The sequence below is a fragment of the Sulfurivermis sp. genome (genome assembly GCF_059410345.1).
Genome location: NZ_JBLJDO010000006.1, coordinates 54,290 through 110,818 on the forward strand (window position 1 = coordinate 54,290; position 56,529 = coordinate 110,818).

Genomic DNA, 56,529 nt, shown 5'->3' on the forward strand with positions numbered 1-56,529 from the left:
CGAGTCACCGACATGGGCCCAGTCCATGTGGCCGTTCTGGAGCAGACACAGTACCGCAGTCGTGCCGGGAATATTGCCCAGGTTCTGCTCGGTGGCATGGCTGACCAGGGCATCATGGGTGGCCTGGATGATCTCGGTCAGAAAGCGCCCCGGCTGCGCCACCGGGCGCGTGCTGTTGAGGTAGCGGTCGCGCGCGATGTCCACCAGCGCCTGCGCCGCCACGTCGCCGCCATAGTGGCCGCCCATGCCGTCGGCCAGCACCAGCAACACACCCTCATCGCTCTCCACGATGTCGAAGCGATCCTGGTTGCTGTTGCGATTGCCGAGGTGATTGGCGACGCCGGTTTCGTAGTGCATCGGACGGGACCTGTTTCTCAACCCTTGGACCAGGGCAGGGTGATGTCACGGGTCAACAGATCGAGAAAGGAGTCACCCCGCGAAGTGGGCTCCTCCGGCGGCTCCTCACGATTCATCGCCTCCAGCAACTGATCCACATTCTGCGGGCGCAGCAACGGGTCCACCTCCATCGCCCAGTCGATGGCGCCGAGCAGGGCTGCGGAATAGTGCTTCTTGAACGCCAGCACGGCCGGCTTCAACGCATCTTTCATGCGCCGCTCGTCCGCCGGCGGCGGCGTCGCGCCGTCGATGCAGGCGCGCATGGAGGCGCCTACTGCATACAGATCGCTCCACGGGCCGACGTAGCCGCCGGGGGTGAGCTGCTCGTAGGGCGCGAAGCCGGGAGTGATCACTTGGGTGGGCTGATACTTGCGACTGTTCTGCATCTGATGGACAGCACCGAAATCCAGCAGCAGCGGGTTGCCACCGGGGCGCAGGAAGATGTTGCCGGGTTTGATGTCCAGATGCAGCAGGCCCATGCCGTGAATCACCTTCAGACCATCGAGCAGGCGCGGGAATACCGTGCGGATGAATTTTTCGCTCAGGTTGCCGCCGTGGCGCTTGATGTAGTCCTGCAGGTTGATCCCCTTTTCGTAGGCCATGACCATATAGACCGTGCCGTTGGCACGGAAGAAGTTGATCACGTTGACGATGTTGGGATGCTTGATGGTGGCCAGCGTGCTGGCCTCCTGGAAGAACATGCGGCGGCCATGGGCGAAATTGTCGCCGGTCTCGGAATCGGGCAGGGTGTGTACCGACACGCCATCCTCGCCGCGATAGGCCAGCTTGCGCGGCATGTATTCCTTGATCGCCACCAGACTGCCGTCATTGGCGTCATGCGCCAGATACACGATGCTGAAACCACCGCCGCCGATGGCACGGTCGATGACATAGCTGTCCAGCGGGGTGCCCTTTTGCAGGCAGTAAGTGTCGCGCGCGTCGTTCATCCGCTATCTATATGAGAGAGAAGCTTTTTCCTGCTGCTGTTCCGTGGCGTGATGAGTCAGGGTACCATGACCGGCCATGCCGCACCGTAAGCTTGAGGAGTGTACATGATTCACAGCATGACGGCATTCGCCCGCCGCGAGTCCCAGGGCACCTGGGGCGCCTTCACCGTGGAACTGCGCTCGGTCAACCACCGCTACCTGGAACTGGGCCTGCGCCTGCCGGACGAAGTGCGCGTGCTGGAACCGCGCATCCGCGAGCGCATCAACCAGGCCCTGGGCCGCGGCAAGGTGGACTGTGCCATCCGTTACCAGGCACCGGCGGAATACGCCTCGCTGGCGATCAACCGGGAGCTGGTCACCCAGCTGGCGCACGTCACCCGCGAGATCGACGGCATCATCTACAACCCCGCCCCGGTGAACTCCTTTGATGTGCTGCGCTGGCCCGGCGTGCTGCAACTGCCCACACCCGACCCGGAGCGCCTGCACGCCGAGGCCATGGGGCTGCTCGACGCCGCGTTGAGCGAATTGATCGCTACCCGCGCCCGTGAAGGCGACAAGCTGAAGGAACTGCTCCTGCAACGCTGTGCGGCGATGGGCGCGATCGTCACCCAGGTCAACGCCCGCCGCCCCGAGGTGCTGGCGCGCGCCCGCGAACGCCTCGACGCCAAACTGGCCGAGCTGAAGGACGAACTGGAACCGGCCCGGCTGGAACAGGAACTGGTGCTGCTGGCCCAGCGCCTGGACGTGGAAGAGGAACTGGACCGCCTCACGGCCCACCTCGACGAAGTGCGCCGCGTGCTGGAGCAGAAGGAGCCGGTGGGCCGCCGCCTCGACTTCCTGATGCAGGAGCTGAACCGCGAGGCCAACACCCTCTCCTCCAAATCCCAGGACGTGGACACCACCCGCTACGCCGTGGACCTCAAGGTGCTCATCGAGCAGATGCGCGAACAGGTGCAGAATATCGAATAGCCCAGCCCTTTGTTGCCTATAAGTAAACACGGAAGTAAACTTATGCTCCGGCTGGTGTACAAAAAAGCGGCGCTGAAGGAACTGGCGAAGCTGCCAGCCCGGATTCGCCAGAAGATGCAGAAAGAATTAGCAACCATCGCCGCCAATCCACATGATTATTCCGGTGATTGGAAGCCGCTGACCGGCTCGCCCTATTGGCGCCTGCGGGTAGGTGGCTACCGCGCCATCTGCTCTATCGAGGACGAGGCGCTGGTGTTGCTGGTACTGAAGGCCGGGCTGCGGGGAGATGTCTACCAATGAGCGCACAGGTCCAAATCATCGAAAAGGACGGCAAACCCGAATATGCCGTCGTGCCCATCGAGCTCTACCGCCAATTGCTCACCCTGGCGGAAGACGCCGAGGATATCCGTGCCGCCAACACCGCCGTGCGGGAATTGGAAAACGGTGCTGACGAGGCCATCCCGGCGGAGGTAGCGCAGCGCCTGCTGGCCGGTACCGAACATCCGCTGCGCATCTGGCGCGAATACCGCGGTCTGACCCAGGAGGCGCTGGCGGCCCAGGCCGGCGTCGGCAAATCCTATTTGTCGCAAATCGAGGCCGGCAAAAAGACCGGCTCAGCCAGAATATTGCGCACACTGGCGCAAATACTGCGGGTGGACACGGATGATCTGCTCATGCCGCCCGCGCAGGAATGACCCAACAATTCAAAGGCCAGCCATGGAACACCAGCACGCACAAGGCACCCTCTACATCGTTTCCGCCCCCTCCGGCGCCGGCAAGACCAGCCTGGTCAAGGCCCTGTTGCAGAACACCGACAAGCTGCAGGTCTCGGTGTCCCACACCACCCGCGCCATGCGTCCGGGCGAGGTGGACGGCAAGGATTACCACTTCGTCGATGTGGAAACCTTCCGCGCCATGGTGGCCAACCAAGCCTTCCTGGAACACGCCCAGGTATTCGACAACTACTACGGCACCTCCCGCTCCGCCGCCCTCGACCTGCTCAAGCACGGCATCGACGTGATCCTGGAGATCGACTGGCAGGGTGCCCGCCAGGTGCGCCAGATGATCCCGGGCACGGTGTCCATCTTCGTCCTGCCGCCCTCCCGCGCGGCCCTGGAGCAACGCCTGCGCAACCGCGGCCAGGACGGCGACGAGGTCATCGCCCGGCGCATGCGCGACGCGGTGAGCGAGATGAGCCACTGCTTCGAGTTCGACTACCTGGTGATCAACGACGACTTCGACACCGCCCTGGGCGAACTGGCCGCCATCGTCCGGGCCAACCGCCTGCGCGAGCCGCGCCAGGCCGCCGCCCACGACGCGCTGCTCAAGTCCCTACTGGCTTGACCAGGAAATAAACCGGCCGGGTCCGCCAATGCATGCGAAAGGACCCAAATGGGACCTGCGGAGAAAACCGGCGACCGGCCGTCTGACGTGGTATATCCGTGCGTTCAGGACTATTCGCGTCCATTGGCGTTTATTTGCGGACTGCGGTTTTTGAGATAGAATCCATCCCCTTTTCGTCCGTCCCCCGCCGGGGCGGACCCGGATTATCGGAGAGTAGCAACATGGCCCGTGTCACCGTCGAAGACTGCCTGGACAACGTCGACAACCGCTTCCAGCTGGTGCTGGTTGCCACCAAGCGCGCCCGTCAGCTGGAAAAGGGCAAGGATGCCTACCTGCCCTGGGAGCAGGACAAGCCCACCGTACTCGCCCTGCGCGAAATTGCCGCCGGCCTGGTGGGCCGCGAGGTGCTGGACGCCGTGGAGCAGGAGTCGGAGGATGCGTTCGAAGAAGAGGTCGCCGCCCCGGTGGTGATCTCCATGGACAACGACTGATGACGTCGTAAGCCGGAGGGTGCACGGTGTTTTTGATCAGCGACCTGTGCGCCCTCCTCGAAGGCTATCTTGAACCGGATCAGGTGGCCGAGGTCTATCGGGCCTATCTGTTCGGTGCCGAGGCGCACGAAGGTCAGAAGCGCGTCTCCGGCGAACCCTACATCTACCACCCCCTCGCCGTGGCGCGCATCCTCGCCGAGATGCGCATGGATGCCCCCAGCATCGTCGCCGCCATCCTGCACGACGTCATCGAAGACACTCCCACCGCCAAGGAACAGATCGCCGAAAAGTTCGGTGCCGAAGTGGCGGAACTGGTGGACGGCGTCTCCAAGCTGACCAACATCCAATTCGAGAGCAAGGCCGAGGCGCAGGCGGAAAACTTCCGCAAGATGATGCTGGCCATGGCGCGCGACCTGCGCGTGATCATCATCAAGCTGGCCGACCGCCTGCACAACATGCGCACGCTGGAAGGGCTGCGCCCGGACAAGCGCCGCCGCATCGCGCGCGAAACCCTCGACATCTACACCCCCATCGCCTCGCGCCTCGGCATGAATCGCCTGCGCCTGGAGCTGGAAGACCTCGGCTTTGCCGCCTACCACCCGCTGCGTGCCCGCGTGCTGGCCGAGGCGGTGAAGAAGGCGCGCGGCAACCGGCGCGAAATCATCAGCAAGATCGAGATCGCGTTGCAGGAGCGCCTGCGCCAGGAGGGGCTGGAAGGACGCGTCATCGGCCGCGAGAAACACCTGCTGTCGCTGTACAAAAAGATGCGCAGCAAAAACCTGTCCTTCAACGAAGTGATGGACGTGTATGCCTTCCGCGTCATCGTCGACAAGGTGGACACCTGTTACCGCGTGCTCGGCGCCGTGCACAACCTGTACAAGCCGGTACCCGGCAAGTTCAAGGACTACATCGCCATCCCCAAGGCCAACGGCTACCAGTCGCTGCACACCGCCCTGTTCGGCCCCTACGGCGTGCCCATCGAGGTGCAGATCCGCACCGAAGAGATGGACAAGGTGGCCGAGGCGGGTATCGCCGCCCACTGGCTGTACAAGACCGGCGAGGGCGGCGGCGTCAGCGCCCAGGCGCGCGCGCGCGAATGGCTCAAGGGCCTCTTGGAGATGCAGCAGAGCGCCGGCAATTCGCTGGAGTTCCTGGAGAACGTCAAGGTCGATCTGTTCCCCGACGAGGTCTACGTGTTCACGCCCAAGGGCGAGATCATGGAACTGCCGCGCGGCGCCACCGCGGTGGACTTCGCCTACGACGTGCATACCGACGTGGGCAACTCCTGCGTGGCGGTGAAGATCGATCGCCGCCTGATGCCACTCGCCACGCGCCTCGGCAACGGGCAAACGGTGGAAGTGATCACTGCGCCGAGTGCGCGACCCAACCCCACCTGGCTCAACTTCGTGGTCACTGCCAAGGCGCGCGCCAACATCCGCAACTATCTGAAGAACCTGCAACGCGACGAGGCCATCGGCCTCGGCCGCCGCCTGCTGGAGCAAGCCCTCACCGACCTGGAAGAGACCCTGCTGATGGTGCCGCAGGAACGCATTGATGCGGCGCTGAAGGAAGTGAATCTGGCCACCTTCGATGACCTGCTGGAACAGATCGGCCTGGGCAATCGCATGGCGCCGCTGGTGGCGCGTCTCCTGGTGCCGCTGGAGACACACACACCGGAACAGGAAGCCGCCAACCGCCCGCTCTACATCAAGGGCACCGAAGGCGCCGTGGTGTCCTTCGCCAAGTGCTGCCGCCCAATCCCCGGCGACGCCATCATGGGCTTCCTCTCCACCGGCCGCGGCATCATCATCCACACGCAGAACTGCAAAAACATCGCCGACTACCGCAAGCAACCGGAGAAGTGGATCACCGTGCAGTGGGCCGACCTGCTCGACACCACCTTCCCGGTCGACCTGCGCGTGGAAGTCACCAACCAGCGCGGCGTACTCGCCACCGTTGCCGCCGCCATTGCCGAAACCGACGCCAATATCGACAACGTCAGCCTGGAAGACCGCGACGGCATCCACTCCGCCATCAACCTCACCGTCGCCGTGCGCGACCGCCGTCACCTCGCCCGCATCATGCGCAGCATCCGTGCCCTCGACAAGGTCGTGAAGATCGGCCGCGGTCGCGGCTGAAATTTCCATCCGCCCGCGCCGGTGCGGGCAATGGCTCCTTGGGACGTTCTGAACTTCTCCAGAACTTCCCTTAACCGCGCTGCAACATCCGGCCGCTACGCTCCCGCTGCCACGGAAGGTGCGACTTCCGCCTTGCCACCATCATTCTTGCGGGAACTTCACCATGAGCGGATTCAAACCACGCTTTATGTCGCTATCGGACACCGCCGCAGGCAAAACCCACACCAGGCCCCGCCTGCCCCTGGTCTATGCCTGCTCTGGCTGTTCGGCCGCGGCACAGATGGCCAATCATCTCGCGCTGCGGCTGGACCGCGGCGGCGCCGCTGAGATGTCCTGCATTGCAGGCGTCGGCGGCGACGTGCCACAGCTGCTGCGTGTTGCCCGCTCGGGCCGACCGATGCTGGCAATCGACGGCTGTGAGTTGCATTGCGTCGCCCACACACTACGCCGCCACGACCTCATCCCCCTGCGCCATTACACCTTGTCGCAACTCGGCGTGCACAAGAACCGCCACGGCGAATTTGACACCACACAAGCAGATGCCGTGTTCACCATGCTGCTGTCCGATCTCCACGCCCTCGCAACTGTCACCGTTCAGACATAAGGCAATAACGTACACGTCATTTTCTGCCGCTACCTTGCCCCGGGTCGTTATTCCCTTTCCCTTTCCGTCTTACAGGAGTTGACCCATGAACAAAGAAGGCAGGCAGAACCTGATCGGCAAGCCGCAGGATCCGATCACCAACAGCAGTGACAATGTGGACTTTGCCACCCTGCTCAACGCGCGCCTCAACCGCCGCCAGATCCTCAAGGGCGGCCTCGGCGCCGCCACCGCCGGCTTTCTCGGCGGCGCCGGTGCCCTGGCCCTGACCGGCTGTGATTCCAGCAGCTCCAGCACCCCCGTCAGCGGCAGCGGCGGCGTCAGTCTGGTCACCGCCCTCGGCTTTACCGCCATCGCCCTCAATCAGGACGACACCGCCACCGTGCCGGCCGGCTATACGGCCACGCCGTTCATTCCCTGGGGTACACCCATCACTGGCAGCTACCCCGCCTACCTAGACGGCGGTCTCAATACCGGCGCCGAGCAGGAACAGCAGGTGGGCATGCACCACGACGGCATGCACTTCTTCCCCATCGACAACCGCTCCGATGAAGGCCTGCTGGTGGTGAACCACGAGTACATCCAGCAGAACACCATGCACGCCTCCGGCGCCGCCACCGTCGACGGCAGCGGCAATCGCACGGTGGAAGACGAGGTACGCAAGGAGATCGCCGCCCACGGCGTGTCCGTGGTACACATCAAGAAGGACGCCGGCGGCAACTGGGGTGTGGTTCCGTCCATGTACAACCGCCGCATCACCGGAGCCACCCCGATGGCGATCCGTGGCGCCGTGCGCGGCAGCGACTTCGTGATCACCAAATACAGCCCGGCTGGCACCATGACCCGCGGCACCCTCAACAACTGCGCCCACGGCTACACCCCGTGGAACACCTACCTCACCTGCGAGGAAAACTGGGCCGGCTACTTCGTCAACAAGGATGCCACCCTGCCGCGCGAGCACAGCCGTTACGGCGTGGCCACCGGCACCGGCCGCTATAAGTGGGAGACCCTCACCAGCGGCGGTGATCAGTATGTGCGCTTCAACGCCACCACACTGGGCGCCGATGCCACCGAGGACTACCGCAACGAACCCAATGCCTTCGGCTGGGTGGTTGAGATCGATCCCTTCGACCCGGACGCTACGCCGATCAAGCGCACCGCCCTGGGCCGCATCGCCCACGAGGGCGCCTGGTTTGCGCCGGCGCAGGAAGGCAAGCCGGTGGTGGTATACATGGGCGATGACGCGCGTAACGAATACATCTACAAGTTCGTCAGCAAGAACAACTACCACAAGGCCACCGCCAACGGTTCGCTGCTGGACGAGGGCACACTGTACGTGGCCAAGTTCAACGCCGACGGCGGCGAATGGCTCGCCTTGGAATACGGCCAGAACGGCCTCACCGACGCCAACGGCTTCACCTCCCAGGCCGATGTGCTGGTCAACACCCGTCTGGCCGCCGATTTCGTTGGCGCTACCAAGATGGACCGCCCCGAGTGGGGCACCGTCAATCCGTTCAACGGCGAGATCTACTTCACCCTCACCAACAACTCCAACCGCACCAGCGGCGAAGTGGACGACGCCAATCCGCGCGGCCCCAATCCCTACGGCCACATCATCAAGATCGCCGAAACCGGCAACAACCCGGCGGCCACCGGCTTCGCCTGGGACATCTTCGTGCTAGCCGGCACTGCGGGCGACAGCCTCGATCCCAACGGCAACCCGCTCACTGCCGACAACACCTTCGCCAGCCCCGACGGCCTGTGGGTGGACGATGGCGGTGTCATGTGGATCCAGACCGACATGAGCGGCTCCCAGCTCAACGGCGGCACCTTCGGCAATAACCAGATGCTTGGCGCCATTCCCTCCACCGGCGACATCCGCCGCTTCTTCGTCGGGCCGATCGGCTGCGAAGTCACCGGCGTCGTCATGACCCCGGATCGCAAGACCATGTTCGTCAACGTTCAGCACCCGGGGGAGCAGGGCAATGTCCTGCTGGGCAACGGCAGTTACTCCGAATGGCCCGATGGCAGCGGCGCACGCCCCCGCTCCAGCACCGTCATCATCACCCGAGATGACGGCGGCGTAATCGGCGTTTAAGGAAATATTCGGGGCAGGGATGCCCGTTCATTTTGTGCTGCGCAACGGCGCCCCATCCTGGTGATGGGGCGTCATCATTTCCGGCACGCGATACCTCTCGGTCTTCTTTGGTGTGCGGTATGATCCGCCCATCAATAACCTGATCAGGAGTTTCCCGTGGCCAAGCAAATCATCCATACCGACCAGGCCCCCAAGGCCATCGGCACGTATTCTCAGGCGGTGAAGGTGGGCGACACCGTGTACCTCTCCGGCCAGATCCCGCTGGTGCCGGAAACCATGGAGGTGGTGCAGGGCGACATGCGCGCGCAGGTGCGCCGCGTGTTCGACAACCTGAAGGCGGTGGCCGAGGCAGCCGGCGGTTCGCTGGCCGACGTGGTCAAGCTCAATGTGTTCCTCACCGACCTCACCCATTTCCCCCTGGTCAACGAGGTGATGGCCGAATACTTCGCCCAGCCCTATCCCGCCCGCGCCGCCGTGCAGGTCGCCGCCCTGCCCAAGGGGGTGCCGGTGGAGATGGACGGAGTAATGGTGTTGGAGTAAATATCAGGATTCAGAAGTGAGGTACCACATGCGGCCATCGATTGTACTGGAACAACATCGCGCAGCCATCCGACAGGCGGCCGCCCGCCATCGGACGGCCAATGTTCGTGTATTCGGCTCGGTCCTGACCGGCCAGGACAGTGACGACAGCGACCTGGACCTGCTGGTGGACCCCCTCCCCGGTGTGACCTTGTTTGATCTGGGGGGGCTGCAAGTTGAGCTGGAGGAAATGATGGGAGTACCCGTCGAGGTACTGACCCCGGGAGATCTGCCCGCTAAGTTTCGCGCCCAGGTTCTGGCCGAAGCCCAGCCTGTATGACGGTCAACCGCCTGGAAGACTATCTCGGACACATGCTGGAGGCGGCACGCCTCGCCTTATCCTATGTCGCAGACCTCGACAAAAAGGCTTTTCTTGAAGATAAGCGTACCCAGCAGGCGGTCATTCTGAATATCGTGGTCCTTGGTGAAGCCGCGACCAAGATCGGCAACGAATACCCGGATTTCATTGCCCAGCATCCTTTCATCCCCTGGAAGAACATGAAAGGCATGCGCAATCGTATTGCCCATGGATATTTCGATATTGATCTGGAGATCGTTTGGACCACCGTACAAACAGCGCTACCCCCGCTGATTGAACAACTTGCCGCATTGGCCGCTTCCCCCCATCAAGCCAGCTGACGACATCCATGTACGCTTGGCGCACGCTGTCCATCGAGCCGCTCAACCGCCTTACCGTCGCGGCACTGCTGCTGCTCGCCATCGAGTTCGGCGGCGCCGGCCTGTTGTCCACGCTGGAACACCTCTACGGCGATCTGCTGCTGCGCCAGCATGCGTCGCAGCAGCGACCCGATCCGGATATCGTCATCGTCGATATCGACGAGCGCAGCCTGGATCAAATGGCGCCGCTGGCCGGGCGTTATCCCTGGCCGCGCTCGGTGTTCGCCGAACTCGTCGAGGGCATGGCGCGGCAGCAACCGGCAGCCATCGTGTTCGACATTTTGTTTTCCGATGCGGATGTGATGCGCCCGGAGGGCGATGGCTGGTTCGCGGAGGTCGCGCAGCAGTATGACCATGTGTACTTCCCCTTGCTGCGTCTCGAAGGCGGGCACGCGCAGGGGGTGCCGCTGGCACAGTATGGCGCACTGCTCGGCATCGAACGCGGACCGCAGGCCCGCGACGACGCACGTGTGGCCTTGCTCCTGCCCTTGCCGGCGCTGGCAGCGACCGGCCGTCTCGGCGCGATCAATTACACCGAGGATACTGACGGTGTTGGTCGCCGCTATCACCTCCATCTCGACGCCGACGGCTGGCGCATTCCTTCGCTGCCGGCGCGGGTGGCAAAGGATTTGGGTTATACCGTGCCGCAGCAGCCCGACCTGCTGCTCAACTGGCGCGGCCCGGCGCTGAGTTATACACGCATCCCGCTATTCGACCTGTATGACGATCTGGCGCGCAGCCAGCCGCAGCGGCCCATCGACGAACTCACCGGCAAGATCGTGATCATCGGTTCCACCGCCGCCGGTCTGCACGACCTGCGCAGCACGGCCATGGGCAGCCTGTATCCGGCAGTGGAGATCATCGCCACCGCCCTCGACAATCTGAAACATGGTGATGCGCTGCGCGCCGCGCCAGCTATAGTCGCACCGCTTGTCGCACTGCTATTGCTCGGCTCCCTGTTTCTCGCCTTCCGCCACCACGTCAATCCGCTGCGCATCGGCCTTGGCCTGCTCATCGCCACACCACTGTTCGCCGCGATGCAATACGGCGCGCTGCAACTGCGCTGGGTAGTCCCGCTGTTCACGCCGCTGGTGTTCGGCTGGCTGTATTACGTCGCCGCAGCACTGCATGCCTGGCTGCGCGAGAAGCGTGAACGTGAACGTTCGGTGCAGATATTCAGCCGTTTTCTCGACCCGCGCGTGGTGCAGAATCTGGTGGCGCAGGGTGAGTCGGCACTGAGCCTTAAAAGCCAGAGCCGCCAGCTCACCGTGCTGTTCTCCGACATCCGCGGTTTCACCACCCTGTCGGAACAGCACACGGCGGAGGAGATCGTCGATCTGCTCAACGATTACTTCTCGCGCCAGGTGCAGGTGATCTTCCAGCACAATGGCACCATGGACAAATTCATCGGCGACGCCATCATGGCCTTCTGGGGCGCGCCGGTGGACGACGCCAACCAGGCGGTGAATGCGGTGAGCGCGGCGCTGGCCATGTGTGACACGCTGGAGGAGTTCCGCCGCCATCTCGGCCCCTCCGGCGAACATTTCGATGTGGGTATCGGCATCCATACCGGCCCGGCCGTGGTCGGCTTCATCGGCTCGGCCAACCGCCTCGACTACACCGCCATCGGTGATACGGTAAACCTGGCCAGCCGCATCGAGGGCCAGACCAAGGGGGTGGCGCGCGTGCTGGTCTCCGCCGACACCCGCGCCCTGTGCGGCGAGGCGTTTGACTTTATCGACCACGGTTCCTATAAGGTGAAGGGCCGAACCCAGGAAGTCCGTTTGTACGAACCACGCAGGAAAACCCCATGACGCGACATCTGCTTTCCCTGTTGTTGCTCTGCGGCTTGAGCCTTGGCGCCCAGGCCGATCCCGCACAGGTGATCCGTGCCACCGAGCTGAAGGATAAACCCTTCAGCGATGCAGCCACGCTCCTGCCGCTGGCGGAAAAGGCTGTGGTGAACGTGCTGGCACGCGAAGGCGGCTGGTACAAGGTCAAGGCGCAGGGCAAGGAGGGCTGGGTACGCATGACCACACTGCGCCTGGGCGATGGCAGCGCCAAGCCGGGCGACAGCGGCGTCGGCTCGGCGTTGCAGTTCCTCTCCACCGGCCGTTCCGGCTCCAGCGGCGTCACCGTCGCCACCGGCGTGCGCGGCCTCGACGCGGCGGACATCACCAACGCCAAGCCCGACCCTAAGGCGGTGGAGGGCATGGACACCCTGGCGGTCAACGCTGACGAGGCGCGCCGCTATGCCGCCGAACAGAAATTGCAGGCACAGAAGATCGCCTACCTGCCCGACCCGAAGCAGGCGACGGACAAAAAGCCGAGTAAACCCGCCAGCCCGCTGCCGTGGGAGAACGACTGACATGAGGACGCCCTTCAAACCCCTGCTGCTCGCCGCGGCCCTGACCCTATCCGGCACCGTGCTGGCCAACCCCTTCGGCGGCCTGTTTGGCGGCAGCGGCGGCAAGGAGATCGACCTCGGTGGCCTGCTCAAGTCGGCCCAGGATGCCTTCGGCGAGGTGAAACCGGAGCAGGAGCGCACCATCGGCCGTGAGGCCGCCGCCGTGCTGCTCGGTGCCGTGCCGCTGGCCAAGGACCAGACCCTGCAGCGCTACCTCAACCGCGTCGGCCGCTGGGTGGCGCTGCAAAGCGAGCGTCCCGATCTGGAATGGCGCTTCGGCCTGCTCGACTCCATGGACGTCAACGCCTTTGCCGCACCGGGCGGCTACGTCTTCATCACCAAGGGCCTGCTGCTGCGCATGGGCTCCGAGGCGGAACTCGCCGGCGTGCTGGCCCATGAGGTGGCCCACGTGGTGAAGAAACATCATTTGCAGGCCGTGCAGAAGGGTGCCCGCCTCGACCTCGCGGTCGGCCTCGCCGGTACGCGCATGGGCGAAGAGGATCGCGCCAAGCTGGACAAGATCGCCGGCGGCTTCAAGGAGCTGTATGCCCGCGGCCTGGACAAGGACGACGAACACGAGGCCGACCGCATGGGCCTGGTGATCGCCACCCGCGCCGGCTACGACCCCTACGGCCTGCCCGCCACGCTGCAGACCCTGGGCGCCATGAACCCCAAGGACGGTTCCCTCGCCTTTTTGTTCAAGACCCACCCGGCACCCGGCCAGCGCCTCGACCTCATCGACGCGGTGTTCGCCCCGCTGGAGGCCTATGCACGCCAGCCATCGGTGAAGGATCGCTTCCTGCGCGAAGTGGCCGCGGCACAAAAGCGCGGCGCCTTTGAGGATCCGGGCTTCCGTCTCAATGCCGCCGTCTCGCCGGCCGCGGCGCGTCACCTGCACCCGCACGACTGAGATGATTCTGTGTGGGCCTGCAGCGCGGGGCTCCCACGCTCGATAAATGGATCACAGCGCCCCCCTCCCCGTCACCGCGCTCAAGGGCGTGGGTCCGCGCCTCGCCGCGCGGCTGGAGCACATCGGCATCCATACCGTCGAGGACCTGCTGTTCCACCTGCCGCTGCGCTACCAGGACCGCACCCGTGTCGTACCCATCGGCACACTGCGTCCCGGCGATGAAGCGGTGATCGAAGGCGAGGTGCTGCTCACCGAAATCAAGTTCGGCAAGCGGCGCATGCTGCTGTCGCGCATCAGCGACGGCAGCGGCTCGCTCACCCTGCGCTTCTTTCACTTCAGCGCGGCGATGCAGCAATCGCTGGCCCGCGGCAGCCGCGTGCGCTGTTACGGCGAGGCGCGCCCCGGCAGCGTCGGCATGGAGATGGTTCACCCGGAGTTTCGCCGCATCGATGAAGCGACACTGACGGCGGTGGAGGAACACCTCACGCCCATCTATCCCACCACTGAAGGCCTGCAACAGCCCTCGTTACGCAACCTCACCAAGCAGGCGCTGCAATGGCTGCACGACGGTCGCCTGCCGCTCACCGATCACCTGCCGCCGGAACTGCTGCACGGATTGGGCTTTCCCTCGCTGCAGGAAGCGATCACCTATCTGCACCGGCCGCCCCCTGACGCGCCGCTTTCGCTGCTGGCCGAGGAGCGCCATCCGACACAGCGCCGCCTCGCCTTCGAGGAACTGCTGGCCCACACCCTGAGCCTGCGCCGCCTGCGCGCCCAGGCACAACGACACCAGGCGCCGCCGCTGCGCGGCGACGGCAGGTTGCGAGAAAAATTTCTCGCCGCGCTACCCTTCCCGCTCACCGGAGCACAACGAAGAGTGGGCGCGGAAATCACCGCCGATCTGGAACGACCGCACCCGATGCAACGGCTGGTGCAGGGCGACGTCGGTTCGGGCAAGACGGTAGTGGCCGCACTGGCCGCCTTGCAGGCGGTGGAGGCCGGCTGCCAGGCGGCGGTGATGGCGCCCACCGAACTGCTGGCCGAGCAGCACTACCGCAACTTCACCCGCTGGCTCGCGCCGCTCGGCATCGAGGTGGCGTGGCTCGCCGGCAAACTGAAGACCAAACAGCGGCGCGACATGCTGGAGCGCCTGGCCGCTGGCGGCGCGCGCGTGGCCGTCGGCACCCATGCCCTGTTTCAGGAGGGCGTCGAGTTCCATGACCTCGGCCTCGTCATCATCGATGAGCAGCACCGCTTCGGCGTGCACCAGCGCCTCGCCCTGCGCGAGAAGGGCAGCCGTGGCGGACGCTATCCGCATCAGCTGATCATGACCGCCACACCGATCCCGCGCACCCTGGCCATGACCGCCTATGCCGATCTCGACTGCTCGATCATCGACGAGCTGCCGCCGGGGCGCACACCGGTGGAGACGGTGGTGCTCCCCGACAACCGCCGCGACGAGGTGGTGCAGCGCGTGCACACGGCCTGCCGCGCCGGGCGCCAGGCCTATTGGGTATGCACCCTGATCGAGGAGTCGGAGACGCTGGCGGCCCAGGCGGCACAGGACACCGCCGCGCTGCTGGCCGAGGCCCTGCCCGACCTGCGCATCGGACTGGTGCATGGCCGGTTGAAAAACGAAAAAAAGGAGCAGGTGATGAACGCCTTCAAGGAAGGACACATCGACCTGCTGGTGGCCACTACGGTCATCGAGGTGGGCGTCGATGTGCCCAACGCCTCGCTGATGATCATCGAAAACGCCGAACGCCTGGGGCTGGCGCAACTGCATCAGTTGCGCGGGCGCGTCGGCCGCGGCAGCACCGAGAGTCATTGCGTGCTGATGTACCACGGCCCGCTGTCGCAACAGGGCAAGGAGCGGCTGGCGGTGATGCGCGAAACCTCCGACGGCTTCGAGATTGCACGCAAGGACCTGGAGCTGCGCGGCCCAGGCGAGGTGCTGGGCACGCGCCAGACCGGCCTGCTGCAGCTGCGCATCGCCGACCTGCAACGCGACCAGTCGCTGCTGGCCGAGGCCAGCTTGTGCGCCGACCGGCTGCTCCAGCACTGGCCGCGGCAGGCGGCCCTGCTGATCCGCCGCTGGGTCGGTGCGGCGACCCGTTACGGCGAGGTATGATGCGACCCTTGGATGCATCAGTTGGGCGTTTCGCGTAGCTGGCCTCGAAACACCGCTGACAACCTCTTCCGCAACCCGAAACCGGAAACTTGGACAACTACGGCAAACACAGCAGTGAACCCGCCTGGCATGCACCGCGCCGCCTGTTGCGCAGCGCGGTGCCGGCGCCCATCTGGCCCTGGCTGCTGGACGCCTCCTCGCTGACGCGGCGCCTGCAACAGGCCTGCGGCGATGGCTTTCGCGTACAGGTGGTGCAGCAACGCTGGGAGCTGCCGCAACTGAGCGAGGCGCGCGCGCTCGGCATCAAGGCCGGGCGCCGCGCCCTGGTGCGTGAGGTGCGACTGTACTGCGGCGACCAACCCTGGGTATTTGCCCGCACCGTGATCCCGGCCGCCACCCTCACCGGCCCGCAACGCCGCCTCGGCCACCTTGGTGAGCGCCCGCTGGGCGGTCTGTTGTTTCGTGATCGCAGCATGCGCCGCGGTGAACTGGAAGTGGCGCGCATCGCACGCGGCCAACCCCTGTTCCGTCTCGCCTGCGCCGGCGTGCAACAACCACCTGCCGAGCTGTGGGGCAGGCGCTCGCTGTTCTTTCTGCGCGACAAACCGCTGCTGGTGTGTGAGATGTTTCTGCCGGGGGTGGGGGAAAAATGAAACTGCTGGAACGGGTCACGCCGCTGCTGCCCTGGCTGCGCCTGATGCGGCTGCACCGGCCGGCCGATCTGGGCCTGCTGTGGCTGTTGGGATTGTGGGGGCTGTGGCTGGGCAGCGACGGCCAACCCGCCGCGGCAGCGCTGCTCTTGCTGCTGCTGGCCCTGCTCGCCCTGCGTGCCCTGGCCTGGCTGGCGCACGATCTGGCGGCCGCGCTGCTCGCCCACCCGCGTCACAGCTTCGCCGCCGTCCTGCGTGGGCTGCCTGCGCCGCTGCGCTGGCTGGCCGGCGTGGAGTTGCTGCTGGCCCTGGTGCCGCTGCTGCTGCTCGGTTGGCGGACCCTGCTCATCGCCCTGTCCGCCGCTGTGCTCGGCACCGTATTCCTGGCCCTGCGCCGCCGCACCTTCCTCGGCGAACTGCTGCTCGCCCTGGCCTGCGCCGCCGCCACCCTGGCCGGCTTCACCGCCAGCGGCGCCCTGCCCGGCAAGACGGCCTGGCTGGTCTACACCGCCGCCGTGCTGTGGATTGGCGCCGCCCTCACCCAATATGCGGCACTGCACCTGCAGCAACACGCCCGTCTCGGCATCAAGAGCATCACCATGCTGTTCGGCCGCGCCGACCGCTGGCTCGTCGCCCTGCTCCAGCTCTTCGCCCTCGCCGCCCTGTGGCTGGCGGGACAACAGGAAAAACTGGGCGTATTCATGCCCATCGCCCTTGCCGTGGCCGCGGCCCTCGGCCTGTACCAGCAGTACCTGATGGCCCGCGCCAGCGACCAGGGCTACCGCCGCGCCTGGCTCAACAACCTGTGGTTCGGCCTCGCCCTGTTCTGCGGCATCGCCTTTTCCTATCTATGCCGCTGCGCGGCGGGCGGATAAAACCCTACAACCCCGCCCACCACAGGCGCAGGCGCAGGCCCCAGCCGGTGGTATAGCCGCGGGTGACGAAACGGATCTCGCCCGTGCCGTCGATCACGAATACCGCCGGCACACCGATCACGCCCCACTGGCGCGCGATGTCGCCATATTCATCGGCCACTGTTGCCCAGCGCAGGCCGTGCTGCGCCAGGTACTGATTCACCTCCTCCGCCGTACCCGACTGCATCGCCACCGTAAGCAACGGTACATCCTGCGCCAGGGAATCGATCGCGCCCTGTTCGGCACGGCACACCGGGCACCAGGTGCCCCAGAAATACACCAGCGCCGGCGCACCGCGCAGCTGCGCCAGATCGAAGGCGCGGCCATCGCTCAATGTCGTGGCCAAGGCCGGCGCCGGACCGCGCGCCGCATCACGGGTGAGATAGGCCTCCACCGCAAGCAGAAAGACCAGCAGCAGCAACAGCTCACCACCGAGGCGCAGCAGGCGGCGCGGGGTGACCCAGTGACGCAAACGTGTGAGCAGAGGATGCATGTTCAATCTATGCGCATGTCGGGTTGGCGCAGCGTAACCCGAGGTGATGACGAAACCATCACTCCCGCCGCGGAAACACGGCGAGGTGATCGAAGTCCGGCCGCAGGCCGACGCGCTCACCGAGGGTGTGGTCATGATGGCTCGGCGCCTGACACAGCACGGTGGCGCCACTGGGCAGACGCAGGGTGTAGAGGAAGACCGCACCGCGGAAGGCCTTGTCGATCACTTCGGCCTGCAAGGCGCTGGCCGGGTCGAGCATCAGATCATCCGGGCGGATCAGCACATCCACCGGACAACCCTTGCGGCAACCCTCCGGCACCTTGCCGGCAATGGGGCCGAGCGGCGTCTCCACCATGGTCTCGCCCACCACCATGCCGGCGAGCAGCACGCCCTGACCAATGAAGTCGGCCACCTGGCGATCGGCCGGCTGGTGGTAGAGGTTATAGGCGGTATCCCATTGCAGGATGCGGCCGGAATGCATCACCGCAATGCGATCGGCGATGGCGAAGGCCTCGAACTGATCGTGAGTCACCATCAGACCGGTGATGCCTTCATGTTTGAGGATGGTGCGCACCTCGCGCGCCAGCGACTCGCGCAGTTCCACGTCCATGCTGGAGAAGGGTTCATCCAGCAGCAGCAGGCGCGGCTTCGGTGCCAGTGCGCGCGCCAGGGCCACTCGCTGCTGCTGTCCGCCGGACAGGGCGTGGGGATAGATCCTGCCGTACTGCGGCAGCCCCACCAATTGCAGCAACTCCTGCACGCGCGCCGCGCGCTTGTCGGCAGACCAGCGGCGGATGCCGAAGGCCACGTTGTCGGCCACGGTGAGATGCGGAAACAGCGCGAAGTCCTGGAACACCATGCCCACATGGCGCTTCTCCGGCGGCAGGGTCCAGCCGGCGCGGCTGACCTCGTCGCCGGCGAGCAGGATGCGGCCGCGCTGCACCGGCTCGAAGCCGGCGATGGCACGCAGCAGGGTGGTCTTGCCGCAGCCGCTGGGACCGAGCAGACAGCCGATGGCCCCCTTCTTCAGGCGCAACGAGGCATCAAACACCACGGTGTGGTGGCCGTAGCCGACATCGATGTTTTCTACCTCGAGCAGCTTGGTCATGGATTCAGCATACCGTCTGGTCGTGCCCCGGCCGCGAGCGGCCGATGGTGCGCGACAGCAGGATCACCGGCACGATGCCGGCCAGCACGATGGCCAGCGCCGCGCTGGCGGAATCGGCCAGGCGTTCATCCGAGGCCAGCTCGAAGGCGCGCACCGCCAGGGTGTTGAAGTTGAAGGGGCGCAGTATCAGGGTTGCCGGCAGCTCTTTCAACACGTCGACAAACACCAGCAACAGGGCGGTGAGCAGGCTGCCGCGCATGATCGGCATGTGCACCTCGCGCAGCACGCGCCGCGGCGGCAGGCCGAGACAGCGCGCGGCATCATCCATCGACGGCTTGATCTTGCCGAGACCGGCCTCGACGGTGTTGAGCGACACGGCGAGGAAACGCACGCAATAGGCGAATACCAGGGCGGTGAGTGTGCCGGAAAGAATCAGGCCGGTGGAGATGTCGAACTGCGCGCGCATCCATGCGTCGATAGTGTTGTCGAGCCAGGCGAAGGGCAGGATCACACCCACGGCGATGACGGTGCCGGGCACCGCATAACCCATGCTCGCCACGCGCACCGCCAGACCCACCGGCTTCGACGGACGCAGGCGGCGGCCATAGGCCATCAACAGGGCCAGCGCCACGGCCAGCGCCGCGGTGATCGCCGCCAGCACCAGGCTGTTGCCGACCAAGGCAAAGAACTCCGCCTTGAGCCAGGCATCGGTGGTGTCCAGCGCCCATGCAGCGAGTTGCGCCGCCGGCAACAGAAAACCGAACAGCACCGGAATCGAGCAGCCGACGATGGCGCCGATACGGCGCCAGCCGCGCAACTGATAGCGCGGCAGGTGAGAGTAGCGCGTGCTGGTGTGATGAAAGCGCGCGCGGCGGCGCGACCAGCGCTCCAGCAGGATCAGCACGAAGACGAAACTCATCAGCACCGCCGACAACTGCGCCGCCGCGGCCGGGTCGCCGAGGCCGAACCAGGTGCGGAAGATGCCGGTGGTGAAGGTGGCGAGGCCGAAGTACTGCACGGTGCCATAGTCGGCCAGGGTCTCCATCAGCGCCAGCGACAGACCGGTGATGATCGCCGGCCGCGCCAGCGGCAGGGCGACACGGGCAAAACCGGCCCACGGCCCGGTGCCCAGGGTGCGCGACACCTCCAGCACACAGATGGACTGCTCCAGAAACGCCGCGCGCGACAGCAGATAGACATACGGATACAGCACCAGTGACAGCATCAGCACCGCGCCGGGCAGGGAGCGGATAGCGGGGAACCAGTAGTCGCCGTAGCTCCAGCCGAACCAGTCACGCAATTGCATCTGCACCGGACCGGCGAAATCCAGCATGCCGGTGTAGGTGTAGGCGATGATGTAGGCCGGCATCGCCATCGGCAGCAGCAGCGCCCATTCAAACAGGCGCCGACCGGGAAATTCGCACAGGCTCACCATCCACGCCGCCGGGATGCCGATGGCCAGCACGCCGACACCGACCCCGAACAGCAGCACCAGTGAATTGGTGACGTACTCCTGCAGCACCGTCTGTTTCAGGTGCAGCCACACCTCGCCCGCCGGCACGAACACAAAGCTGAACACCACCAGCACCGGCAGCGCCAGCAGCAGCGCGGCCAGCACCACACCGGCCCGCCAGGGGTCGGGGCGCGGCAAGGCGTTAACGGCGGGGAAGGTGGCGGTTACGGAAGTCATGGACGGTCAAGAATACAGGGGCGAGGAAGCAGGGGAAAGGGACGCAGGACGAGGTACGCCGCTAGCGTTCCCACGCAGAGCGCAGGAGCGATAAAAAGAAGCGAGGGTAGGGGCGCAGCGCCCCTTCTCTCCAACTTTCCTCCTGTAACTTGAATTCTGTATCTGCCTCAGCGCCAACCGGCACGGTCCATCAGGCGCACCGCCGCGGCATTGAACTCGCCCAGCTTGGCCATGTTCACGCTATCGGCGCGGAACTCACCGAAGGCGCGCAGGGTGGCGCTGGTGGCGACGCCGCTGCGCACTGGGTATTCCTGATTGGTTTCGGCGTACCACCGCTGCGCCTCTTCACCGGCGAGGAACTCCAGCAGACGCACGGCATTGGCGCGATTGGGTGCGGCGGCGGTGACGCCGGCACCGCTGATGTTGACGTGCACACCGCGCTCGTTCTGATTGGGCCAGAACACACCGATCTTTTCCGCCGCGGCCTTTTCATCGGCCTTGTCCGATTCCAGCATCTGCGCCAGGTAGTAGGTGTTGGCGATGGCGATGTCGCACTGACCGGCCACCGCCGCCTTGATCTGATCACGGTCGCCACCCTGCGGCTTGCGCGCGAAGTTGGCAACGAAACCCTTGGCCCAGGCCTCGGTGGCCGCCTCGCCGCGGGTGGCGATCATCGAGCCGACCATGGACTGGTTGTAGACATTGTCGGAGGAGCGCACGCAGATGCGGCCCTTCCACTTCGGCTCGGCCAGCGCCTCATAGGTGGACAGTTCGGCGGGCTCCACCTTGCCCTTCACGTACAGGATGGGACGGGCGCGCATGGACAGGCCGAACCAGTGCCCGGCCGGATCACGGTAGGCCGCCGGGATCGCCGCCTCCAGCACCGCCGACTGCACCGGCTGCAACACCCCCGCCGCCTGCGCCGCGTGCAAATTGCCCGCATCCACGGTGAGCAAGATGTCCGCCGGGCTGTTGCGGCCTTCGCTCTTCAAGCGCTGCAACAGGGCGTCGGCCTTGGCCGATACCAGATTGACCTTGATGCCGGTCGCGGCAGTGAACTGGTCCAGCAGGGGCTTGATCAGCGCCTCCTGACGAGCGGAATACAGATTGACCTCGCCGGCGGCCAGGGCCGCGGCATTCAGGCCGACGACGCCCGCCAGCGCGGCGGCAAACAGGAAATGACGGCGGGAAAGAGACATGACGTACTCCATAGGCTGAGGTTCGGGCGGGGCATCCCCCACCTCTTACATTAAGTGCGAACCATTCTCATTAACATTGTTATCCATGTCAAGCCCCCGCCCGCGCCACCGCCCACACCTCGATCCGTTCCGCCCCGGCGCGGCGCAACACCCGCGCCAATTCGCCCACGGTGGAGCCGGTGGCGATCACATCATCGACAATCGCCACATGGCCGCCGGACAAGGGGCGCACCACGTCGAAGGCGCCGCGCACGTTGCGCCGCCGCTCCTCCGCGGGCAGCAACGACTGGGTGGCCGTCGCACGAATGCGCTGCACCAGACCGCCGGCCAGGGGCACATCGAAGCGCCGCGCCAGAGGGCGGGCCAGTTCCAGCGCCTGGTTGTAGCCCCGTTCCCGCAGCCGTGCCGGGTACAGCGGCACCGGCACGATCAGATCCGGCAACACGGTAACGTGCTCCGCCAGATGCCGCGCCAGCAACTCCCCCAGCAAACGGCCCGGCGGCAGGCGCTGGTTGAACTTGAAGCCCTGCACCAGCCAGTCCAGCGGCGGGCGGTACAAAAACGGGGTCAGGGTCGCATCGTAGGGCGGGGGCTGGATCAGGCACTGGCCGCAGACGGGCGACTCCCCTCCCCCGCATGCGGGGGAGACCGGTGCAGCGCAACACCTGCAGGAGGCGAGATTCCACGGCAGGGCGCGCAGGCAGGCGGGACAGAGATCGAGGCCGGCGGCGCCCGGCGCACCGCACAGGAGACAGGTGGGGGGATACAGCAGCGTCTGTACAAATCTTATACAGTTGTAAACTCTTGAAATCCGTTTCATTTGACAACCCTTCCTGGGCTGGGAATACTGCCGACCCTCATTGTAAGCGCCTTTCCGGAGAACACCCATGCCCCAGGCCGCCCACCGCCAAACCGCTCCCGCCCTGCGCCACGACTGGAAGGTCGCCGAGGTGGAGGCGCTGTTCAACACGCCGTTCATGGAACTCATGTGGCAGGCCCAGCAGGTGCACCGAGTCCACTTCGACCCGTCCGTGATCCAGGCCTCCAGCCTGCTCAACATCAAGACCGGCGGCTGTGCCGAAAACTGCGGCTATTGCTCGCAGAGCGCCCATCACGAAAAGAAGGTGAAGCTGGAGCGCGATGCCCTGATGGAAGTGGATGTGGTGGTGGCCGAGGCGCGGAAGGCGAAGGACGGCGGCGCCACCCGCTTCTGCATGGGCGCGGCCTGGCGCAATCCGCGCGACGAACAGCTCGATGCGGTGCTGGAGATGATCCGCCAGGTGAAGGCCATGGGCCTGGAGACCTGCGTGACGCTGGGCATGCTCAGCGCCGACCAGGTGGTGAAGCTGAAAGAGGCCGGCCTCGACTACTACAACCACAACCTCGACACCTCGCGCGAGTATTACGGCAAGGTAGTCACCACCCGCACCTATGACGAGCGGCTGGATACGCTGGCCGAGGTGCGCAAGGCCGGTATCAACGTCTGCGCCGGCGGCATCATGGGCATGGGCGAGAGCCGCACCGATCGCGCCGCCCTGCTGGCGGAACTGGCCAACCTGCCGGAGCATCCGCAGAGCGTGCCCATCAACCTGCTGGTGAAGGTCCCGGGCACGCCGCTGGCCGACAGCCCCGACCTCGACATCTTCGAATTCATCCGCACCATCGCCGTGGCACGCATCATCATGCCCAGCTCTTACGTGCGCCTGTCCGCCGGACGCCAGAACATGCACGACGAGGCCCAGGCCCTGTGCTTCCTCGCCGGCGCCAATTCCATCTTCTACGGCGACCGCCTGCTCACCACCGACAACGCCACCCTCAACCACGACCGCGAACTGTTCCGCCGCCTCGATCTGACGCCGGCGGCGTAAACACCCTGTCGCAGAGACGCAGAGGCGCGGAGTTGATGAAATCGAATTCCGCTACGGGTCAACTAGTCTGAAGTACTGCAGAGCCCCATGAATACTCCACATCCTCTGCGTCTCTGCGCCTCTGCGACAGATCTTTTATGAATGAACTGGAACAGGAACTGCAGCGGCGCGTAGCGGAACATCTGTACCGCCGGCGCCGGGTCGTCGATTCCGCGCAGGGCGCGGAGATCGTCGTCGACGGTCGCCCGCTGCTGTCGTTCTGTTCCAATGACTATCTCGGTCTCGCCAATCATCCCGAGGTGATCGCCGCCATGCAGCACGGCGCCGCACAATACGGCGCCGGCTCCGGCGCGGCGCACCTGGTCACCGGCCACCTGACGCCGCACCATCTCCTCGAAGAGGAGCTGGCCGCATTCACCGGCTATACGCGCGCGCTGCTGTTCTCCACCGGCTACATGGCCAACCTCGGTGCGGTGAGCGCGCTGTGTGGCGCAGGCGATGCGGTGTTCGAGGACCGGCTCAATCACGCCTCGCTGCTCGATGCGGGGCTGTTGTCGCGGGCGCGCCTGCAACGCTTTCCCCACGGCGATGTGGCGGCGCTCCATGAGCGACTGGCGGAGAGCAAGGCGCAGCGCAAGCTGATCGTCACCGACGGCGTATTCAGCATGGACGGCGACATTGCGCCGCTGCGCGCACTGGCCGCCACGGCGCAACAACATGACGCCTGGCTGCTGATGGACGACGCCCACGGCCTTGGCGTCATCGGTGAACACGGCCGCGGCTCGATGGAGGTGTGCAGCCTCACGCCGCGCGATCTGCCGCTCTTGGTCGGCACCCTGGGCAAGGGTTTCGGCAGCTTCGGCGCCTTCGTGGCCGCCGATGAAATCATCATCGAAACCCTTATTCAGCAAGCGCGCCCCTACATCTACACCACCGCCCTGCCGCCGGCGGTGGCCGAGGCGACGCGGGCCAGCCTGAAGATCATCCAATCCGATGAAGGCGCGCAGCGCCGCGCGCATCTCACTGCATTGGTGCAGCGCTTCCGCACCGGCGCACAGCAACTCGGCTTACCATTGATGGAGTCACCCACGGCCATCCAGCCGCTTTTGGTGGGTGATTCCGCCACGGCCGTGAACATGTCGGAGGCCCTGCTGGCGGAAGGAATCCTGATCAGCGCCATCCGCCCGCCCACCGTGCCCGACGGCACCGCGCGCCTGCGCATCACCCTCTCCGCAGCACACGATGCAGCGCAGGTCGATCGCCTGCTCGATGCCCTGGGACGGCTCAATCGATGAGTAATCCGACGCTGCATGTGGAGAGTATCGGAAGCGGTCCCGATCTGGTGCTGCTGCACGGCTGGGGCCTGCACGGTGGCATCTTCCGCAGCGTGATGCCACCACTCGCCGCGCACCACCGCCTACACCTCATCGACCTGCCGGGCCACGGCCGCAGCCCTCCGCTGTCCAGCGCCTACACCCTGGACAACATGGTGCACGCTGTCGCCGCTGCTGTCCCCGCCAACGCTGCCTGGCTGGGCTGGTCGCTGGGAGGACGCATCGCGCTCGCGGCAGCCGCTCGGGGGGCAGCGATCACCAAACTCATTCTTGTCGGCACCAATCCCTGTTTCACCCAACGCGATGACTGGCCGCACGGCATGCCGGAAGCCGAGTTCGAGCAATTTGCCGCCTCGGTACGCGACAACTGGGAACAGACACTGCAACGCTTTCTCGCCATCCAGGCGCGCGGCTCGGAACGCGCGCGCGAAGAACTGCGTGCGCTGCGCCTCGAACTGTTCGCCCATGGCCAGCCACAGCCCGCAGCCCTGGCGGGCGCGCTCGACATCCTGCGCGAGGCGGATCTGCGCAGCGCATTGCCGGCCATCACCCAGCCCACACTGGTTTTGCACGGCGCCCGCGACACCCTGGCGCCGCTGGCCGCGGCGGAATACACCGCAACCCAGTTGCCACACGGGTTGCTGCATGTCAGCGACACAGCCGGCCATGCACCGTTCCTGTCGCATCCCGATGAATTTCTGCACGCCCTGGAAGCTTTCCTTCATGAGTGACCTGCCGCTACCCGACAAGCGCCTGGTGCGTGCCGCCTTTGAAAAGGCCGCCTCCCGTTATGACGAGGCCGCCGTACTGCAACGCGAGATCGGCACGCGCCTGCTGGAGCGGCTGGAACTGATGAAGATCGCACCGCAGTGCGTGCTGGAGGTGGGCAGCGGCACCGGCTTCTGCAGCACGCAACTGGCGGCGCGCTTTGCGCGGGCAGAGTTCATCGCCCTCGACATCGCCCACGGTATGTTGCAGCACGCGCGCCGCCGCTTCGGCTGGTGGCAACGCCTGCGCCGCAATCCCGGTTTCCTTTGCGCCGATGCCGAGTCACTACCGCTGGCCGCTGCCTCAGTGGACCTGCTGTTTTCCAACGTGACCCTGCAATGGTGCAACGATCCGGAGCGCACCTTTGCCGAGTTTCGCCGTGTACTCAAACCTGGTGGCCTGCTGCTGTTTTCCACCTTCGGCCCCGACACGCTGAAAGAATTGCGTGCCGCCTGGCGTGCGGTGGACGATGCCATGCACGTCAATGCCTTCATCGACATGCATGATCTGGGCGACGGTCTGCTGCGCAACGGCTTTGCCGACCCGGTGATGGATCGCGAGGACATCGTGCTGACCTATAAGGATGCGCGCACCCTGATGAGTGACCTGAAGACCATCGGCGCGCACAACGTCAACCGTGGCCGCAGCAGTGGGCTCACCGGGAAGAAAAAACTCAATGCCATGCTGACGGCCTATGAGCAGTTCCGCCGCGATGATCGCCTGCCGGCGAGCTACGAAATCGTCTACGGCCACGCCTGGGCGCCACTGACGCCGCAGCAACAAACCCAGAACGGCGCTACGCGCATTTCGCTGGAACAGTTGCGCGCCAATTTGGCAGGAACAAGCAAATGACCCGCGGCATCTTCGTCACCGGCACCGACACAGGCGTATCGACCCGGACACGGGGCCGCGCAGCGGCTAGTCGCGGGAAGGGGCGAAACCCACGCCGGCAGCGTGCCCCCTCCGCACGTTATGGGGAGAACCTTTCATGACGCGAGGAATCTTCGTTACCGGCACCGACACAGGCGTATCGACCCGGACACGGGGCCGCGCAGCGGCTAGTCGCGGGAAGGGGCGAAACCCACGCCGGCAGCGTGCCCCCTCCGCACGTTATGGGGAGAACCTTTCATGACGCGAGGAATCTTCGTTACCGGCACCGACACAGGCGTGGGCAAAACCTGGGTCAGCGCCAGCATCATGGCCGCGCTGCAACACCAGGGGCTGCGCGTGCTCGGCATGAAGCCAGTGGCCTCCGGCTGCGCGCACACCGCCGACGGCCTGCGCAACGAGGATGCGCTGCTGTTGCAGCAGCAGGGCTCACTGCCGATGGATTACGCGGCGATCAACCCCTACGCCTTCGCGCCACCGGTGGCACCGCACCTCGCCGCTGCGCAGGCGGGTACACACATCGATCTGGAGCACATCGCGCGCAATTACCGCAGACTCGCTGCCGAGGCCGATGCGGTGGTAGTCGAAGGTGCCGGCGGCTGGCTGGTGCCGCTCAACGAACGCGAGTCCATGGCCGATCTCGCCAGGCGGCTCGAACTGGACGTGATCCTGGTGGTTGGTCTGCGTTTGGGTTGCATCAATCATGCCCTGCTCAGCGCCGAATCCATCCGCGCCCACGGCGGCAAGCTCATTGGCTGGGTAGCCAACACCCTTGACCTGCACATGAGCAAACTGCCGCAGAATGTCCTTTCCATCCAACAGCGCATCGGTGCGCCGCTGCTCGGTTTGATCCCCTATATGGATGCCTTGTCCATGGATGCCATTGCTGCGCAGATCACAATCAGCACAGGCTGATGGTTGCACTGCGCACCCCCCATCCTACGTCAGCATCACCAGCGTTACCGCCATCACTCCCATGCCGGCGATCAGGCCATACACCGCCTGATGGCCGCTGTCGTATTTCTTCGCGTTGGGGATCAGCTGATCCAGCGAGATGAACACCATGATGCCGGCCACCGCGGCGAACACCAGGCCCAGCGCGCCATCATCGAGAAACGGGCGCAGCAAGAGATAGCCGACCATCGCACCCACTGGCTCGGCCAGGCCGGAGAGAAAGGAATACCAGAAGGCACGCCGGCGGCTGCCGGTGGCGTAATACACCGGCACAGAAATGGAAATGCCTTCCGGTATGTTGTGCAAGGCAATGGCAACGGCGATGGACACCCCCACCACCGGATCGGCAAGCACCGCCATGAAGGTCGCCATGCCCTCGGGGAAATTGTGGATGCCGATGGCCAGGGCGGAGAGCAACCCGACGCGACGCAGACGGTGCAAGCTCTGGCCATTGTCATCCATCAGCTTGGCCTGATGGGGGTTGTCGTGCGCCGGCACCAGAAAATCGATGCACAGGATCAGCAGCACGCCAGCAAAGAAACCTACCACCGCCAGCCAACCACCCAGTGTCTTGCCGTACTGGGTCTGCAACAGCACCTGACCGCCGGCCAGCAGTTCGACAAAGGACACGTAGATCATCACCCCGGCGGAAAAACCGAGGGCGGCGGAAAGCAGGGCGACGTTGCTGCGGCGGGCAAACAACGCCACCGCACTGCCGATGCCGGTAGAGAGGCCGGCCAGGGTGGTCAGAGCCAGAGCCAAAAGCACGGGGTGATCCATGATGTCCTTGATACTATCAGCACCCGTCCACGCCGTTAATTCACACGATGTCGTTACCGCCATCACACAGCAATGCGCAATGACCTTATAAGATACATGCCTATCGAGTTCTTGCTCGTTAGATTGTCAAACTGGGGTTTTTCCTATACAAAACATCCTTACACGGACCACAACTCCATGGAGGGGAAACATGTCATCACTGCGTATTCGCGTTCTGTTGTTCTGCCTGCTGCTGTCCGCTGCCACCACCCTGAGCGCCGCAGGTTACCCCGCCGCACTTGCCCAAGAGGTAGCACCCTACCCACAGGCCAAACTCGACTCTGCCAGCGAGGATGCGCGCAGCGCCAGTGCCGTGCTCAACACCAAAGGCACGGTGGAACAGGCCGCGCGCTACTACCGTGACCAGCTGGCCGGCCAGGGCTGGAAGCAGACCGCCGACGCCACCATCGGCAACGCGCGCGCGCTGGAGTTCAGCCGCGACAAGAGCAGCATCGCCATCAGCATCATGCCCACCTCCGCCGGTACCACCATCGCAGTCACCCTGAGCCGCTAAACGCCGGCGCTGAAAACGACAACGGCCTCAGTGGGAGGCCGTTGTCCTTTGTGCTGCATAAAACGCCGTTCAGGCAGCCAGCATATTGCGCAGCTTGTTCATGGCGTTCTTCTCCAGCTGGCGGATGCGCTCGGCGGAGACGTTGTACTTGTCCGCCAGGTCCTGCAGCGTGGTCTTGCCATCGTCTGACAGCCAGCGCGCGGCAACGATGTCGCGGCTGCGGTCATCCAACGTGGCCAGGGCGCTGTGCAGGCGCTGGCTGTTGTCCGCCTCGAAGTTGGCAGCCTCCAGCTGGGCCGCCGGCTCGAAGCGGCTGTCGGCCAGATAGGCCGCCGGCGCCATCACCTCGTCGTCATCATCGGACTGGGCATCGAAGGTGACGTCCTGACCGGCCAGACGCGACTCCATCTCCAGCACCGTCGCCGCCGGCACACCCAGGTCCTTGGCCACCGCGTCCACCTCTTCCTTGGAGAACCAGCCCAGACGCTTCTTGGACGAGCGCAGATTGAAGAACAGCTTGCGCTGCGCCTTGGTGGTGGCCACCTTGACGATGCGCCAGTTGCGCAGGATGAACTCGTGGATCTCGGCGCGGATCCAGTGCACGGCAAAGGACACCAGACGCACCCCCTGCTCCGGGTCGAAGCGCTTCACCGCCTTCATCAGGCCGATGTTGCCTTCCTGGATCAGGTCGGCCTGGGGCAGGCCGTAGCCGGAATAGCCGCGGGCGATGTGGGCCACGAAACGCAGGTGCGCCATCACCAGACGGCGCGCCGCCTCCAGATCGGCGTGGTCGCGCAGGCGAACTGCCAGTTCGCGCTCTTCCTCGGCCGTCAGCATCGGGATGCGATTGATGGCCTGGGTATAGGCCTCGATGCTGCCGAGCGGAATATTCACTTGCAGTTGCAGGGCTTTACTCATCGTTACTCCCTATCTCGCGTTCATATGCCAAAGTGGCTGGCTCAGTTATAACCAACCATAACACTCAACAATTGGCAACGCAATCCCTTCAGCCAAATTCCTCAGTGGGGTATTTTTAGCACTCTCGGGGTGAGAGTGCCAAGGGGTCAGAAGAGTTCCCGCCGACAGTTTTTAGGCGCTACGGGCCGGGACAGGGGTGATGCTGCCGTCACCCTGGGTGAGGCAGACCCGGTTGCGGCCGGCGGCCTTGGCGCCGTAGAGGGCCTGGTCGGCGATGCCGAGCAGGGTGTTAAGGTCTTTGCCCGCATGTGCGGCGACGGCAGCCAGGCCGAGGCTGAGGGTGACATCCACCCCGGCGGGCTTGAGCCGTTCCACCTCGGCGCGCAGGTGTTCGGCGCGTGCCGGGACATCGGCGCCATGCAGCAGGACGACGAACTCCTCGCCACCGAAGCGGGCGCAAAGGCCGTCGGGAAACAGGCGGTTCAGCAGGTCGCCCATGGCCATCAGCACCTTGTCGCCGACGAGATGGCCCAGGCCGTCGTTGATGCGCTTGAAGTGATCCAGATCGACGATCATCACCCAGCCCTGCGCGGTGCGGCTGAGGAAGCCCTGGCCTTCGTCCACCAGGTAGCGGCGGTTGCGCACGCCGGTGAGCGCGTCGGTGGTGGCGAGCCGTTCCATGTCGGCGGTCTGGCGTTTGAGGGCGTCGAACTGATGCTTGATGAGCAGGAGCGAGCGCACGCGCGCCATCAGCACCTCTTCCACCAGGGGCTTGTTGACAAAGTCGTTGGCGCCGGCACGGAACACCTCCACCTGGGTGGAAACGTCGTCGTTGCCGGTGATCACCAGCACCGGCAGTTCCTGCTGCGAATAGTGCTGGCGGGCGCGCAGCACATAGAGCAGATCGCCGCCGGTCATCTCGCCCTTGAGGAAAAAGTCGGTGATCACCAAATCGAAGCCGCGTTCATCGGTTTGCCGTGCCTGACCCAGAAGGTCCAGCGCCTCCTCCACCGTAGCGGTATGCACCACCACCAGGCCGTGTTGTTCCAGCACGTTTTTGGTGACTGCGGCGACGGTGCGGCTGTCTTCGACATAGAGCACGCGACCATAGAGCGCGGCATTGCGCTCCAGAAAGGCCTTGATGAACTGACCGAAGGCCTGAAAACCCAGCGACTTGTCGAAATAGTCGGTAACGCCGGCGGCATAACCCTCGCGGATCAGGCGCTGATCGGCGTCGCTGGAGATGATGATGACGGGAGTGTAGTGGTGGCGCTTGCTGTGGCGGATACGGCGGCACAGGTCGAGCCCGTCGGCATCGGGCAGCATCAGTGCCGTGGTCACCAGGGAAAAGCGTTCTTCTTCCAGCCGCGCCAGCGCTTCGGCCTCGTTGCCGACGGCCGTCACGCGCGCACCAGGCAAGGCCTCATCCAGGCGGCGGGTGATCACCTGACGCGACAGCGTCGACCCATCCACCACCAGTATGCTATTGCTCATCGATGTCCCCTTTCCCCCGCAACCATCCGACTATAAGCGTGTTATTGGTGCGTTGATATACCAACGACGGCATGCGCTATTCCGCCTATGAAACAGCCCGTTGTTCCTCAGGTGGGCTCGATCTCACGCAGATGCCGCCCCACCGCCAGCCAGGAACCGAGCAGGCCCAGCAGGCAGCCGCCGCCGAACAGGGTCAGCGTGGTGAGGAAATCCAGCCCGCGCAGGCGGAAATCGCTGCCATACAAGCCGGCCAGGCCCGCGACCGGATCGGCCAGGAACAGCAACGAGACCTGGATCATGCCGAGGGCGATAATGCCGCCGAACAGGCCGTACCAGAAGCCGGTGTAGAGGAAGGGGCGGCGGATGAAGGCGTCGGTGCCGCCGATAAGCTTGATGATGACGATTTCGTCGCGCCGGTTCTGAATGGCCAGCCGTATCGTGTTACCCACCACCAGCAGCACGGCGAGTCCGAGCAGGGAGCCGAGCACCCAGACGCCGCGGCTGACGATGTCCATCATGGCGTAGATGCGCTTGACCCACTGCATGTCCAGCTGCGCCAGGTCCACTTCCGGCCGGGCGCGTAATTGCGCGAGCAGCTGCTCCAGTACCTCCGGCCCCTGCGCCTGCTCCACCTTGGGAAACAGCACCAGCACCGAGGGCAGCGGATTGTCTTCCAGCACCTGCAACACATCGCCGAAACCCGACAGGCTCTTGAACTCCTCCAGCGCCTGCTCGCGCGAGATGTAGCGCACATTGCCGATCTCCGGCAGGGCATCCAGTTCGCGCGCGAGATTCTGGGCGCGTTGCTCACTCACGTTACGCTTCAAAAACAGAGACACCTGGGTGGCGCCGTCCCAGCCGCGCGCCACCTGCTGGGCATTGCCGAGCAGCACGTGCAGCCCGGCGGGCAGGGCCAGGGCGATGCCGATCACCGCGGCGGTGAGGATGGCGTTGAAGGGACGGCGCCAGATCTGGCCCAGGGTATAGAAGAAGGTCTGCACATGGCGCAACAGCCAGGAGCGCAGCAGGGCGCCGGCGCCCATCTTCACCACGCGGGCGCCTTCCGGCGCATTGGGGGTACGCGTTACCTCAGCCATCAGCGCGCCCCTCCCGTATCGCCGACCATCCGACCGTGATCCAACCGCAGCACGCGATGGCCGAGGCGACGGATTAGCTCTAGATCATGCGAGGCGATGAGCACACTCACGCCGACGCGGTTGAACTCCTCGAACAGACCCATGATCTCGCGCGACAGCTCCGGGTCGAGGTTACCGGTGGGCTCATCCGCCAGGAGCAGCGGCGGCTTGTTGACCACCGCGCGGGCGATGCCGACGCGCTGTTGCTCGCCGCCGGACAGGGTGATGGGATACATCTTTTCCTTACTCAGCAGCCCCACCTTGTCCAGCGCAGCGCGCACGCGGCGGCCGATCTCCTGATGGCCGTGGCCAGCGATGATCAGCGGCAGGGCGACGTTGTCGAACACCGTGCGGTCGAACAGCAGGCGGTGGTCCTGAAAGATGATGCCGATGTCGCGCCGCACATAGGGGATGCGCCGGCGCCCCACCTTGGCGAAGTTCTGGCCGTTGATGATCACCTGGCCATTGGTGGGCCGCTCGATGAGGGCGATGAGCTTGAGCAGGGTGGACTTGCCGGCGCCGGAATGACCGGTGAGAAAGGCCATTTCGCCGGGCGCGACGTGCAGCGACACGTCGGACAGGGCCTCATAGCCGCCGGGATAGCGTTTGCTGACGTTGGCAAAACGAATCATTGAACAGTAGTTCCACGTGACGGGTGGCGAGTGACCAGCGACTTTATCGGGGACGGGTCAATCATCACTTGTCACTTCCCAGCAGCGCCTCGACAAATTCACTCGCCTCGAACACGCGCAGATCATCGATCCCCTCGCCCACACCGATGAAGCGGATGGGCAGGCCGAGGCGCTTGGCGATGGCGAAGATGATGCCGCCCTTGGCGGTGCCGTCCAGTTTGGTGAGGGCGAGGCCGGTGACACCGATGGCCTGGTGGAATTGCTGCGCCTGTTGCAGGGCGTTCTGCCCGGTGCCGGCGTCGAGCACCAACAGCACCTCATGCGGCGCATCGGGGTCGAGCTTGCCCAGTACGCGCTTCACCTTCTTCAATTCTTCCATCAGGTTGGACTGGGTGTGCAGACGGCCGGCGGTGTCGGCGATCAATACGTCGATGCCGCGGCTCTTGGCCGCCTGCAAGGCATCGAAGATCACCGAGGCGGTGTCGGCGCCGCTGCCCTGGGCGATCACCGGAATGCCATTGCGCTCACCCCACACCTGCAACTGCTCCACCGCCGCGGCGCGGAAGGTATCGCCGGCGGCGAGCATCACGCTCTTGCCTTCAGCCTGCAGGCGCTTGGCCAGTTTGCCGATGGTGGTGGTCTTGCCGGCGCCATTGATCCCCGCCATCAGGACCACGAAGGGGCGCACCGAACCGTCAATGACCAGCGGCCGGCTGCTCGGCGCCAGGATGGCGGCCATGTCCTCGCGCAGGGCCGCAAACAGCGCATTGCTGTCGTCAAGCTGCTTGCGCGAGATCCGCTTGGTGAGGTCCTGGATGATAGCGGTGGTGGCCTCGACGCCGACGTCGGCCAGCAGCAGGCGCGTCTCCAGCTCTTCCAGCAATTCATCGTCGATCTTGCGACCCACCGGTACCAGGTCGCGGATGTCGGTGTTGAGCAGCTGGCCGGTCTTGGCCAGTCCCTGGCGCAGGCGCGCCAGCAGGCCGGGCTTGTCCTGCTTTTCTTCCGGTTTCTCGCCGGACTTGTTCTTGCCGAAACCAAACATGGGGTAGGTATGCTTTGTGGAACCTGTGGCGGAAGGTTGCTGTCCTGTTTACCTGTCAGGGCGGTGGTATCCTACCACCTCGCCACACCACACCAAAGCAACAATAAGGCCGACTATGAAATCACTCGCACTTATCCTGCTTGCCGCCGTGCTGACCGGCTGCGCCACGGCGCCCGGCCCGTCGCGCGTCGTCCAAAGCGCAGGGCCGGTACACGAAACCACCCTGGCCAACGGCCTCAAGGTCATCGTCCGGGAAGACCACCGGGCCCCGGTGGTGGTTTCCCAGGTCTGGTACAAGGTCGGCGGCAGCTATGAGTACGACGGGGTCACCGGCATCTCCCACGTGCTGGAACACATGATGTTCAAGGGCACACCCAACCATCCGCCGGGCCAGTTCTCGCGTATCATTGCCGAGCACGGCGGGCGCGAGAATGCCTTCACCGCCCAGGATTACACCGCCTATTTCCAGCAGCTGGAGAAGTCGCGCCTGCCCATTGCCTTCGAACTGGAGGCCGATCGCATGCGCCACCTCACCCTGGACCCGCAGGAATCCGCCAGGGAATTGCAGGTGGTGATGGAGGAGCGGCGCCTGCGCACCGACGACAACCCGCAGGCCCTTACCTGGGAGGCCTTCAGCGCCGCCGCCTGGCAGGTCAGCCCCTATCGCCACCCGATCATCGGCTGGATGAACGACATCGAACACCTCACCACCGAAGACCTGCGCCACTGGTACCAGACCTGGTATGCGCCCAACAACGCCACCCTGGTCGTGGTGGGCGACGTCGACCCGCAGCAGGTGTTCGCCCTCGCCGAGCGCCACTACGGCCCGCTCCAGCCCAGCACCATCACTCCGCCCAAGCCACGCATCGAACCGCCGCAGCGCGGTGAGCGGCGCATCGTGGTGAAGACCCCGGCGGAACTGCCTTACCTGATCATGGGCTACAAGGTACCGACGCTGAAGACGGCGGACGAAGACTGGAAGCCCTATGCCCTGGAGGTGCTGGGCGGCGTGCTCGACGGCGGCCGCAGCGCGCGTCTGCCGCGCGAGCTGGTGCGCGGCAGCCAGATCGCCGCCAGTGTCAGCGCCGGCTACACCCTCACCGCGCGCCTGGGCGATCTGTTCAGCTTCGGCGGCACCCCGGCACAGGGCCACGACGTGGCCACACTGGAGACCGCCATCAAGGCGCAGATCGAGCGGCTCAAGCGCGAGCCGGTCAGTGCCGACGAGCTGGCGCGCATCAAGGCGCAGGTGACCGCGGCCAAGGTGTATGAGCTGGACTCGGTGTTCTACCAGGCCATGCAGATCGGCGTGATGGAAACCGTCGGACTGGACTGGCGCCTGCTGGATGAGTATCCGGCGCGCATCGCCGCGGTGACACCGGAGCAGATCATGGCGGTGGCACGTGAGTTCTTCACCGACGACAACCTGACCATCGCCGTGCTCGACCCGCAGCCGCTGGACGGCGCCGCACCGCGCATGCCAGCCGCCGGAACCTACCGGCATTGAAAAGCCAACATCGTCGCGGCCCGTTGAAAGTTCTGTAACCGAGGTTAGCCATGCAGAAGATTCTGATCGTCATCACCCTGTGCTGGAGCGGCATCGCCGCGGCACTGCCACAGATCGAACACTGGCAGACCGGCAACGGCGCCCGCGTCTACTTCGTCGCCGCGCACGAATTGCCGATGGTGGACGTGCAGGTGGTGTTCGACGCCGGCAGCGCACGCGATGCCGTGCCCGGCGTCGCCAGCCTCACCGCCCGCCTGCTGATGGAAGGCGCGGGCGCGCTGGACGCCAACACCATCGCCGAGCGTTTCGATGCCCTCGGCGCCCGCGTCGGCAGCAGCGCCGGACGCGACAACGCCAGCGTCAGCCTGCGCAGCCTGACCGATCCGGCCCTGCTGCAACCGGCGCTGGAAACCCTTGCCCTGGTGCTGCGTGCACCCACCTTCCCGGCCGCCGCCTTCGAGCGCGAGCGCAACCGCGCCCTCGTCGCCCTGCGCGCTCAGGAGCAGAATCCCGGCGCCCTGGCCGAGCGTGCCTTTTACCAGGCCCTCTACGGCCAACACCCTTATGCTCAGGCCACACTCGGCACGACGCAGAGCGTGACCACCCTCAAGCGCGCCGATCTGCTGAACCATTACCGCAATTACTTCACGGCCCGCAACGCCATCGTGGTCATCGTCGGCGACCTGCAACGGGACGCCGCCGCGGCCGTGGCAGAAACCGTGGTGGGCAAACTGCCCGGCGGCAGTGTGCCGCCGCCGCTGCCCGCCGTCACGCCGGCCACCGGCGGCAAGGTGCATGTGGCGCATCCGTCGAGCCAGACCCACATCCTGGTAGGTCAGCCGGTACTGCGCCGCGGCGATGCGGATTACTTTGCGCTGTATGTCGGCAATCACATCCTCGGTGGCTCCGGCCTGGTATCGCGCATCTCCGACGAGGTGCGCGAGAAACGTGGCCTGGCCTACAGCGCCTACAGTTACTTCCTGCCCATGCGCGAGGCCGGCCCGTTCCAGCTCGGCGTGCAGACCAAGAACGAATCGGCGGCCGAGGCCATGGAAGTGATGCGCGCCACCCTGCAACGCTACCGTGACGAAGGACCGACGGCGGCCGAGCTGAGTGCCGCCAAAAAGAACATCACCGGCGGCTTCCCACTCAACATCGACAGCAACAGCGACATCGCCGGCTATCTGGCCATGATCGCCTTCTATGACCTGCCGCTGGATTATCTCGACCGCTTCATCGAACGGGTGGAGGCCGTAACGGCGGAACAGATCCGCGACGCCTTCCAGCGCCGCGTCGATCCGCAGCGCCTCGTCACCGTCACCGTCGGCAACGGCTCCTAACAGACAGTCACATGAGCGGGCGGCACGGACCCAATCAGTTACGCATCATCGGCGGCACCTGGCGCAGCCGCCGTGTCAGCTTCCCTGACGTGGAGGGTCTGCGCCCCAGCCCCGACCGGGTGCGCGAGACACTGTTCAACTGGATCGCCCCCCTTATCCAGGGGGCGCGTTGCCTCGACCTCTACGCCGGCAGCGGTGCCCTGGGTCTGGAGGCGCTGTCGCGCGGCGCCAGTGCCGTGGTATTTGTCGATGCCGATAGGCGCGTGGTCACGCAACTGGAGCAGAATCTGAAACTGCTCGGTGCCAGCGGTGCCAGCGTGGTGCAGAGCGATGCCGTCACCTTCCTGCAACGCCCGTCGCAACCCTTTGACGTGGTATTTCTCGATCCGCCGTTCCGCAAGGGCCTGCTGCCCAACTGCCTGCAACAGCTCAACAACGGCTGGCTGGTGCCGGGCGCACGGGTCTACGTGGAAAACGAGGCCGAACTGGGGGAGCCGCCAGTGCCCGCAGGGTGGGAATTGCTGCGCAGCAAACAGGCTGGGCAGGTGCGTTACAGCCTGCTGCTGGCGCCCTAATCACAACTGTAACGATAGGCGTCGTTGAGCTGTACCGGCAACACCAGGGTGCGGAACTGCCGCGCCAGGGCATCGGCGCACAGGGCGGCACGCTGGCTCGATGAAGTCACGTACTTCGACTCATATTCCACGTTGAACACCGGCTTGCCGGCGGCGATGAATGGCGCCAGCCGGTGACATTCGCTGTAGACGTGGCAGGACTCGTTGACCGTAAAATCGAAATACGGCAGCAAGGCCCCGATCTGCTCCACATCGTTCTTCAACGACACCGCCAGACCGCGCTCATGGGCAGCGTTGGCGAGGGCCGCGTTGAAGTTGAGCTGGTGTTGTGCCGTCAGCGGGAAGCCGGTGTTATGGGAATAGCCGTCGACGTTGTCCGGATCGACACCATCGCAACCCTTGTCGACGGCAAGGTCCATGCGGGCAAACAGTATCTCGCGCACATTGGCCGAGCGGATATCCACCCAGCGTTCATTGGGATAGCCGGACAGGGTGTTGCCCAAGTCACTGCCCGCATAACGCCAGGCATCGGGTCGCCAGTTTTCATAGGAGCCGGCCGAGAAGTAGCAGATCACCTTGCGCCCTGCGGCGTGCAGCGCGGCGATGAGCGCCGGCGAGGAATCGAACAGATCGATGATGTAGAGGTCGGCGGTGTGGGCCGTATTGACGCTGCCGGTCAGCTGCAACTGCCAGGTGGTGCCGACCCCGGGCCGATACCATGCCGTACCCTCCACTGGCGGCGCCTCCGGCGCGCCGCCATCATCCTTGACCGGCAGCTCCTGGCAGCCGCCCAGCGCCAGTAACACCAGCGCCCCGCACCACATGGCTATACGCATTGCCCTGCACTCCCTTGTGCGACGACATCGATGCCCGTCAGGATGGCGGCAGTCGGGCCGTGATTCCGCGCCTGTGGTCACAGTGGCGTCACACGTCCTGCGTATTTTGAGACGCAGTCTGAACTCTACAAGATTCTGTGACGGAGTTTGCGGTTTATGGATTTTTGTCCGCAACCTCCCTATACTTCGCGCCCATCCTCTCGACGACCCTCAGGTCACGCCGACGCCCGGGATCGGGGCGCCTGGGCGCGGGCGGATGCACTGGGAACTAACGTAAAATACTAAGGATAGTTAAGGATGCACGCGCTTATTACCGGCGGCGCCGGCTTTATCGGCTCTCATACCGCCAAGCTCCTGCTCGCCCAAGGCCATCAAGTCACCGTACTGGACAACCTCTCCAGCGGCCACCGCGAGAATCTGCCCCACCATCCGCGCCTGCGCCTGGTCGTCGGCGACATCACTGATGCGGCTGCCGTAAGCGATGCCCTTAGCGGCGCCGACCGCGTACTGCACCTGGCGGCCCAGGTGTCGGTGGCCAGTTCGGTGGAAGATCCCGTCAACTCCTGCCGCAACAATCTGCTCGGTTTCATCACCGTGCTGGACGCTGCCCGTCGTGCCGGCATCCAGCGTTTCGTGTATGCCTCCAGTGCCGCCGTCTACGGCCAGCCGGTGGAACTGCCGCTGAATGAAAGCTCGCCCACCGCACCGGCCTCACCCTATGGACTGGAAAAACTGGTCAACGATCAGTACGCCGCCCTGTACCGGGAGCTGCACGCCGTCTCGTCGCTGGGCATGCGCTACTTCAATGTCTATGGCCCCGGCCAGGATCCCAAGTCGCCCTACTCCGGCGTCATCAGCGTGTTCGTTGATCGCATCGGCAATGAACAACCGCTCACCGTACATGGCGACGGCCTGCAGACACGCGACTTCGTCTATGTGGGCGATGTGGCGGCGGCCAATCTCGCCGCGCTGGCCGGTAGCGCCGAGGGCGTGCTCAACATCGGCACCGGCATCAGCTGCACCCTGCTGGACCTCATCACCACCTTGGGCCGCGTCACCGCGACCCGGCCGCAGGTAAGCCACGCCGCCCCCCGCGACGGTGACATCCGCCACTCGGCCATGTCCACGGCACGCCTGGCCCAGGCCCTGGGCATGGTGCCCGCCACGCCTCTGGAACAGGGATTACGCGCCCTCTGGGAACATCTCCAAGCCGCATCATGCGTGGACTGATTGCCGCCTTGCTGGTCCTGGCCTGCGCCCCGCCGGTGGCCATGGCCACGCCTGCCGTCGCCTTCTATTACGGCGCGGAGCAGCCCTGGGACGAACTGCGCGCCTTCGACTGGGTGGTGCTGGAACCCGAGCACACGAGCAACGCCGATTTGCAGCAGCTCACCACCAGCCAGGTATTTGCCTATGTCTCCGTCGGCGAGGCCGATCCGGGCCGCCGCTGGCTGAAACAGCTGCCAGCGGAATGGGTACTGGGCACCAATCCGGCCTGGGGCAGCCTGGTTCTCGATCAATCGCAGGCGGAGTGGCCCCGCTTTTTCGTCGAACACATCATCACCCCGCTGTGGCAGGAGGGCTTCCGCGGCTTTTTTCTCGACACCCTCGACTCCTACCAGCTCCATGCCGAGAGCGCTGATGCCCGCACACAGCAGGAGGCCGGGCTGGTGCGGGTGATCCGTGCCATCAAGGCGCGCTACCCGGAAGCAAAGCTGTTCTTCAACCGCGGTTTCGAAATCCTGCCCCAGGTGCATACCCTGGTCACTGCCGTGGCCGCCGAATCACTGTTCGCCGGCTGGGACCCGGTGGCGAACAACTACCGGACCGTGACGGAACAGGAACGCACCTGGCTGCTGAACCAGCTCCGGATGGTACGGCGCGACTATAAGCTGCCGGTGGTCGCCATCGACTACCTACCGCCGGGCCAGCGCCAGGAGGCGCGCGAAGTGGCGGAGAAGATCCGTGCCCAGGGCTTCATCCCCTGGGTGGCCGACCACGACCACACCCTGCTCGGCGTCGGCACCATCGAGGTGATGCCGCGCAAGGTGTTGATGCTGTACAGCGCCGCCCGGGACGAGGTGGAATTGATGGACGACGAGGCGGTGGTGCGCTACGGCACCCTGCCGCTCAATTGGCTCGGCTACAAGGCGGAATACCTCAACGCCAATGATCCCCTGCCGGAGACGCCCCTCACCGGCCGCTTTGCCGGTGCCGTGATCTGGCTGCAGGCCAACCTGCCGGCAGCCAAAGGCCGACGCCTGGCCGAGTGGATGGTGCGGCAAACCGCCGCCGGCCTGCCAGTGCTGGTGCTGGGCAATATGGAGTTCCTGCGTCACCCGGCGGCGTTGCAGCAGCTGGGTCTACGGCGCGAGGACATGACCCGCCCCACGCGCCAGCTCACTGTCGTGGAGCAGGCGGCAATGGTCGGCTTCGAAACCCGCCCCCTGCCCGACCGCAGCAACTTCTTCCCGCTGTCCATCAATGCCGGTACGCCGCTGGCCGTGCTGGAGGATGACCAGGGCCGGCGTCAGGTGGCGGCGGCCATCACGCCCTGGGGCGGCTACGCCCTTTACCCGTTCACCGTCGTCACCCTGCCCGGCGAAACCGGCAACCGCTGGGCCATCGATCCGTTCGCCCTGATGCAACAGGCGCTGCGTCTGCCGGCCATGCCGGTACCCGACGTCAGCACCGACAGCGGCCGCCGCATGCTGCTGGCACACATGGACGGCGACGGTTTCGCCAGCCGCGGTGAGTTCCCCGGCACGCCGTATGCCGCGGAGGTGTTGCGCGATGAAATCCTCAAGCGCTACCGCATCCCCACCACCTTCTCCATCATCGAAGGCGAGACCGGCCCCCGGGGCGTATACCCTCATCTGGCGCACGAACTGGAACCCCTCGCACGCGACATCCTCGCCCTGCCCCATGTGGAGATCGCCAGCCACACCTACTCCCACCCCTTCTTCTGGCACAAGGTGCTCGGCACCGACGGCAGCGCCGACTACAACCTGCCCCTGCCCGGCTATGAATTCGATCTGCGGCGCGAAGTCGCCGGCTCCATCGAGTACATCGAATCGCGCCTGGCGCCGCCGGGCAAGAAGGTGGCTTTGTTCCACTGGAGCGGCGACTGCAACCCCACCATCGAGGCCTTGGCCGAGGTGGTACGTGCCGGTGTGGGCAACATCAACGGCGGCGACACCATGATGACCCGCAGCCTGCCCACCTACACCGCCGTGGCACCACTCGGCGTGCAGAAGGGGCCGTACTTCCAGGTGTTCGCGCCCAACCAGAACGAAAATGTCTATACCAACGACTGGACCGGCCCGTTCTACGGCTATCGCCGTATCATCGAGACCTTCGAGATGACCGATGCGCCGCGCCGCGTCAAACCCATCAACATCTACTACCACACCTACGCCGCCTCCAAGCCCTCCGCCCTCGCGGCCCTGGACGAGGTGCATCGCTGGGCACTGGCGCAACAGCCGACGCCGGTCTACACCTCCGAGTACGTGCGCAAGGTACAGGACTTCAACCGCATCACCGTGGCACGCACCGCCGAGGGCTGGCGCATCCGCGGTCTGCGCGACCTGCGCCAGCTGCGCATTCCTGCCGCCCTGGGGCAGCCGGACCTGAAGCGCAGCCGCGGCATCGCCGGCTTCAACGAACACCTGGATCAGCGTTACCTCCATGCCGGCGCCGAACAGGTGGAGGTGGTGCTCACTCCCCAGCCGCAAAATTCCCCGCGCCTGATCGCCGCCAATGCGCCGTTGCGCGCCATGGAGCGCCTAGACGGCGCGCTGCATCTCGAATTTGCCGCCCATGTTCCCCTGCAACTGGAGCTGGCCCACATCGGGCACTGCACCTTCACCAGCGAAGGCCGGTCGCTGACGGCCAAACGCAGCGGAACCAAACCCAAGCTGAGCTACACCCTGGACCGTCATGCTGCCGCACCGATCGAAGCGCGTTGCACTGAGTGAGGCGCCGCTGCCGCGCCTGCCGCTCATCACCGGCCGCGAGCTGGTGATGGTGGCTGTCGCGCTGATGGTGCTGCTCACGCTGATCTTCCCCAGCCGGCGCCTGTTCGAGGAGTTGCTGAATCGCTCGGTGCCCGATGATCTGTCCATTGCCTACCTGGAAAACCTGCTGCGCTCCGACCGGCACAACCTCGACCTGCGCCTGCTGCTCGCCAATGCCCAGGCGGACCGCGCCGACTACACCACGATTGAAAATCTGCTGCTACCAGTCGAGCTGAACGGCAGCCCCGCCCAGCGCCGGCTCGCCATGCAGACTCATCTTCGCGCCCTGATCGCCGCCTACCACGCCGGCCGCCAGTCGCTGCCCTCACCGGACATCGACGTACTGCTGCACACCCTGGCGGCGGAGGAGCGCAGCGCCGCCGACCTCGCCTTCCTGGCCGAAAGCGCCCTGTTGCTCGGGCGCACCGACCTGGCCTGGCGACTCTACCTGCGCCTCACCCACCAGGAGCCGCAGCGCTACCGCGAATGGGTGGAACCGGCCGCCAAGACCGGCCTGGGGCATGGCCACTACCGACTGGCCGCCGATCTCTACTTCCTTGCCCGTCAGGGCGCCGACCCCACGGCGGCCCGCCGCCTGTATGTGGCCGGTGTAGGCGCGCTGATGGCCAACAGCCGTTTTGCCGAAGCCATGCAGGAGGCGGAACTGTACCTGGGTGAGCTCGCCGACGACGCCGATACCCTGCGTTTCCTGGTGCGCAGCGCCCGCGCCGCCAACGACAATCCGCGCGCCGCTGCCTATGCCCGCCGCCTGCTCGGCATCAACGCCACCATGGAAGAAACCGCCGCCACGGATCCGGAGGCCGGAACATGACCCTGCGCCGCTCCCTGCTCGCCACTGCCCTCGGCCTGGGTCTGCCGCTGGCCCTGGCCGCCGCCCCCCTGCCCGGACTCAAGTTCGATGATTACCACACCGGCTACGAGGCATTGCTGGCCAACGGTGACGTTGAAGATGCCTACCAGCTGGCCCTCGATGTCAGCCAGCGTTACCCCAAGGACCGTGACTGGCAACGACGCCTGGCGCGGGTGGCCGTGTGGACCGAGCGCCCCACCGAGGCCTACGCCGCCTGGAAGGGACTGTTCCGCGCCGGGGTGCGCGACCGCGAGGTGCTCGGCGAGGTGCAACGGCTCGCTACCCACTTCAACGATGCGCCGGTGCTCATCGAACTGTGGCAGATGCGCAAGGCGGCACAGGAAATAGACGCCGAGGAGGCGCCGCAGCTGGCGGCGCTCTACGAGCGCGCCTATCGCCCGGTGGACGGCGCCCGCTTCTTCGAACAGGCCTACCAGAAACAGCGCCGCCCCTGGCTCGGCGCACAGGCGGCCCAGTTGTATGCCCGTGCCGGCAAGGATGACGACGCCATTCGGCTCTATCGCGCCCTGCTGGCGGACACACCGGCCAACGGTGGCTGGCTGATGGCCGCCGCACGACTGGAGATCCGGCGCGATCGCCGTCGTGCCGCGCTCGAACTGCTCAAACGTCACCAGGCCCACATGCCTGACGACGCCTTCGAGTACTGGCAGATGCTGGGCGACCTGGCCTGGCTCTATCAGGACGACACCACCGCCGCTGCCGCCTACCACCGCGCGGCCATCACGCCTGTTGCCGGCGACGTGGAACGCGATCGCCTCACCTACCTGCTGCTGCAGGAGGATCCCATGCAGGCCGCCGATCTGTGCCTGCGCTATCACAGCGAGGGCGGCGGCGCCGCCTGGCTGCTGCGGGCGCTGGAGATTCAGGTGGCCCACAACGCCTGGTCCGAGGCGCGTCAAGCCCTCTCCCGCCCACATCCGCAGGAACAGCACGCATTGCAGCAAAATCCCCGCTTCCTGCAACTGCGCGCCCATGTCAAACAACACTTCGGCGACAACACCGCGGCGGTGATCGACATGCGCCATGCCCTCGCCCTGGCGCCCGACGACGATCATGTGCAGGTAAGTGCATTGTGGCTGTTCATCGCCACCGGCGAACGCACCGCCCTGGAGGCCATGCTGAACGGTGCAGAGGCTGAGGCGGCCGATCCGCGTTTCCGCCAGGCCCTGGCCGCGGCCAGTCATACGCTGGGCCGCCACCACGAAGCGCTCGCCTACTACCGCCTGCAACTGGAACAAACACCGGACGATCCCATACTGCTGCTCAACTATGCCGACCTGCTCCAGAACACCGGTCAGGCCGGAATGGCGGCCCGGTTGCGACAACAGGCCTGGCGGCTCACGCAGCACATGGCGGACCACAGCGACGATGAGCGCTACCTGACCCGCCAGCGTAGCCAACTGGCCGAACAGCCCGGCGACGCCGCAGCCCTGCGCGTGCGGCGTCTGCGCGCACAGAGCCGCGACTTCAGCGCCACGCGTGTGCGCCAATTGGATGAGCTGCTGCTCGCCTGGGCACTGGAGAACGGCCAGCAGGAGAGCGTGGAGGCCTGGGTGCGCCGCAACCATGGACACGAGCGCCCGGCACCGTTATGGGTGCAACTGCGTCTGGCGCTGGAGACCCGCGACCACGATGCCTTGCAGCATCTGCTGACCGCACGCGGCGACCATCTGCCCGCCAGCAGCGCGCATGAGGCCGCCTTGCTGGAAGGCAACTGGCCCCTGGCCTGGAGCTACGCCTTCGAGGGTGCCCAGCGTCATCCCGACGACGACGAACTGCACCAACGCCTGGTGGAAACCAACGACGCCCACGGCGACTACGTCGAGGCCGGCTGGCAACAGGCCGACTACAGCGACCTGGACAGCCGTCGCTACCGCCTGCGTGCCGACACGGCCCTGAGCGCCCGCTGGCGTCTGGCCCTGGAGGGCTACAACGCCGAGCAGACACTGCGCAACTCGACGCTGCTGCGCCGCATTCCGGCAGAGGACAAGGGCGTTGCCCTGGAGATGCAGTGGAGCGCGCCGCGCCAGCACTGGCAGCTGAGTCTGGACAGTCGCCATGAACTGACCGGCTATACCGGCTGGCGGCTCGCCCATCGGCGTGAATGGGACCACCGCCTGCAACTGGACCTGCAACTGGCCAGCCGCCAGCCCAGCGAGCACTCCACCGCCTTGCAGATCGCCGGCCATGCCGACCGCGCCGGCGCGACCCTGAACTGGGCCGCGACGCGGCGCATCTACCTCTCAGCTCAACTGGCCAGCGAGCGCTACCACACCCAGCACGGCGCCTACTTGGGCTCGGGCAGCCAGGGCATTTGGGAGGCCGGCTACCGCATTCGCGGCGAATACCCGGACTGGAACATGCGCGCCTACGGCGCCCATTACCGCTACCGCGCCGACGGCACGCCGGACGCCGCGGCGTTGCAGGTGTTCACCGCGCAGACCCTCACCGACACGCCGGCATCCCAATGGGCCGGCCTGTTCGTGCCCAAGGACAACGACTACTACGCCCTGTGCGGCGGCGCCGGCCAATACCTGCGCGAGCGCTACAGCCGCGCCCTGCGCCCGCTGGCCGATGCCTGCGCCGTGCACAGCCGTGAGGGCGGCGAAGGCTACAGCCTGCTCGCCGGCCTGTCCGGCTCGCTGGACGGCGAGGACCAGCTCACGCTGGTATGGGAACACAGTCATGCCAGCCGCCAGGCCGGCGGGCGCGACCTGCGCATCATCACACTGACTTACCGACGTTATTTCTGACGGATCATCCAGGGAGAAACCATCATGAAAAAATCACTGCGACTGCTGATTCTGGGTCTGGCCGGCCTGCTGGCTGCCTGCTCGTCCACCATGGACGTGACGCGCAAGGGCAGCCCGATGGGAACCGAGGCACGCTGGGCGCTGCTGCCCATCGTCAACCACACCGCCGAGCCGCAGGCGGGCCTGCGCGCCGAGGCGATCACCGACAGCCTGCTGCGTGTGCGCGGCATCAGCGGCCTGCAGCGCTATCCGGCAGAACTCAATGCCGACTCCGTCTTCGCCCCGGCCGAACGCAAGCTGGTTACCGAGGCGCAGGCCTGGGCCCGCAAGGAACGTATCCGTTATGCCGTCACCGGCGCGGTGGACGAGTGGCGCTACAAGGTGGGCGTGGACGGCGAGCCGGCAGTGGGCATCACGCTGCAGGTGATCGATATGCAGAGCGGCCAGGTGGTCTGGTCGGCGGCCGGCGCCAAGAGCGGCTGGAGCCGTCAGGCGGTGAGCGCCGTGGCGCAGGAACTGCTGCGCAACATGTTGAGCAATCTGCCGCTGGAAGCGGGCGCCGCAAACTAATCCAGGTTACCGCATGTCTTCTCTGCTGCAACGTATACGCGCCGCCACCGCCGCGGAAAACCTGGGCAATCTGCTGGCGCCTGAACTGTACCGTTTCGGTCCCTGGATCGAGACGGCGGTGATCACCGCCATCGCCTGCGCCCTGGGCTGGTGGGCGGCGCCGGGCGATCCGCTGCTGCTGAACAGCGGCTTTCCCTGGCTGTGGCTGGCGCCGGTGCTGATCGCCCTGCGCTACGGCGTGATGCCTGGCATCTTCAGCGCCTTCGGCCTGGTGGGCAACTGGGCGCTGTTCGTCGAGTTGAGCGGCCAGGCACCCGACCTGCCCCGCGCCTACTTCGTCGGTGGCGTATTGCTTACCCTGATCTGTGGCGAGTTCCATGCGGTGTGGACCAATCGCGTCGAGCGGCGCAACGAAGCCAATGCCTATCTCAACGAGCGGCTGAACCGCCTCACCCGCCGCTACCTGCTGCTGCGCCTGTCCCATGACCGTATCGAGCAGGAACTGCTGGTGAAGCCGGGCTCGCTGCGTGACGCCATGATGCGCCTGCGCGAGCTCAATCCCGGCACCACGGCGTCCGAGCCGCTGCCCGGTATAGACGAACTGCTGCAGCTGATGGCGCAGTACTGTCAGCTGGAGTCGGCGGCCATCTACCCGACGCCGCAGGCGGACGGCGATCAGTACAAGATCGCACCGCACCTCGCGGTCATCGGCAAGCCGCCGGTTTTGCGCGGCGACGATCCGATGCTGCGCAAGGTCATGGAGCAGCGCAACCTGGTGCATATCGCCGAGCAGGCCGATGCCACGCAGCTGGTGGTCGCGCCGATCCTCACCTCCGACGAACGCATACTGGGCATCCTGGCCGTCAGCCACATGCCGTTCTTCGCCCTCAACCGCGAGAATCTGCAACTGCTGGACCTGCTGCTCGGTTACTACGCCGACGTGGTGTACAGCGGCGGCGAGGCACAGGCACTACGCCAGGAACTGCCCGGCTGTCCGTGGCCCTTCGTCGAAGAACTGGTGCGGGTGCAGCGCATCCAGCGCCGTATCGGCATGACCAGCCATGTGGTGGTGTTCCGTTTCGGCGGCGACAAGGCCTACGAGATCGCCGGTGAGGTGGAGCGCATGCGCCGCGGCCTGGACGTGATCTGGTCGGTCGATCAGGGCGACCATCCCGCGCTCGCCGTCCTGTTGCCGCTATCGTCCGGGGCCGCCAGCGAGGGCTATATCCTGCGCATCGAAAATTGGCTCAAGGATCGTTACGGCATCAGCAGTGATCAACCTGGCTTCAGCGTGCTCAATCTAGCCCTGGCCCGCAGTGACGCCGTGGCGCGACTGCGCACCGCCATGCTCAGCGACGAGGTGTAATCATGAATGACATCACCGGCTATATTCAGTTGCTACAAAGCAGCAGTGACCTCAGCCTGCTCGGCGCCCTGCTGCTGGCCAACGGCGCCATCAGCGCACTGGTGGCGACGCTCGCCGTCCGCCTCCTGCCCTACCGTGAGCGCGCGCAGCGCCTGCTGCTGTGGCTGCTGATCTTTGCCGCCGGCCTGTTCGTTCCTTTGCTCGGCAGCCTGGGGGTTGCCTTGGCCATGCTCGGCGGCATGCGTTGGCACAGCAGTGCCGGCAAGGATCCATTCCGGCCGCTCGCCATCCCGGAATTCGATCCCATCGGCCGCAAGGAAGGCAGCCGTTTCGACCGCGGCGGCCTGCGTGCCCGCGTCGGCCAGCCCGGCATCCCGGCGGAGCAGCGCCTGCAGTCCATCGCCGCCCTGCAACACCTGCCGCCCATGGCCGCCAGCCCGGTCCTGCGCACCCTGCTCGATGACTCGGTGGAAGACATCCGCCTGGTGGCCTTCGGCATGCTGGACAAGGAAGAGAAAAAGATCGCCGAGCGTATCCACGAGCTATTGCAGCAGCCGGTGCCCGAATCTGACAACCGTCGCTATCAGCGCGAAAAGCAGCTGGCCGAACTGTACTGGGAACTGGCCTATTCGGGTCTGGTACAAGGCGATCTGCGCCAATACGCCCTCAACCACGCCCTGTCCCATGCCGATGCGGCACTGACCATCGAAGGCAACGCCGCCGGCCTGCGCTTTCTCGCCGCCCGCATCCTCGATGCGCTGGGCCGACACGAGGAAGCGGAGCGCAACATGCTGCTCGCCACCGCCCTCGGTATTCCGCAGCAGCGCACCCTGCCCTACCTGGCGGAATACGCCTTCCGCCGCGGGGAATTCCGCCTGGCGCGGCAGATGCTGAACGCCATGCGTGGCGCCCCGGTCACGCCGCGCCTGCGTCCGGTGATGGACTACTGGGTGACGCAGGGGTCCGCATGATCGACTTGCTGCGACACATGTTCGGCGCGGCGGGCACGGCGGCACCGGTGACCAAGCCGCAGGCCGACGTCACGCTGCTGCTGGAAGGCACCTTTCCCTACGTATCGGGCGGCGTGTCGAGCTGGGTCAACCAGATCATCCGCGGTTTTCCCGATCTGACCTTCGCCGTGGTGTTCATCGGCAGCCGGCCGGAAGATTACGGCGACATGAAGTACAAGATTCCGGATAACGTGGTGGCGCTGGAGACCCATTATCTGTTTGGCGATCACGAACCGCCACCGGTACGCGCGGTGCATGCCGATGCCGACGCCATGGCCGGTGTACGCCGCATGCACGATCGCTTTCGCGCCGGCGCCGACGATCCGCACAACTGGCTGGCCCAGGTGGCGCACGCGTGCCGCCCGGGCGGTGAACTGGACCAGGAGGTGTTTCTGCACAGCCGCGCCGCCTGGGACTACCTCATCGAAATGTTCCGTGCCCACTGTACCGATCCGTCGTTCACCGATTACTTCTGGACCGTGCGCACCATCCATGCACCGATCTGGCAGCTGGTGCGTATCGCCATGGAGTGCCCCCAGGGCCGTGTCTATCACGCGGTGTCCACCGGCTATGCCGGTTTTCTCGGAGCACTGCTCAAGCTGCTGCGCCAGCGCCCGTTGCTGTTGTCGGAACATGGCATCTACACCAAGGAGCGGCGCATCGACCTCTACCAGGCGCAATGGATATCCGACAACCGCAACACCTTCGAGCGCGAACTGGGCGAGGTCAGTCACTTTCGTCGCATGTGGATCCGCTTCTTCGAGGCGCTGGGCCGCGTCACCTACAGCATGTCCGACGATATCGTCGCGCTGTATGAGGCCAACCGCCTGCGCCAGATCACCGATGGCGCGCCAGCAGAGCGCACCCGCAACATCCCCAACGGCATCGACGTGGAACGTTTCGCGCCGCTGCGTGCGCAGCGGCCGGTCGAGATACCACCGGTGTTCTGTCTCATCGGCCGCGTGGTGCCGATCAAGGACATCAAGACCTTCATCCGCGCCGCCCGCGTGGTGATCTCGCGCCAGCCCGAGGCGGAGGCATGGATCGCCGGACCGGAAGACGAGGACCCAGCCTATGCCGACGAATGCCGCCAGCTGGTGCACAGCCTTGGCCTCGACGGCAAGGTGCGCTTCCTCGGCTTTCAACAGCTGACCGAACTGCTGCCCAAGGTAGGCGTGGTGGTGCTCAGCTCCATCAGCGAGGCGCTGCCGCTGGTGCTGCTGGAAGGCTATGCGGCCGGCGTGCCGGCGGTGACCACCGATGTGGGCTCCTGCCGCCAGCTGATCTACGGCCTGACGCCGGCGGATCAGGCCCTCGGTGCCTGCGGCCATGTGGTGGGCATCGCCGACCCGCAGGCACTGGCCGACGGTGTGCACCATCTGCTCACCGACGCCGCGGCCTGGCGCAAGGCCAGCGCCGCGGCCATTGCGCGGGTGGAAACCTATTACACCCAGCCGATGATGTTCGACAACTACCGTTCCCTTTACCAGAAACTGCTCTCATGGCCGGCATCGGATTCGAACTGAGAAAACTGCTGCGCACGGAAAGCTACGGCGGTCTGCTGCAAGCCTATGCCTATGCCGGCGTGATCAGCGCCGGCCCGTGGATCCTTTCCATCATCGGCATCCTGCTCATCGGTATTCTCAGTATCGGCGTGGTGGAGCCGCGTGGCCTGATCGTGCAGTTCCAGGTGTCCGTCACCTACGTGATGGCGGCGTCACTGATCTTCACTGGCCTGGTGCAACTGTCCTTCACCCGCTTCATCGCCGATCGCTTGTTCGAGAAGAAGGACGATTGGGTGCTGCCCAACTTCAACGGCCTGCTGCTCACCACCGTGGTGAGCAGCGGTCTGGTCGGTCTGGCGATCATCGTGCTGCTGTTCGCCCAGGAGTCGGTACTCTACCGGCTGCTGCTGCTCGCCGCCTTCGTCATCATGTGCGCCACCTGGGTCGCCGCGGTATTTCTCTCCGGCATGAAAAAATACAAGGAGATCGTGGCGCTGTTCTTTGTCGGCTATATGGTGGTCATCGCTGCCGCACTGCTGCTGCGTCCCTTCGGCCTGGAGGGCCTGATGGCCGGCTTTGTCAGCGGTCACTTCCTGCTGCTCACCGGCATGATGGCGCTGATCTACCGCAGTTTCCGCTCCAATCGCGGCGTTGGCTTCGATCTGTTCCGGCCCGGCGCCATGTTCAGTTCCCTGATGCTCACCGGCCTGTTCTACAACGCAGCGATCTGGGCCGACAAATTCATCTTCTGGTTCACGCCGGAAACCAGCCAGCACATCATCGGCCCGCTGCGCGCCTCGGTGATCTACGACCTGCCCATCTTCCTCGCCTACCTCGCCATCATCCCAGGCATGGCGGTATTCCTGGTGCGCATCGAAACCGATTTCGTGGAGTACTACGACAAGTTCTACGACTGCGTGCGCGATGGCGCACCGCTGGCCACCATCGAACGCACACGCAACAATCTGGTGCACGCGGCGCGCCAAGGCCTGTTCGACATCGCCAAGATCCAGGCGGTTACCGTGCTGATCATCTTTGCCCTGGGCGAGCGGCTGCTGCAATGGCTCGGCATCTCGCCGCTCTACCTGCCGCTGCTATCGGTGGACGTGGTCGCCACCTCGCTGCAGGTGATCCTGCTCGGCATCCTCAATATTCTGTTCTACCTGGACAAGCGCCGCATGGTGATGATCCTCACCGGTCTGTTCCTGGTGAGCAATACGCTGTTCAGCTGGATCAGCATCGAGCTGGGGGCGTCCTTCTTCGGTTACGGTTTTGCCCTCAGCCTGCTGCTGACCGTCCTCGTCGGGTTGTGGTGGCTGGAGCGGCGCTTCGAGGCGCTGGAATACGAGACCTTCATGCTGCAATAACGGGCCGTCAGCACCGGCGGGTAGCCTGGCTGTCATGCTATGATTCCGCCACGCCCCCCTATCCGGACCACCGATGCACATTACCGCCCTCTATCCCGGCACCTTCGACCCCATCACCAACGGCCACAGCGACATCATCGAACGGGCGTCGCGGCTGTTCTACAAGGTCATCGTCGCCATTGCCGCCAATGCCAAGAAGCAGCCGGCCTTCAGCCTGGACGAGCGCATTGCCATGGCACGCGAGGCCCTGGCCGGGCTGCCCAATGTGGAGGTATGCGGCTTCGACACCCTGTTAGCCGACTACGTGCAGCAGTGCAATGCCCAGGTGATCCTGCGTGGCCTGCGCGCGGTGTCCGATTTCGAGTATGAGTTCCAGCTCGCCGGCATGAATCGCCGCCTGGCGCCCAAGGTGGAAACCCTGTTCCTCACCCCGGCGGAGAACTACGCCTTCATTTCTTCCAGCCTGGTCAAGGAGGTGGCCTCCCTGGGCGGCGATGTGTCCGCCTTCGTCCACCCCAAGGTGCTGGCTGCACTTCAAAACAGATTGCGCTAATATAGTGCGCATTGTATCCATAGGGCGCTGCGGCGTCCGTCAGCAGGAGGTTAGAAGTCCATGGCACTGATGATCACCGACGAGTGCATCAATTGTGATGTGTGCGAGCCCGAGTGCCCCAACGGCGCCATCTCGCAGGGCGACGACATTTACGTCATCGACCCCAATCTGTGCACGGAGTGCGTCGGCCACTACGATACCCCGCAGTGCGTGGAAGTCTGCCCGGTAGACTGTATTCCCAAGGATCCCAGCCACGTGGAAACCCACGAGCAGTTGTTGGCCAAGTACGAAAAGCTGCAAAAGGGCTAAGCCCTGCACCATCATGTTGTACACGCAAGGCCCCGCCCGTCGGGGCCTTGTCGTTTCCGGGAGATCGCCATGTTCCGTCTGTTGCTGCTCCTGCTCTGGCTGCCGCTCGCCCAGGCGGCCCCACCGCCGGCTGCCGCGGTGGCCAGCGCCCACCCCCTCGCCACCGCCGCCGGCCATGAAATCCTCGCCGCCGGCGGCAATGCCTTCGATGCGGCCGTCGCGGTGAGCGCCAGCCTGGCGGTGGTGGAACCCTACAGCTCCGGGCTGGGTGGCGGCGGCTTCTGGCTGCTGCACCGCGCCCGGGACGGCCATCAGGTAATGGTGGACGGGCGCGAACGGGCGCCCCTGGCGGCCCACCGCGACATGTATCTGGACGCTCAGGGCGAGGTGATTCCGGGCCGCTCCATGGACGGCGCCCTGGCCGCCGCCATTCCCGGTGCCCCGGCGGCCCTGGTGCACATCGCCGAGCGTTACGGCCGTCTGCCCCTCAGCCGCAGCCTAGCCCCCGCCATCCGGCACGCCCGCGACGGCTTTGAAGTGAGCGAACACTACCAGCGCATGGCCACGTTTCGTCTGGAGACCCTGCGCACCTCACCGGCCGCCGCGCGCACCTTTCTCAAAGACGGCGCCGTGCCGCCCCTGGGTCACCGCATCCGTCAGCCCGAACTGGCCCGCACCCTGGAGCGGCTGGCGCGCGGCGGCCGGGGCGGCTTCTACGCCGGTCCCACTGCCACGGCGCTGCTTGCCGGCATCCAGGCCGCCGGCGGTATCTGGAGCGCGGCAGACCTGCATGATTACCGCGTGGTGGAGCGGACGCCGGTCCGGGGCACGTTTCGCGGCCTGAACATAACCACCGCCGCGCCGCCCTCCTCGGGCGGCGTCGCCCTACTGCAGATACTCAACATCCTGGCCGGCTACGAGTGGGAGGCGCTGGCGGAGGCGGACCGCGTGCATCTCGCCGTGGAGGCCATGCGCCGCGCCTACCGTGACCGCGCCGAGTTCCTTGGCGACCCCGATTTCGTCACCGTGCCGGTGGCCCGCCTCACCGACCCGGCCTACGCCACAGGGCTGCGCACCGCCATCGACCCGGCGCAGGCCACACCCAGCCGCGACCTGCCCGGTGTGGCGACCGTACCGGGCGGCCACCACACCACCCATTTCTCGATCCTCGACCGCGCGGGCAACCGGGTCGCCGCCACCCTGAGCATCAACTATCCCTTCGGTTCGGGCTTCATGCCGGAGGGCAGCGGCGTTCTGCTCAATGATGAAATGGATGACTTCTCCGCCAAACCGGGCGTAGCCAATGCCTACGGTCTGGTGGGTGCCGAGGCCAACGCCATCGCCCCGGGTAAGCGGCCACTGTCCAGCATGACGCCGACCTTCATCGATGGCCCCGACGGCGTGGCGATCCTCGGCACGCCGGGGGGCAGCCGCATCATCACCATGGTGCTGCTGGGTACGCTGGAATTTGCCGCAGGGCGCGAGCCGTCGGCCTGGGTGGCGCGGCCGCGCTTTCATCACCAGTACCAGCCCGATACCCTCCAGTTCGAGCCGGGGGCATTGAGCGCAGAGGTACAGGACGAACTGACCCTGCGCGGCCACGCCCTGCAACAGGTGCAGCAGCCCTGGGGCAATATGCAGGCGGTATGGTGGGACCGGAAGGGGAAACGCGTGCTGGCAGCGAGCGACCCGCGTGGCGAGGGCGCCGCCGAGGTGCGTTGATGTCGTGAGGGACCGCGCTATTCGCGGTGCAGGCCAAGCAGCAACTCAAACCGCCGTTTCGGCGGCCACCTCCAGCTTGAGCTGCTCCGGTTCGCTGACATACCAGCGGTAGCTGTTCTTGCCGTCGCGCTTGGCCTGATACATGGCGCTGTCCGCCCGCACCAGGGCCTGGTCCACGTCACAGCCGGCCTCCATGGCGACCAGACCGATGCTGCAACCCAGCACGAAGGCGTGCTCGCCGACGACGATGGGACGGGCGAAGATGGCCAGAACCTTGTCCGCCACCGTCTCCGCTTCGGCGATCTCCGCCAGATCGTCCAGCATCAGCACGAACTCATCGCCGCTGACCCGCGCCACGGTGTCACTGCGCCGTACACAATGGCGCAGGCGTTGCGCCACCTCGCGCAGCACCTCGTCACCGGCATGGTGGCCGTAGTTGTCGTTGACGGGTTTGAAATTGTCCAGGTCCAGGTACATGAGCACGATCTGCCGCTGCGAGCGGGCGGCGGCGGCACACGCCTGCTGCACGCGGTCCTGCAACAGCCGGCGGTTGGGCAGGCCGGTGAGACAGTCATGCAGGGCCAGGCGGCGGGTGGTGATCTGGGCATGGCGCAACTGCCAGGTGGCAACCCCACCCACCAGCGCGCACAACACCCCGAACACCCAGGCCCAGGGCTGCATCTCCGCGGGCGCGCGGGAGTAGCCGGCCAAGGTCCAGTGGCCGTCCGGCATGGCCACCTGCAGCTCGGCCTGGGCGGCGGCGAATACCGCCGGCGCTCCCGCCAACAGGCGGCCGTCATTGCCGCGTACCGCCAGCAGGGGTCGATCCGCGGCTACGGACAGGCCGGCCCGCGCCAGCAGGGCGCCGCGATCCAGATCGATTTCAATCTGTCCCCAGGGACGGCGACCATCCTCCTGTGCCGGCACCGGGACCACCAGGCGCAGCGGGGCGCTGGATTGATGGGGCTGGGGCGGGGCGACAAAGGCATGGAGGGGTTCGCCCTCGTGCAGAACCACCACCCCGCGCAGCACGGTGTCATCACGCGACAGACTGCGCAGCACGGCGGCAAAATCCTGCGGGTCAACTGCGGGGTACGTAGTGAGATAGGCACCAAGACCGGTGCCGAGGTAGCGGTATTTGTCGAGCAGGGCCTCGATGCGCGCCCGCAGCAGATGCAGTTCCTGCGCCACCTCGGCCCGTTGCCCGACCGCCAGACGTTGCTGGCTCTGCGCATCGAACAGCAGGACGGTCAGGAGGATGGCCACCGCCACCGTGACACCCGACCAGAGGGGAGAGAGCTTCATCCGTGAATGCCTTACCTGGCTAGCCAACAATCGGTCGAGTATAGCGCCGTACGGGGAAAATTAAACCCGCCTGCGGCGCACAATGTGTGACGGCTCACACAGCGGCACGGCATCCCGCCGCACCGTCCCCCTGTTCACGCCGGCGCCGTACCCGGCACCGCCTCCGATTCGGCAACGTCGTCCTGCAGCCAGTGCACGCTTTCCTCCGCCCAGCGGATCAGGCGCAGCTCGCCCTGCGGCGTTTCCACCAACGCACTGCAATGCTCCACCCAATCGCCTGGATTGGCGTAGCACAGACCGTCGGCATGCAGCAGGGCCGGCTGATGGATGTGGCCGCACACCAGGCCGTCCATATGATGGCGCGCCGCCTCATGCAATGCCGCCTGCTCGAAGCGCTGCACATAGGCCACCGCATTCTTCACCCGCCCCTTGATCCAGGACGACAGCGACCAGTAGGGAAAGCCCAGCGTGCGCCGCGCCCGGTTATAGGCGCGGTTGAGGAGCAGTAATACATCGTAGAAGCCGCTACCCACATGACTGAGCAGGCGATTGCAACGCACGGCACTGTCGAATTCATCGCCATGCACCAGCAGCAGGCGACGACCGGCGAGAGTCTGGTGCACCAGACCAAGGCGCAGCTCGATGCCGTTGAACTCGGCACCGGCATAATCGCGCAACCACTCATCGTGATTGCCGGGGACATAGATCACCCGCGTACCGCGCCGCGCCTTTTCCAGTATCGCCTGCACCACCTCCGTGTGCTGCCGCGGCCAGTACCAGCCGCTTTGCG

54 protein-coding genes (2 of these 54 only partly in view) are annotated in these 56,529 nt (G+C 65.5%); 38 read left to right on the top strand and 16 right to left on the bottom strand.

What is annotated here, in order from left to right; all coding sequences use genetic code 11:
• Both ACMV8A_RS06910 and ACMV8A_RS06915 read right to left on the bottom strand, forming a co-directional pair.
• A protein-coding gene (locus tag ACMV8A_RS06910) for a PP2C family protein-serine/threonine phosphatase (RefSeq protein ID WP_495325027.1) crosses the window boundary here: on the bottom strand, positions 1-357 show its beginning. The gene continues 546 nt to the left of window position 1, outside the view; only the first 357 of its 903 coding nucleotides appear in the window; it begins with the start codon at positions 355-357; its stop codon lies beyond the left edge, outside the window.
• Positions 358-374: 17 nt separating this feature from the next.
• Positions 375-1,343: a serine/threonine protein kinase gene (locus ACMV8A_RS06915; protein WP_495325028.1), complete on the bottom strand. Its 969-nt coding sequence runs from the start codon at positions 1,341-1,343 to the stop codon at positions 375-377.
• Positions 1,344-1,448: 105 nt separating this feature from the next.
• On the opposite strand from ACMV8A_RS06915, the gene ACMV8A_RS06920 reads away from it, so the two are divergent.
• From ACMV8A_RS06920 to ACMV8A_RS07000, 17 genes are all read left to right on the top strand, one after another.
• A complete protein-coding gene (locus ACMV8A_RS06920; RefSeq protein WP_495325029.1) occupies positions 1,449-2,312 on the top strand; it encodes a YicC/YloC family endoribonuclease in 864 nt (287 codons plus the stop codon).
• A 42-nt stretch (positions 2,313-2,354) separates the two neighbouring features.
• Positions 2,355-2,612: a type II toxin-antitoxin system RelE family toxin gene (locus ACMV8A_RS06925; protein WP_495325030.1), complete on the top strand. Its 258-nt coding sequence runs from the start codon at positions 2,355-2,357 to the stop codon at positions 2,610-2,612.
• The gene (locus ACMV8A_RS06930; protein ID WP_495325031.1) at positions 2,609-3,007 is read left to right on the top strand and encodes a helix-turn-helix domain-containing protein; all 399 of its coding nucleotides are present in this window, start codon (positions 2,609-2,611) and stop codon (positions 3,005-3,007) included. Before ACMV8A_RS06925 ends, ACMV8A_RS06930 begins: the two co-directional genes overlap by 4 nt.
• A 22-nt stretch (positions 3,008-3,029) precedes the next feature.
• Positions 3,030-3,656: a guanylate kinase gene (gene gmk / locus ACMV8A_RS06935; protein ID WP_495325032.1), complete on the top strand. Its 627-nt coding sequence runs from the start codon at positions 3,030-3,032 to the stop codon at positions 3,654-3,656.
• A gap of 221 nt (positions 3,657-3,877) precedes the next feature.
• Positions 3,878-4,147 carry a DNA-directed RNA polymerase subunit omega gene (gene rpoZ / locus ACMV8A_RS06940; protein ID WP_495325033.1) on the top strand — a complete coding sequence of 90 codons (270 nt, stop codon included), beginning with the start codon at positions 3,878-3,880 and terminating at the stop codon, positions 4,145-4,147.
• Positions 4,148-4,173: 26 nt separating this feature from the next.
• Positions 4,174-6,285 (top strand): bifunctional GTP diphosphokinase/guanosine-3',5'-bis pyrophosphate 3'-pyrophosphohydrolase, encoded by a 2,112-nt coding sequence (gene spoT / locus ACMV8A_RS06945; RefSeq protein WP_495325034.1) that lies wholly within the window; start codon positions 4,174-4,176, stop codon positions 6,283-6,285.
• Positions 6,286-6,472: 187 nt separating this feature from the next.
• On the top strand, positions 6,473-6,889 hold the full coding sequence (locus ACMV8A_RS06950; protein ID WP_495325145.1) for a putative zinc-binding protein: 417 nt from the start codon (positions 6,473-6,475) through the stop codon (positions 6,887-6,889).
• Between the two features lie 85 nt (positions 6,890-6,974).
• On the top strand, positions 6,975-8,984 hold the full coding sequence (locus ACMV8A_RS06955; RefSeq protein WP_495325035.1) for a PhoX family protein: 2,010 nt from the start codon (positions 6,975-6,977) through the stop codon (positions 8,982-8,984).
• Positions 8,985-9,140: 156 nt separating this feature from the next.
• On the top strand, positions 9,141-9,524 hold the full coding sequence (locus ACMV8A_RS06960; protein WP_495325036.1) for a RidA family protein: 384 nt from the start codon (positions 9,141-9,143) through the stop codon (positions 9,522-9,524).
• Between the two features lie 28 nt (positions 9,525-9,552).
• Complete coding sequence (locus ACMV8A_RS06965) at positions 9,553-9,843, top strand: nucleotidyltransferase domain-containing protein (RefSeq protein ID WP_495325037.1); 291 nt, start codon at positions 9,553-9,555, stop codon at positions 9,841-9,843.
• On the top strand, positions 9,840-10,202 hold the full coding sequence (locus tag ACMV8A_RS06970; RefSeq protein WP_495325038.1) for a HepT-like ribonuclease domain-containing protein: 363 nt from the start codon (positions 9,840-9,842) through the stop codon (positions 10,200-10,202). The genes ACMV8A_RS06965 and ACMV8A_RS06970 overlap by 4 nt, the downstream gene beginning before the upstream one ends.
• Positions 10,203-10,210: 8 nt before the next feature.
• On the top strand, positions 10,211-12,055 hold the full coding sequence (locus ACMV8A_RS06975) for a CHASE2 domain-containing protein (RefSeq protein WP_495325039.1): 1,845 nt from the start codon (positions 10,211-10,213) through the stop codon (positions 12,053-12,055).
• Positions 12,052-12,609, top strand: coding sequence for an SH3 domain-containing protein (locus ACMV8A_RS06980; RefSeq protein ID WP_495325040.1), 558 nt, complete (start codon positions 12,052-12,054; stop codon positions 12,607-12,609). Before ACMV8A_RS06975 ends, ACMV8A_RS06980 begins: the two co-directional genes overlap by 4 nt.
• 1 nt (position 12,610) lies before the next feature.
• Positions 12,611-13,558: a M48 family metalloprotease gene (locus tag ACMV8A_RS06985; protein ID WP_495325041.1), complete on the top strand. Its 948-nt coding sequence runs from the start codon at positions 12,611-12,613 to the stop codon at positions 13,556-13,558.
• Between the two features lie 46 nt (positions 13,559-13,604).
• Positions 13,605-15,689 carry an ATP-dependent DNA helicase RecG gene (gene recG / locus ACMV8A_RS06990; RefSeq protein ID WP_495325042.1) on the top strand — a complete coding sequence of 695 codons (2,085 nt, stop codon included), beginning with the start codon at positions 13,605-13,607 and terminating at the stop codon, positions 15,687-15,689.
• A gap of 89 nt (positions 15,690-15,778) precedes the next feature.
• Complete coding sequence (locus ACMV8A_RS06995) at positions 15,779-16,342, top strand: chorismate--pyruvate lyase family protein (RefSeq protein WP_495325043.1); 564 nt, start codon at positions 15,779-15,781, stop codon at positions 16,340-16,342.
• A complete protein-coding gene (locus ACMV8A_RS07000; protein WP_495325044.1) occupies positions 16,339-17,214 on the top strand; it encodes a UbiA family prenyltransferase in 876 nt (291 codons plus the stop codon). Before ACMV8A_RS06995 ends, ACMV8A_RS07000 begins: the two co-directional genes overlap by 4 nt.
• 4 nt (positions 17,215-17,218) lie before the next feature.
• On the opposite strand, the gene ACMV8A_RS07005 is transcribed toward ACMV8A_RS07000, so the two are convergent.
• The 5 genes from ACMV8A_RS07005 to ACMV8A_RS07025 form a co-directional block, all read right to left on the bottom strand.
• Complete coding sequence (locus tag ACMV8A_RS07005) at positions 17,219-17,746, bottom strand: protein disulfide oxidoreductase (RefSeq protein ID WP_495325045.1); 528 nt, start codon at positions 17,744-17,746, stop codon at positions 17,219-17,221.
• A 58-nt stretch (positions 17,747-17,804) separates the two neighbouring features.
• Positions 17,805-18,854 (bottom strand): ABC transporter ATP-binding protein, encoded by a 1,050-nt coding sequence (locus ACMV8A_RS07010; protein ID WP_495325046.1) that lies wholly within the window; start codon positions 18,852-18,854, stop codon positions 17,805-17,807.
• 4 nt (positions 18,855-18,858) lie between these two features.
• Positions 18,859-20,544: an ABC transporter permease gene (locus ACMV8A_RS07015; protein ID WP_495325047.1), complete on the bottom strand. Its 1,686-nt coding sequence runs from the start codon at positions 20,542-20,544 to the stop codon at positions 18,859-18,861.
• Between the two features lie 167 nt (positions 20,545-20,711).
• Positions 20,712-21,743, bottom strand: coding sequence for a Fe(3+) ABC transporter substrate-binding protein (locus ACMV8A_RS07020; protein ID WP_495325048.1), 1,032 nt, complete (start codon positions 21,741-21,743; stop codon positions 20,712-20,714).
• An 88-nt stretch (positions 21,744-21,831) separates the two neighbouring features.
• On the bottom strand, positions 21,832-22,563 hold the full coding sequence (locus ACMV8A_RS07025; RefSeq protein WP_495325049.1) for a double zinc ribbon domain-containing protein: 732 nt from the start codon (positions 22,561-22,563) through the stop codon (positions 21,832-21,834).
• 67 nt (positions 22,564-22,630) lie between these two features.
• On the opposite strand from ACMV8A_RS07025, the gene bioB reads away from it, so the two are divergent.
• The 5 genes from bioB (at position 22,631) to bioD (ending at position 27,516) form a co-directional block, all read left to right on the top strand.
• Complete coding sequence (gene bioB / locus ACMV8A_RS07030; protein ID WP_495325050.1) at positions 22,631-23,611, top strand: biotin synthase BioB; 981 nt, start codon at positions 22,631-22,633, stop codon at positions 23,609-23,611.
• A 137-nt stretch (positions 23,612-23,748) separates the two neighbouring features.
• On the top strand, positions 23,749-24,906 hold the full coding sequence (bioF, locus tag ACMV8A_RS07035) for an 8-amino-7-oxononanoate synthase (protein WP_495325051.1): 1,158 nt from the start codon (positions 23,749-23,751) through the stop codon (positions 24,904-24,906).
• A complete protein-coding gene (gene bioH / locus ACMV8A_RS07040) occupies positions 24,903-25,676 on the top strand; it encodes a pimeloyl-ACP methyl ester esterase BioH (protein WP_495325052.1) in 774 nt (257 codons plus the stop codon). The genes bioF and bioH overlap by 4 nt, the downstream gene beginning before the upstream one ends.
• Positions 25,669-26,565 carry a malonyl-ACP O-methyltransferase BioC gene (gene bioC / locus ACMV8A_RS07045; protein WP_495325053.1) on the top strand — a complete coding sequence of 299 codons (897 nt, stop codon included), beginning with the start codon at positions 25,669-25,671 and terminating at the stop codon, positions 26,563-26,565. Before bioH ends, bioC begins: the two co-directional genes overlap by 8 nt.
• A gap of 276 nt (positions 26,566-26,841) precedes the next feature.
• Positions 26,842-27,516 carry a dethiobiotin synthase gene (gene bioD, locus ACMV8A_RS07050; RefSeq protein WP_495325054.1) on the top strand — a complete coding sequence of 225 codons (675 nt, stop codon included), beginning with the start codon at positions 26,842-26,844 and terminating at the stop codon, positions 27,514-27,516.
• A gap of 24 nt (positions 27,517-27,540) precedes the next feature.
• Here bioD and zupT read toward each other — a convergent pair whose 3' ends face one another.
• Entirely contained in the window at positions 27,541-28,335 is a 795-nt protein-coding gene (gene zupT, locus ACMV8A_RS07055) for a zinc transporter ZupT (RefSeq protein WP_495325055.1), read from the bottom strand.
• A gap of 190 nt (positions 28,336-28,525) precedes the next feature.
• On the opposite strand from zupT, the gene ACMV8A_RS07060 reads away from it, so the two are divergent.
• A complete protein-coding gene (locus ACMV8A_RS07060) occupies positions 28,526-28,888 on the top strand; it encodes a hypothetical protein (protein WP_495325056.1) in 363 nt (120 codons plus the stop codon).
• A gap of 69 nt (positions 28,889-28,957) precedes the next feature.
• On the opposite strand, the gene rpoH is transcribed toward ACMV8A_RS07060, so the two are convergent.
• From rpoH to ftsY, 5 genes are all read right to left on the bottom strand, one after another.
• Positions 28,958-29,806 carry an RNA polymerase sigma factor RpoH gene (gene rpoH, locus ACMV8A_RS07065; RefSeq protein WP_495325057.1) on the bottom strand — a complete coding sequence of 283 codons (849 nt, stop codon included), beginning with the start codon at positions 29,804-29,806 and terminating at the stop codon, positions 28,958-28,960.
• Positions 29,807-29,977: 171 nt separating this feature from the next.
• A complete protein-coding gene (locus ACMV8A_RS07070; protein ID WP_495325058.1) occupies positions 29,978-31,300 on the bottom strand; it encodes a response regulator in 1,323 nt (440 codons plus the stop codon).
• Positions 31,301-31,407: 107 nt separating this feature from the next.
• A complete protein-coding gene (ftsX, locus tag ACMV8A_RS07075) occupies positions 31,408-32,397 on the bottom strand; it encodes a permease-like cell division protein FtsX (RefSeq protein WP_495325059.1) in 990 nt (329 codons plus the stop codon).
• The gene (ftsE, locus tag ACMV8A_RS07080) at positions 32,397-33,068 is read right to left on the bottom strand and encodes a cell division ATP-binding protein FtsE (protein ID WP_495325060.1); all 672 of its coding nucleotides are present in this window, start codon (positions 33,066-33,068) and stop codon (positions 32,397-32,399) included. The genes ftsX and ftsE overlap by 1 nt, the downstream gene beginning before the upstream one ends.
• Positions 33,069-33,132: 64 nt before the next feature.
• Positions 33,133-34,113: a signal recognition particle-docking protein FtsY gene (gene ftsY, locus ACMV8A_RS07085; protein WP_495325061.1), complete on the bottom strand. Its 981-nt coding sequence runs from the start codon at positions 34,111-34,113 to the stop codon at positions 33,133-33,135.
• A gap of 115 nt (positions 34,114-34,228) precedes the next feature.
• Between ftsY and ACMV8A_RS07090 the strand changes: the two genes are divergently transcribed.
• From ACMV8A_RS07090 to rsmD, 3 genes are read left to right on the top strand one after another with little or no spacing between them, the layout of a single operon-like run.
• Positions 34,229-35,620, top strand: a complete 1,392-nt coding sequence (locus tag ACMV8A_RS07090) for a M16 family metallopeptidase (RefSeq protein WP_495325062.1) — start codon at positions 34,229-34,231, stop codon at positions 35,618-35,620.
• Between the two features lie 50 nt (positions 35,621-35,670).
• Complete coding sequence (locus ACMV8A_RS07095; protein WP_495325063.1) at positions 35,671-36,960, top strand: M16 family metallopeptidase; 1,290 nt, start codon at positions 35,671-35,673, stop codon at positions 36,958-36,960.
• An 11-nt stretch (positions 36,961-36,971) separates the two neighbouring features.
• On the top strand, positions 36,972-37,535 hold the full coding sequence (gene rsmD / locus ACMV8A_RS07100) for a 16S rRNA (guanine(966)-N(2))-methyltransferase RsmD (RefSeq protein ID WP_495325064.1): 564 nt from the start codon (positions 36,972-36,974) through the stop codon (positions 37,533-37,535).
• Here the strand turns inward: rsmD and ACMV8A_RS07105 are convergent.
• Entirely contained in the window at positions 37,532-38,371 is an 840-nt protein-coding gene (locus tag ACMV8A_RS07105; protein ID WP_495325065.1) for an endo alpha-1,4 polygalactosaminidase, read from the bottom strand. The two genes, rsmD and ACMV8A_RS07105, sit on opposite strands and share 4 nt — an antisense overlap.
• Positions 38,372-38,668: 297 nt before the next feature.
• Between ACMV8A_RS07105 and ACMV8A_RS07110 the strand changes: the two genes are divergently transcribed.
• The 12 genes from ACMV8A_RS07110 (at position 38,669) to ggt (ending at position 54,434) form a co-directional block, all read left to right on the top strand.
• The gene (locus ACMV8A_RS07110; RefSeq protein WP_495325066.1) at positions 38,669-39,601 is read left to right on the top strand and encodes an NAD-dependent epimerase/dehydratase family protein; all 933 of its coding nucleotides are present in this window, start codon (positions 38,669-38,671) and stop codon (positions 39,599-39,601) included.
• Positions 39,589-42,348 (top strand): bifunctional glycoside hydrolase/polysaccharide deacetylase family protein, encoded by a 2,760-nt coding sequence (locus ACMV8A_RS07115; RefSeq protein WP_495325067.1) that lies wholly within the window; start codon positions 39,589-39,591, stop codon positions 42,346-42,348. Before ACMV8A_RS07110 ends, ACMV8A_RS07115 begins: the two co-directional genes overlap by 13 nt.
• A complete protein-coding gene (locus ACMV8A_RS07120) occupies positions 42,311-43,219 on the top strand; it encodes a hypothetical protein (RefSeq protein WP_495325068.1) in 909 nt (302 codons plus the stop codon). Before ACMV8A_RS07115 ends, ACMV8A_RS07120 begins: the two co-directional genes overlap by 38 nt.
• On the top strand, positions 43,216-46,032 hold the full coding sequence (locus ACMV8A_RS07125) for a tetratricopeptide repeat protein (RefSeq protein WP_495325069.1): 2,817 nt from the start codon (positions 43,216-43,218) through the stop codon (positions 46,030-46,032). The genes ACMV8A_RS07120 and ACMV8A_RS07125 overlap by 4 nt, the downstream gene beginning before the upstream one ends.
• A gap of 24 nt (positions 46,033-46,056) precedes the next feature.
• A complete protein-coding gene (locus ACMV8A_RS07130) occupies positions 46,057-46,602 on the top strand; it encodes a penicillin-binding protein activator LpoB (protein ID WP_495325070.1) in 546 nt (181 codons plus the stop codon).
• A gap of 13 nt (positions 46,603-46,615) precedes the next feature.
• Complete coding sequence (locus tag ACMV8A_RS07135; protein ID WP_495325071.1) at positions 46,616-47,968, top strand: PelD GGDEF domain-containing protein; 1,353 nt, start codon at positions 46,616-46,618, stop codon at positions 47,966-47,968.
• Positions 47,969-47,970: 2 nt separating this feature from the next.
• The gene (locus ACMV8A_RS07140) at positions 47,971-48,939 is read left to right on the top strand and encodes a tetratricopeptide repeat protein (protein ID WP_495325072.1); all 969 of its coding nucleotides are present in this window, start codon (positions 47,971-47,973) and stop codon (positions 48,937-48,939) included.
• 17 nt (positions 48,940-48,956) lie between these two features.
• The gene (gene pelF, locus ACMV8A_RS07145) at positions 48,957-50,504 is read left to right on the top strand and encodes a GT4 family glycosyltransferase PelF (protein WP_495325146.1); all 1,548 of its coding nucleotides are present in this window, start codon (positions 48,957-48,959) and stop codon (positions 50,502-50,504) included.
• Entirely contained in the window at positions 50,480-51,850 is a 1,371-nt protein-coding gene (gene pelG, locus ACMV8A_RS07150; protein WP_495325073.1) for an exopolysaccharide Pel transporter PelG, read from the top strand. Before pelF ends, pelG begins: the two co-directional genes overlap by 25 nt.
• A gap of 73 nt (positions 51,851-51,923) precedes the next feature.
• The gene (gene coaD / locus ACMV8A_RS07155; protein WP_495325074.1) at positions 51,924-52,403 is read left to right on the top strand and encodes a pantetheine-phosphate adenylyltransferase; all 480 of its coding nucleotides are present in this window, start codon (positions 51,924-51,926) and stop codon (positions 52,401-52,403) included.
• A gap of 60 nt (positions 52,404-52,463) precedes the next feature.
• Positions 52,464-52,712 carry a YfhL family 4Fe-4S dicluster ferredoxin gene (locus ACMV8A_RS07160; RefSeq protein ID WP_495325075.1) on the top strand — a complete coding sequence of 83 codons (249 nt, stop codon included), beginning with the start codon at positions 52,464-52,466 and terminating at the stop codon, positions 52,710-52,712.
• Positions 52,713-52,781: 69 nt separating this feature from the next.
• Entirely contained in the window at positions 52,782-54,434 is a 1,653-nt protein-coding gene (gene ggt, locus ACMV8A_RS07165; protein WP_495325076.1) for a gamma-glutamyltransferase, read from the top strand.
• A 45-nt stretch (positions 54,435-54,479) separates the two neighbouring features.
• Here the strand turns inward: ggt and ACMV8A_RS07170 are convergent, their stop codons facing one another.
• Together ACMV8A_RS07170 and ACMV8A_RS07175 are read right to left on the bottom strand one after the other, a co-directional pair.
• Positions 54,480-55,739 carry a diguanylate cyclase domain-containing protein gene (locus ACMV8A_RS07170; RefSeq protein WP_495325077.1) on the bottom strand — a complete coding sequence of 420 codons (1,260 nt, stop codon included), beginning with the start codon at positions 55,737-55,739 and terminating at the stop codon, positions 54,480-54,482.
• A 134-nt stretch (positions 55,740-55,873) separates the two neighbouring features.
• A protein-coding gene (locus tag ACMV8A_RS07175) for a UDP-2,3-diacylglucosamine diphosphatase (RefSeq protein WP_495325078.1) crosses the window boundary here: on the bottom strand, positions 55,874-56,529 show its 3' portion. 148 nt of this gene lie beyond the right edge of the window; only the last 656 of its 804 coding nucleotides appear in the window; its start codon lies off the right edge, out of view — the gene reads right to left on this strand; its stop codon occupies positions 55,874-55,876.

Excerpts from the sequence above, each read along its gene's own strand:
- ACMV8A_RS06915 (WP_495325028.1), bottom strand. The coding sequence starts at position 1,343 with ATGAACGACGCGCGCGACACTTACTGCCTGCAAAAGGGCACCCCGCTG.
- ACMV8A_RS06920 (WP_495325029.1), top strand. The coding sequence starts at position 1,449 with ATGATTCACAGCATGACGGCATTCGCCCGCCGCGAGTCCCAGGGCACC.
- ACMV8A_RS06925 (WP_495325030.1), top strand. The coding sequence starts at position 2,355 with ATGCTCCGGCTGGTGTACAAAAAAGCGGCGCTGAAGGAACTGGCGAAG.
- ACMV8A_RS06930 (WP_495325031.1), top strand. The coding sequence starts at position 2,609 with ATGAGCGCACAGGTCCAAATCATCGAAAAGGACGGCAAACCCGAATAT.
- gmk (WP_495325032.1), top strand. The coding sequence starts at position 3,030 with ATGGAACACCAGCACGCACAAGGCACCCTCTACATCGTTTCCGCCCCC.
- rpoZ (WP_495325033.1), top strand. The coding sequence starts at position 3,878 with ATGGCCCGTGTCACCGTCGAAGACTGCCTGGACAACGTCGACAACCGC.
- ACMV8A_RS06950 (WP_495325145.1), top strand. The coding sequence starts at position 6,473 with ATGTCGCTATCGGACACCGCCGCAGGCAAAACCCACACCAGGCCCCGC.
- ACMV8A_RS06955 (WP_495325035.1), top strand. The coding sequence starts at position 6,975 with ATGAACAAAGAAGGCAGGCAGAACCTGATCGGCAAGCCGCAGGATCCG.
- ACMV8A_RS06965 (WP_495325037.1), top strand. The coding sequence starts at position 9,553 with ATGCGGCCATCGATTGTACTGGAACAACATCGCGCAGCCATCCGACAG.
- ACMV8A_RS06970 (WP_495325038.1), top strand. The coding sequence starts at position 9,840 with ATGACGGTCAACCGCCTGGAAGACTATCTCGGACACATGCTGGAGGCG.
- ACMV8A_RS06975 (WP_495325039.1), top strand. The coding sequence starts at position 10,211 with ATGTACGCTTGGCGCACGCTGTCCATCGAGCCGCTCAACCGCCTTACC.
- ACMV8A_RS06980 (WP_495325040.1), top strand. The coding sequence starts at position 12,052 with ATGACGCGACATCTGCTTTCCCTGTTGTTGCTCTGCGGCTTGAGCCTT.
- ACMV8A_RS06985 (WP_495325041.1), top strand. The coding sequence starts at position 12,611 with ATGAGGACGCCCTTCAAACCCCTGCTGCTCGCCGCGGCCCTGACCCTA.
- recG (WP_495325042.1), top strand. The coding sequence starts at position 13,605 with ATGGATCACAGCGCCCCCCTCCCCGTCACCGCGCTCAAGGGCGTGGGT.
- ACMV8A_RS07000 (WP_495325044.1), top strand. The coding sequence starts at position 16,339 with ATGAAACTGCTGGAACGGGTCACGCCGCTGCTGCCCTGGCTGCGCCTG.
- ACMV8A_RS07005 (WP_495325045.1), bottom strand. The coding sequence starts at position 17,746 with ATGCATCCTCTGCTCACACGTTTGCGTCACTGGGTCACCCCGCGCCGC.
- ACMV8A_RS07010 (WP_495325046.1), bottom strand. The coding sequence starts at position 18,854 with ATGACCAAGCTGCTCGAGGTAGAAAACATCGATGTCGGCTACGGCCAC.
- ACMV8A_RS07015 (WP_495325047.1), bottom strand. The coding sequence starts at position 20,544 with ATGACTTCCGTAACCGCCACCTTCCCCGCCGTTAACGCCTTGCCGCGC.
- ACMV8A_RS07020 (WP_495325048.1), bottom strand. The coding sequence starts at position 21,743 with ATGTCTCTTTCCCGCCGTCATTTCCTGTTTGCCGCCGCGCTGGCGGGC.
- ACMV8A_RS07025 (WP_495325049.1), bottom strand. The coding sequence starts at position 22,563 with ATGAAACGGATTTCAAGAGTTTACAACTGTATAAGATTTGTACAGACG.
- bioB (WP_495325050.1), top strand. The coding sequence starts at position 22,631 with ATGCCCCAGGCCGCCCACCGCCAAACCGCTCCCGCCCTGCGCCACGAC.
- bioF (WP_495325051.1), top strand. The coding sequence starts at position 23,749 with ATGAATGAACTGGAACAGGAACTGCAGCGGCGCGTAGCGGAACATCTG.
- bioH (WP_495325052.1), top strand. The coding sequence starts at position 24,903 with ATGAGTAATCCGACGCTGCATGTGGAGAGTATCGGAAGCGGTCCCGAT.
- bioC (WP_495325053.1), top strand. The coding sequence starts at position 25,669 with ATGAGTGACCTGCCGCTACCCGACAAGCGCCTGGTGCGTGCCGCCTTT.
- bioD (WP_495325054.1), top strand. The coding sequence starts at position 26,842 with ATGACGCGAGGAATCTTCGTTACCGGCACCGACACAGGCGTGGGCAAA.
- zupT (WP_495325055.1), bottom strand. The coding sequence starts at position 28,335 with ATGGATCACCCCGTGCTTTTGGCTCTGGCTCTGACCACCCTGGCCGGC.
- ACMV8A_RS07060 (WP_495325056.1), top strand. The coding sequence starts at position 28,526 with ATGTCATCACTGCGTATTCGCGTTCTGTTGTTCTGCCTGCTGCTGTCC.
- rpoH (WP_495325057.1), bottom strand. The coding sequence starts at position 29,806 with ATGAGTAAAGCCCTGCAACTGCAAGTGAATATTCCGCTCGGCAGCATC.
- ACMV8A_RS07070 (WP_495325058.1), bottom strand. The coding sequence starts at position 31,300 with ATGAGCAATAGCATACTGGTGGTGGATGGGTCGACGCTGTCGCGTCAG.
- ftsX (WP_495325059.1), bottom strand. The coding sequence starts at position 32,397 with ATGGCTGAGGTAACGCGTACCCCCAATGCGCCGGAAGGCGCCCGCGTG.
- ftsE (WP_495325060.1), bottom strand. The coding sequence starts at position 33,068 with ATGATTCGTTTTGCCAACGTCAGCAAACGCTATCCCGGCGGCTATGAG.
- ftsY (WP_495325061.1), bottom strand. The coding sequence starts at position 34,113 with ATGTTTGGTTTCGGCAAGAACAAGTCCGGCGAGAAACCGGAAGAAAAG.
- ACMV8A_RS07090 (WP_495325062.1), top strand. The coding sequence starts at position 34,229 with ATGAAATCACTCGCACTTATCCTGCTTGCCGCCGTGCTGACCGGCTGC.
- ACMV8A_RS07095 (WP_495325063.1), top strand. The coding sequence starts at position 35,671 with ATGCAGAAGATTCTGATCGTCATCACCCTGTGCTGGAGCGGCATCGCC.
- rsmD (WP_495325064.1), top strand. The coding sequence starts at position 36,972 with ATGAGCGGGCGGCACGGACCCAATCAGTTACGCATCATCGGCGGCACC.
- ACMV8A_RS07105 (WP_495325065.1), bottom strand. The coding sequence starts at position 38,371 with ATGCGTATAGCCATGTGGTGCGGGGCGCTGGTGTTACTGGCGCTGGGC.
- ACMV8A_RS07110 (WP_495325066.1), top strand. The coding sequence starts at position 38,669 with ATGCACGCGCTTATTACCGGCGGCGCCGGCTTTATCGGCTCTCATACC.
- ACMV8A_RS07115 (WP_495325067.1), top strand. The coding sequence starts at position 39,589 with ATGCGTGGACTGATTGCCGCCTTGCTGGTCCTGGCCTGCGCCCCGCCG.
- ACMV8A_RS07120 (WP_495325068.1), top strand. The coding sequence starts at position 42,311 with ATGCTGCCGCACCGATCGAAGCGCGTTGCACTGAGTGAGGCGCCGCTG.
- ACMV8A_RS07125 (WP_495325069.1), top strand. The coding sequence starts at position 43,216 with ATGACCCTGCGCCGCTCCCTGCTCGCCACTGCCCTCGGCCTGGGTCTG.
- ACMV8A_RS07130 (WP_495325070.1), top strand. The coding sequence starts at position 46,057 with ATGAAAAAATCACTGCGACTGCTGATTCTGGGTCTGGCCGGCCTGCTG.
- ACMV8A_RS07135 (WP_495325071.1), top strand. The coding sequence starts at position 46,616 with ATGTCTTCTCTGCTGCAACGTATACGCGCCGCCACCGCCGCGGAAAAC.
- ACMV8A_RS07140 (WP_495325072.1), top strand. The coding sequence starts at position 47,971 with ATGAATGACATCACCGGCTATATTCAGTTGCTACAAAGCAGCAGTGAC.
- pelF (WP_495325146.1), top strand. The coding sequence starts at position 48,957 with ATGTTCGGCGCGGCGGGCACGGCGGCACCGGTGACCAAGCCGCAGGCC.
- pelG (WP_495325073.1), top strand. The coding sequence starts at position 50,480 with ATGGCCGGCATCGGATTCGAACTGAGAAAACTGCTGCGCACGGAAAGC.
- coaD (WP_495325074.1), top strand. The coding sequence starts at position 51,924 with ATGCACATTACCGCCCTCTATCCCGGCACCTTCGACCCCATCACCAAC.
- ACMV8A_RS07160 (WP_495325075.1), top strand. The coding sequence starts at position 52,464 with ATGGCACTGATGATCACCGACGAGTGCATCAATTGTGATGTGTGCGAG.
- ggt (WP_495325076.1), top strand. The coding sequence starts at position 52,782 with ATGTTCCGTCTGTTGCTGCTCCTGCTCTGGCTGCCGCTCGCCCAGGCG.
- ACMV8A_RS07170 (WP_495325077.1), bottom strand. The coding sequence starts at position 55,739 with ATGAAGCTCTCTCCCCTCTGGTCGGGTGTCACGGTGGCGGTGGCCATC.